Here is a 57671-nt window from a genome sequence, read left to right on the forward strand (position 1 = left end):
TAGATGAAACAGAAGGTATGGGGTATGAACGGAAGAACAGAATGTCAAACATGCATGGTCTGCAAAAAAAGCTTTCCTAAAAAAAATCTTATCCCGATCGGAACAATTCGCAAAGTCATTACAGAGGAAATTTCAAAGGACTTTCCACAGTGGTCACCTAGCGACTTTATCTGCCAAGCCGATTTAACCAAATACCGTATGCAGTATGTACAGTCCATTTTAAAATCTGAACAAGGTGAAGTCACTGATCTGGAATATGAAGTGTTGAACAGTATGCAGCAGCATGAGCTGATCAGCAAAAATGTAGAGAACAAGCTCGATCAGAATTGGACTTTTGGAGAAAAACTGGCCGATAAAATTGCAAGTTTCGGTGGTAGCTGGACCTTTTTGATCTGCTTTGCCATTTTCTTGGCGCTGTGGATTTTGATCAATACCGTGGTAATGGTGAAACATCCTGCAGATCCATATCCCTTCATTTTATTAAATTTAATGCTGTCCTGTTTGGCCGCCATTCAGGCACCCGTAATCATGATGAGCCAAAACCGGCAGGAAGCCAAAGACCGTTTGCGTTCGCAAAATGATTATCAGGTCAACTTAAAAGCTGAACTGGAGATTCGGCATTTACATGAAAAACTCGATCATCTTTTGATGCATCAGTGGGATCGTCTGGCTAAAATTCAGGAAATTCAACTGGATTTGCTGTCGGAAATGACCAAGAAAAAATAGCCCTTTATAACCTGATGCTAATCTTCAATGTTGCAATTTATAGAGATGGAGAAAATATTCCGATTCATGTTGGTTTGGCGCAATAAAAAGCGGCATTTTATATCAATTAGGGAAATTTTTTTACAAATATAGATAAAGTGGGAAAATATTCCAAAAATAATTAAAAATGCAAAATCTTAGGAAATTAATCCCGCATGTCTTTGGCTATTCTATATCTCAAGGGTGTGAAGGGATCGAAAAGAGTAGATTGCTGCCAGTTGCGTACAACGTGAGTGTAGTACTTACCCACAAGGTCTTGATTCGGCTTAGGACGCTATAAATTACCAATTTATAGGCATCAGGTTATCACTTACAAAGTGGTAATGGTTGAAGTAAAACAGTATGTTTTCCCTGACCCCCCTAAAAAATTCTCAAACCCATAAAAATAGAAGAAATCAAATTTACATTCAAAAAACCGGATACAAATCATTGGTTCATTTTTGTGGATAAAATCTGCTAATTTAGAAAATATCAGCGAGCATCCGGTCAGGCTATAAAAATGATAAATGATGATTTTTGGAGTCGTTTTTTACTTTGTTCATTACTCATTAATTACATCATATTAATGATCTGGTTTTTGCTGTTTATTTTTGCCCGTAACTGGATGAAACAGCTGCATGGCAAATGGTTCCAGCTTTCAGATCACACTTTTGATGCCATCCATTATGGCGGCATGGCTATATATAAAATTGGTATTTTACTGCTTAATCTGGTGCCATTTCTGGCCTTATATCTGATACGGAATTCCTAACCCAAATTCAACTTTAAAAGGCTTATAGGCAAATAGATCATCTTTAAACAGCAGTTTCGAAGTTTATAAAAACAGGACCGCTACAATCAAAAACAAGCAAAAGAGGAATTTGGCAGCATGAATCAATTCAAACCTGCACTGGTTTTAGGTGTTTTCATTTGTCTGGGGATGATTATTGCGGGATGGATCTTAGGCAGTAGTGCAGTCAAAATTAAACAATATGAACGTATAGTCTCGGTCAAGGGCTTGTCTGAGCGTGAGGTGAAAGCTGATGTCGCAGTATGGCCAATCCGTTTTAGCTCGGCCAGTCAGGACCTGACCCAGTTGTATGACACCATGGAAATACAAACCCAGCAAATTCAGGCATTTTTAAAGGCTGAAGGTTTTAGCGATCAGGAAATTACCACTGCGGCTCCGGTTACGACCGATAAATATGCCCAGCAATATGGCGGCGATGCCAATGTCGCGCTACGTTATACCGCCCATCAAACCATTACCGTCTATACCCACCGAATAGATGCAGTGCGCGCAGCACAAAGCCGTCTTGTAGCTTTGGGTAAAAAGGGCATTGCCTTTGGTGGCGATGATTCAGGTCAACGAACCGAATATTTATTTACCAAGTTAAATGATATCAAGCCAGCGATGATTGAGCAGGCAACGCAAAATGCCCGCAGTGTGGCAGAAAAATTTGCCGCAGATTCCAAAAGCCGTTTAGGTAAAATTAAGGCGGCCAATCAGGGACTGTTTAGCATTGAAGATCGCGACAGTAATACTCCCTATTTAAAGAAAGTCCGTGTCGTGTCCACGGTAGACTATTATCTGGCGGATTAACGTGAGCAAATACAGGGAAGGATACAATTTGATTTGCAGATAAATTCCAGTAATTCCAATTTTTCTGCAATAAAAAACCTGTATTTTAATTCGGAAGATAAAAAATTCTATTTATTATTCATTTAAGGAAAAAAATTCCCAAAAAACTTGGGAAATTAAAAAACTGAGGAAATTAATCCCGGCCGTGTTTGGCTAATATATGTTTCAAGGGTGTGATAAGGGATCGAAAAGAGTAGCTTGCTGCCAGTTGCGTACAACGTGAGTGCAGTACTTACCCACAAGGTCTCGATTCGGCTTAGGACGCTATAAATTATCAATTTATAGGCATAGGGTTATAACTTACAAAGTTATAATGGTTGAAGTAAACCACAGATGTTTTCCCTAACACCCTCAAAAATTCTCCGGCAAAAATATAAGATAAAAATCTCTCTTCTTTTTCTTCATTGATAAAATATTTAATAAATCATTTACCTATAATAAATTATATGCGTTATCTCGATATGCTTATTCAATATTGTCATGCTGCTAAAATGGCTATACCCGTTCAGGAATTTATATTTTCAACTGTAGATGATTTACCTCCGATATCTAAGGCGATTTATATCATTGAACAAGTAGATGGTGATATGAATGAAACATTTAATCACTTTCGTATGTTTAAAGCGCAGGGAACTCATGCCTGTGCAAGATTAAATGCGCCTTGCACAGTGATGTATGTAGGTTCATCTACCACAGGACTTAAAAATCGGTTGAAACAACATTTGGGACAAGGTCAAAAGAGCACGTATGCACTACATTTGAGTCAATGGTTTCAAGGTCAGTTTAAAATCACGATCAGGCAATATGAAGTAGATCATCAGGTACTGCAATTGATTGAAGATGACCTTTCTCATCAGCTTAAACCTGCGTTTGGAAAATTGGGTGCAAACAATAAATAATTCCAGATAGACTCTGTATTTCACAGACGTTGACAGTCGGATCTGACCTTGTTATTTTGCGCCCATTCTCCTACGTGCTGTAATGCTATGCCCATCAACGATAACTTCGTGTATATGCCGCCTCAGGAACCGCTTGTTATCGTCTATGAAGATGAAGACCTAGTGGTGATTGAAAAGCCGGCAGGGCTGTTGTCCGTTCCGGGACGCTTACCTGAACATCATGATAGTGCCTATTTTCGCGTATTGGAACGCTATCCCAACGCTAAAATTACCCACCGTCTAGATATGGCAACTTCCGGCATTTTGATGTTTGCCAAACACCGTGAAGCAGAAGTAGCGGTCAGTAAAATGTTTCAGGCGCGTACGGTCAAAAAAAACTATATTGCGCTGGTTCAAGGCAAGCTCGAAGCTGAGGGCAGTGTCGAAGTGCCATTAATTACTGACTGGGAAAACCGGCCGCGTCAAATCGTGCATTTTGAATTGGGAAAACCCGCTAGAACGCTGTATCAGGCCTTAGAATATTCTGCAGCGGAAGACATTAGCCGGGTATTACTGACTCCGATTACCGGACGTTCCCATCAACTCCGGGTGCATATGCAATATATCGGACATCCGATTACCGGCGACAAGCTCTATCATCCAGAACCCTATCAGAGTCCATTACAACGTATGGCCTTACATGCCAGCTATCTGGCTTTTAAACAGCCTTTAAGTGGAGCAGATGTTGAAATAAAGGCTAAAGTGCCTTTTTAATCAGTGTCTTAAACTTTTATCTGTTTAACATTCTAGAATTTTAATCATAAGTTACATATATGATATGCGGGCTATCTTCTGCTTAGCTCACTGATTTATGATGAAAATCTTAGAATAATAAAAAGTACGATCATTCAGACATGATATCCCTTTTCTGGTAATGGAAAAATAAACGAATAATAATGCGTAACATTTCTTTGAAATAATAATAATTTTGAGATAATAATAGTTTATCTATATATCCTGACCACAATGATTTATCTATATATCCTGACCACCCTCATTTTGCTGGGATTGCTTTATCGGGCAATCATGCAAATGAGAAAAAAACAGATCATGCTTGAATCTTTACAGGTGAATCTGGATCGTACGCGAAATAATCTGGCAGAGCATGAGCAGCAAAATGATGCGCTGCACCATCAATTAAATACCTGTCGTATAGAGATTGGAAATTTAAAAAACAGGGTTGAAAAGCTGAGCCAGTATCAGGACATTGTAGATATTGAACATTACATTGCGGAGCGAAAAAACCAGGTCGAGAGCTTTGTTGAAGTCACTAAAACTGAAGCAGAGTTCCTGCTGGAAAAAATGAAGGCAGAGATTGAAAATACTCGACATTATCTGGAAAAACTGGAAAAAAACAGCCAGCTTAAGCTGGAAGCCCAAGCCAGAGAACGATTAGGTGCTTTTTATAATCAGGTCTTAGAACAAGAAAACTTGGAGGCAATTTCTAAAGCACTGGAAAACAAGATTCAGGGTTATGGTATTCAAGATGTATATCCTGTACAAACCTTTCTGGATCAATTGATTGATGGCTATGGTGATATTCATGCCGCGCAGCAGTTAAAAGAAGTCCGCCGTAAAATAAAAAATGCCATTGCAGCAAACACGGGGGGGCAATGTGAGTATGTCGAAGAAAATCGCCAACTTTCTGCCATCGCTCTGGTTACTCATGTGTTTAACAGTAAAGCTGATCTGTATTTATCTCAATTAGACCATGACACTGTGGACCTGTTTATTCAGGCGCTGCAAGATGACTTTATCCTGATCAATCATTATGGAGAAGCATTCGGTCATACCCGAATTCATGAATCATTTTTAAAGTTACGTCTGGAAGAATTTAAACTTACAGCCCTGGTTTTAGCCTTCAAGGCACAGCAACAGACTGAGCCAAGTGAATTGCAACAGCAGAGGGTGGAAGGCTAATACCAGAGATCTGTAAAAATGGTAGAAAGAGAGATTGTTCATCAGCACAAGTGCTGTAGTTAAGCTAATATAGTTAAATAGATAAACTGAAACAAACTTGAGCTAATCTATATGGCATGATATAGCTGGTACCTAATTACAATAAGGAAACGCTCCATGACACGCGATTTTGAACAATTCCCCGATGATGAAAATGGTAATGTACTTTGGCAAATGGCGGAAGATGGCGATGACCTGACCGAAGCGCATGAAATTGAATTTTCCATTGCTTTTCAATCTGAAGAACAGGCACAAAAATGTGCACTTTATCTGCTTAAAGAAGAGCAAAAAATTAGCCTGTTTGAAGATGAAGAAGCTGATACAGTCGAGTGGATTATTACCATTTATGTGTATATGGAACCTGAATATTCAGACATCGTCGATCTGGAAGAATGGTTCACTAAAATTGCGACGCAATATGATGGCGAATATGATGGCTGGGGCTGCATGGCCTATGTCTATGAAGATGAAGAATGGGAAAATGAAGTCAAAAGTTAATCCATATTCCTAAAAAAATTAACAGGTTGGGGGTGATCCAAGTTAAGTCAATCGGATCGAACCTGTTAAAACAGGCCCTAAGCATTTAGATGCTTAGGGCTTTTTTAATGGCAAAATTTTATTAAAAGCATCAGAAATGAGCCGAAACTCAGCGCTGCATGGCTAAAAGCGGGTTTCTCATTATTTTTAAATTTCTATCTGTTTCAATTCTTCTGAATTTTTAATTTAAATATTTGATTTTAATATTAATGTGGTTGTGTGGCGATTTTTAACTCAGCTATTTGAATGTCATCTCTCTGCATTGTTTACCAAATACCTGCAATGTATTTACCAAGCACTTCCTTTGTAAAGAAAACTCCTTGCTAGATTAATACATAAATTGCAAAAAAGTTTATCTCTATTCCCAGAAAAAAAGGAGCATAGCATGGCAGTCAATCACTATGTGGCCTATGGTCCAGAAGTAGAGCAAAAACAGGAAAATGAAGAAGCAGACATTCAGCACATCGTAGAGTATATGGCGCAAACCCATACTCAGGTTTTTGACAAGCATCGTCATGCGGTACGCGATGCACATGCGAAATCTCATGGTTTTTTAAAAGGAATTTTGACCATTCCTGAAAACCTGCCCAATCACTTGGCACAGGGAATTTTTGCCCATCCGGGTTATTATGATGTCATTGTGCGTCTGTCTGCCGCTCCTGGGGATTTGCGTAGTGATAAAACACCCGCACCTCATGGTTTTGCCCTTAAAATTTTAAATGTACCGGGCGAGCGCTTATTGCCAGAAGATTCAAGCGATGGAAAAAATCAGGATTTCCTGATGGTCAATATTCCGGTGCTGGCTTTCGGGACGGTACGCAAATATATGCAAATGCTGCCTTTTATCATTGAAGGGGAAAGAACGCCTGAACTGGTCATGCGTAGCCTGCGCCGTGTCATGCGCGGAATGGATCATCTGCTCAAACGCGCTGGCTTGCCGGCATCTACGATGATAAAAGGTCTGGCACGCAGTCAACATCATGTGCTGGGAGAAACCTATCACAGTATGGCTGCTCTTCGTTATGGCAACTATATTGCCAAAATGAGTGTGGCACCTGAATCTGAATCGGTGAAGCAGTTGACCGGTTTACAGATGCATATTCAGGATGATTCTGGCATACGTGATCTGGTACAGGACTTTTTCAAGCGTAATACGGCTGAATATGTGATTCGCGCCCAGCTCTGTACTCATCTGGAGCGTATGCCTGTCGAAGATGCGTCGGTCTTATGGGATGAGGATGAGTCACCGCATCAGGCCATTGGAACTTTACATTTTCCGCGGCAAAATACCTTCAGTCCGGCACGTCGGGTTTATTCGGATGACGTGCTGTCTTTCAGCCCATGGCATGGGGTAAAAGAACATCAGCCTCTGGGTTCCATCATGCGTGTACGTATGCAGGCTTATGAACGTTCATCCTGTTTTCGGCACTGTATGAACATCCAGCCCCGCACAGAACCCAATGATATTGATGACATGCCAGATTAAATATTCACAGCCGGATTTTACACTCAGACTAAAAATACCTGCCTGAATGCAGCTGTTTTAGACCTATACTCTTTAGGGATATTTTAATTGCTGATTAACAAGGAAGTGAAAAACCTGCTTAATATTGTATTAAAGTCCTACATTGTCATAGAGTAACAGCAAGAGTTTTCATCTTAGATCAGCATTTAAAAACAACAATAAGATGAGGTCGTAAAATGAGCAAAAGTAATACGGTTAAATTGCATCGGGTATTGAGCGCACCCCCAGAACGGGTGTTTAAGGCCTTTATTGATCCGGATGCTCTGGTTAAATGGATGGCCCCCCATGGTTTTACCGCGAAGGTTCATCATCTGGATGCAAAAGTGGGTGGAAGCTATAAAATGTCGTTTAGCAATTTTTCTACCGGTTCCAGCCATTCCTTTGCTGGCACCTATCATGAAATCATTCCCAATCAATTGTTACGCTATACTGACCAGTTCGATGATCCCAATTTTCCCGGAAACATTGAAGTGGTCATTCAATTCAAAGCAGTGTCGGTGGGAACAGAAGTGCATATTACCCAATTGGGTATTGCTGATGTTATTCCAGTGGAAGCCTGTTATTTGGGATGGCAGGAATCTTTGCAACTGCTCACTTTACTGGTTACTCCTGAAATTCCAGATCAATAGTGTTTTACAATGCAAATTCAAATCAAGCGTGCCTATGCCGAAGTTTTGGCTTCAGATGGCAAACGGATTCTGGTTGATCGGCTGTGGCCCCGAGGCCTTAAAAAGGCAGATGCCAAAATTGATCTATGGCCCAAGGAAATCACACCATCGACCGAACTACGAAAATGGTATGCGCATGATCCGGAGCATTGGGAAGAGTTTCAGCAATGTTATAGGGCTGAACTGCGCTCACAAGCAGAGCTGCTACAGCAAATCCGGCAGATGGCGGAACATGAAAAAATCAGCCTCATCACTGCGGCAAAGAGTGAAAACTATAATCATGTTATTGTACTTAAAGAGGTTTTAGAGGAAATCTTAAATCACCTGCTGACCACTTTTATTCCATAATATAAATAAGGTTTTAGCAGAAGATTGGCTGATAAAATGCTATAATAAACTTTTTGAGGTTTTTTATGTCTTTGCCAAATTGCCCCAAATGTAATTCAGAATATGTTTATCAAGATGGCGATTTGCTGATTTGCCCAGAATGCGCTCATGAGTGGAAAGAGGGTGAAAGCAGTACTGAACAGGCTACAATTATTAAAGATGCAAATGGTAATGTGCTTGCTGATGGCGATACTGTTACCCTGATTAAAGATCTGAAAATTAAAGGTTCTTCATCGGTGATTAAAGTCGGAACCAAGGCGAAGAATATTCGTTTATTACCTGACTCAAGTGATGGTCACGATCTGGACTGTAAAGTGGATGGTTTTGGTGCCATGAAATTAAAATCTGAATTTGTGAAAAAAGCTTAATTCACTACATTAAAAACCCAAAAAAAGCTCTGGCGACATGCTGGAGCTTTTCTATGAGCTGGTGCCCATTTGCGCATGATTTTGGAATTGGTTTTTTATAATTGCTATGCTTGATTCAACATTGACATAATCTATCTGATGATTACTCCCTTCATGCTATAACTACAGTCCTTCATCTTAAAAAATTTTTGTTATGCCGCATATCCATCTTGAATATTCAGACAATGTAGAAAATTTTCAAGCAAAATCCCTCTTGCTTGCTTTAATCAGGCGCTGGTTGAGGGAGCTTATGTGACTGCTGCAAATGAGCTAAAAAGCCGTGCCATTTGCCAGCACGACTATGTCATTGGTTTGGGAGATGTTTCACAAGCCTATGTCCATGCGAAAGTTTCTTTATTGGCTGGACGTAGTCTGGAGTTACAACAGCAAATTGCTCAAGTGATTCTGCACACACTTGAACAGCACATACCAGCTCAAAGCCAAGTCAGTGTACAGATTTGTGTAGAAATATTGGAAATGCAGAAAGCCACTTACGCTAAAAAAATTGTTTAAGGCTTGGCTACTTATTCAATATCAACAGCCAGGGAGAGAATAGAGGGGTAATTTATTCTCTTGGCGGCCTGTTATTGTCTGCGATAGAAACTGTACCTGGAGAAACTGGGCTTTGATAAGAATGACCAGGTGTCCTTTTAAGGCGATAAATCATACAATCCAGATTTAAATCATGATCATAAAATGTGCTTTTTTGAAATAAAAAGTCATTTTTATTTCATATAAATAGCGTATTTTTAATCATATAAATTCGATTCTTTTATAACTTTTACAATAACAAGGGGAGTATTTTATATGGCAGGATGGTATGAAGTCAGTCAGGCCAGCGATGGACAATATCGCTTTGTTTTGAAAGCAGGCAATGGGGAAGTGATTCTGACCAGCGAATTATACAAGAGCAAAGCTTCGGCACAGAATGGCATTGAGTCCGTACAAAAAAATAGCCCTGAGGATAGCCGCTATGAACGTCTGGAAGCGAAAAATGGTAAGCCTTATTTCAATTTAAAGGCAGCAAATTATCAAATTATTGGTACCAGCCAACTGTATGCAAGTGAGCAGGCACGCGAGAAAGGCATTGAATCGGTAAAAAATAACGGTTCCAGCACCACCATTAAAGACCTGATTGCATAAATCAAATCAATGCTCAGTAAAGCATGTATTGATACATGCTTTATTTTTTTCTGACAGCATCTAAATAGAAGGTAAAAAAATCAGGAGATGTACTGATCTTCAAGCCAGTGTACTCAGCTGATGATCAGTTTAATCCGAAATATTGATTTAAAAACGTTTAGGAATGCGCTGCCCATTTGGTACTGGAGATTCCGCCTTTTTCAGCACACCAAACAGCCAGGTTTCAGCATGGTTGACAGCCTGTTTTAAATCGTCACCTTGCGCTAAACGGCCGGCAATAAAGCTGGCCAGCGAACAGCCTGAACCGTGATATTGACCTTCAAGGCGAGGACATCGGGTTTCAGACACCAGCTTGCCATCAATATATAAGGCATTGCGGATATAATCTGGGGTATCCTCGTGTCCGCCTTTGACTAAAACTGCTTTGGCGCCCATGGCAAAAAGTTTTGCCGTTGCCTGGTCAATATCTTCAAGACCGGTTAAGGCACGAAGCTCTACCGTATTCGGGGTCAGTACAGTCGCTAGCGGAATCAGTTCGACAAAGGCTTTCACCAGTGTGGCTTGATCACCCAGTGAACCGCCACTATTGGCTACCAGTACCGGATCGAGCACATACAGATATTCAGGATGTTCACGTAAAAATTCAGCCAAAGCTGCAATATTGTCTGTGGTGCCTAACATGCCTGATTTAACACATTTAATTGGTAAGTCACCCACCACGGCATGCGCCTGAGCTAACAGTAATTCTTTGGAGGTTGCTTCAAAACCAAACACCTGCTGCGAGTTTTGAATGGTCAGCGCAGTACAGGCAATTGCTGCATGTGCGCCACTTTGGCCAATCGCTTCAATATCTGCCTGCAAGCCAGCGCCACCGGATGGATCTAAACCAGAAAAGCAAAGTACAGTAGGGCGCACAATGATGTCCTTAAATCACAAAATTTGCGTTAGTATAGGCAACTTTGAGCCAAGTCTCGATAGTATTTGTGAAGTAAAATTTAGGTTGAAGGGTTGGTTGGTGATTAAGAATATTTTGATTGATTTAGACGGAACATTAACGGATCCCAAAGTAGGGATTACCACTTCAGCGCGTTATGGTCTGGCCAAAGTAGGTCATCCGATTGCCGATGAAGTCAATATCGACTGGATTATTGGTCCACCTTTGCAGGCATCTTTGGCGAAAATTTTAAATGTTGCGGTGGATGATATTTTGGCTGAACAGGCCTTGATGGGCTATCGCGAACGCTTCGCTGTGACCGGTTTATATGAAAATCATGTTTTTGAAGATGTAGCTGCAACTTTGCAAACCTTGCAGCAAAAGGGTTTCCATTTGTATTTGGCTACGGCAAAACCTCAAATCTATGCCAAGCAGATTTTAGAACATTTTGATCTGCTGCAATATTTTACATATGCCTATGGCAGCGAGCTGAATGGTGAGCGTACCAACAAGGGCGAGTTGATTGCTTATATCCTGAAAAAGGAAAAGTTAGATCCAGCTGAATGTGTGATGGTGGGTGATCGTGAGCATGATATTTTTGGTGCTCGCAGCAATGGTATAGACACCATCGCAGTGGACTATGGTTATGGTTCTGATGCAGAGCTCACTCAGGCACAACCCAAAGCACGGATAGCCAAATTTTCCGATCTGCTTCAATTTTTTTGATCACTCAATACAAGCAAGTAGTTCCTTTAGTATCTACCCTGAATCAGGCTTTTGGGACTGTTAACGTAAATCCAGATAAAAACTTTCCTTCACTTCTTCCATGACAATATAACTGTGTGAGGAAGCGGAGGAGGGAAGTTTCTTGAGTAAGTCGCCGAGTAGACGTCGATAGGCACTCATTTCTTTTAAACGTGCTTTGACCAGATAATCAAACTCACCCGAAATCAGGTGACATTCCAGAACTTCAGGAATTTCCACCAAATCGCGTGCAACCTGATCGAACACATCGCCTGATTTGGCTGATAGTTTGATTTCTAAAAATACCAGCAAGTTGCGATCGACCAGTTGCGGATTCAGCCGTGCATAATAGCCCATGATGATGCCATCGCGTTCCAGGCGTTTGACCCGTTCCGAACAGGGGGTAGTAGACAGATTGACCCGAGATGCCAATTCGCTGATGGCAATCCGTCCATCGCGCTGCAAAATATCCAGAATCTGTTGATCTATACGATCCAATTTACGCATTATGATTTTCCTTTTTTTAGAATTTTTTCGCGACGAAACTATTAAATTACCTAGATTATAGTGCTTAAAACAGTGAAAAAAACTATCAATCAAAAAATATACTAGTGAAATAAACTAGTATGCGTTAGGGATAAGCAATGCGTGTAATTGTCTTGGGTAGTGGTGTAATCGGGGTTGCAAGTGCGTATTACCTCGCACAACAGGGAGCAACCGTTACTCTTTTGGACCGTCAGTCAGGTCCTGCTGAAGAAACTAGTTTTGCCAATGCAGGTCAGGTTTCACCAGGTTATTCGACGCCATGGGCAGCGCCCGGTATTCCTTTTAAAGCGGTGAAATGGATGTTCCAGCATCATGCACCGCTCGCCATTAATATGGATGGCAGCATGTGGCAATTACAGTGGATGGCACAGATGCTGAAAAACTGTAATCCACACAGCTATGCAATTAATAAAGAGCGCATGACCCGGGTGGCAGAGTATAGCCGTGACTGCCTCAGAGAGCTGCGTAAAGAGACCGGCATTCATTATGAAAACCGTTCTAAAGGCACTTTGCAAGTTTTTCGTAATGAAGCGCAACTAGACATGGTTCAACGTGACATTCAGGTGTTAAAAGAGTGTGGTGTGGAGCATGAACTTTTGCTCAAAGATGATCTGGCCAAAGTAGAACCAGCTTTGGGATTTGCCAAAGATAAACTGGTCGGTGGCCTGCATTTACCGAACGATGAAACCGGCGACTGCTACTTATTTACCAATGCACTTGCAAACTTGGCCAAAGAGCTGGGTGTAGATTTTAAATTCAACCAAAATGTTGAAAAACTGGTGGTTGAAGGCGATGACATCAAGGGCGTGGTAGTCGATGGTCAAGTGCTAACAGCAGACCGCTATGTCTTGGCATTTGGCAGTTATTCACGTGACTTTTTAAAACCATTACACCTGAATTTACCAGTTTATCCGGTGAAAGGCTATTCACTCACCATTCCAATTATAGATCCTGCATTTGCACCGCAGTCTACGGTGCTGGATGAGACTTACAAGATTGCGATTACCCGTTTTGATCAGCGTATCCGGGTGGGTGGTATGGCAGAACTGAGTGGTTTTAATCATGGCTTGAACCAGGATCGTCGTGCCACTCTGGAAATGGTTACCAAAGATTTATTCCCGGGTGGAAACCTGGCAGAAGCGACCTTCTGGACCGGTTTACGTCCAATGACACCGGATTCTACCCCGATTATTGGCGCAACCCGCTTTAAAAACCTGTTCCTCAACACTGGTCACGGCACGCTGGGATGGACCATGGCCTGCGGTTCAGGCAAGTTGATCAGTGATCTGGTCATGAATCATCAACCGGACATCAGTACCGAAGGTCTATCGATCCAACGTTATCCTTCAGCAGCCTAATCCGTTTTAGGTCATATTGATTCAAGGAAGAACAACATGCCACGTCCCATTACTGCGGTGATTCATAGCCAGTCACTGCAGCACAATTTAAATGTTGCCCGTACCAAAATGCCGAATAGCCAGGTCTATGCGGTGGTCAAAGCCAATGCCTATGGTCATGGTATTGAACGCGTCTATCAAGCTTTCAAATCTGCCGATGGTTTTGCACTGCTTGATTTGGCAGAGGCGAAACGCATTCGTGCTCTGGGCTGGAAAGGTCCTGTCTTATTGCTTGAAGGCATCTTTTCCGAGCAAGATCTGTTTGACTGTGATGAGCTGAATTTGAGTTTCACCATTCATAGCCAATATCAGATTGAATGGTTAGCCCGATTCCCCAGACCAGCCCGGTTTGAGGTTTACCTGAAAATGAACAGTGGCATGAACCGTCTGGGTTTTACTGCTGTTCATTACCGCGACATCTGGCAACAATTATCTCAACTGAATAATGTTCAAAGCATCACGCACATGATGCATTTCTCCGATGCTGACGGTGAGCGTTTAGGACGCGACGGCATTGAGCATCAATGCCAGTTGTTTGAGGTAGTTACACAGGATTTACCGGGTGCACGCTCAGTCAGCAACAGTGCAGCCATCTTACGCCATCAGCAGTTGCAGTCGGATGTGATTCGTAGCGGCATCATGCTTTACGGCAGTTCTCCCGATTTCCCTACACATAGCATTGATGACTGGAACCTGCAGCCTGCGATGAGTCTGCGTAGTGAGATCATTGCCGTTCAACAGCTTAAAGCGGGGGATAGCGTAGGTTATGGCTCCAGATTTTTTGCTGAAAAGGAAATGCGTGTTGGCATCGTAGCCTGTGGCTATGCCGATGGTTATCAACGTATTACCGCAACAGGTACGCCCATTTTAGTCGATGGTCAACGCAGCAGTTTGGTCGGACGTGTCAGCATGGATATGTTGGCGGTCGATTTATCTCATATCCCAAGTGCCCAAGTCGGTAGTGAAGTGGTGCTGTGGGGTACATCGAAACACGGCACTGTGCTCAGTATTGATGAAGTGGCGGCAGGTTCAGGCACCATTGGCTATGAGCTGATGTGTGCTGTCACTGCACGCGTCAATTTTATCCAAGATTAAATTTTTAAAAAATCAGATCATTCATTCAATTTATTGATACAAGGAAATGTAGATGTCTCATAGCGATATAGAAAAGTTTAATAGCAACGCCGTCATGAGCGCCGTGACAGTGTTCAATCAGGTGGTGTATTTATCAGGACAAGTACCTAAAAACACCGGTAATGGTGTCGCAGGTCAGACCCATGAAATTTTAGCCACTATTGATGAACTGCTGGCTTTGGCCGGAACCGATAAATCCCGACTGCTGTCTGCACAGCTTTATATTAAAAATCTCGATGATTTTTCAATCGTCAATGCCATTTGGATTGACTGGATGAAAGGTTGTACTCCACCTTCACGTGCCACCATTCAGGCGGATCTAGTCAATCCAGACTGGTTGATTGAAATTGCGGTAACGGCGGCACAGCCTTAATGTCAAAAATCTCCCCCGTATGGCAGCAAAGCGGTTGAGACCGATGTGCTGCCTGGCGTGTAAATGTCGCTGGTTGGGATGACCGGCAATGTAAAGCACATGGTTTACACGCAATCGTATGTTAAAAGGATGTTCAGTTATGACCACTACACCACGAGCAGACGATGCCCAGGCATCATCGCATGAACTACAACGAAAACTGTCCAACCGTCACCTGCAACTCATTGCCATTGGTGGAGCGATTGGGACAGGCCTGTTTATGGGCTCAGGCAAAACCATCTCCCTGGCTGGCCCTTCAATTTTATTGATCTATACCATCATTGGTACCATGTTCTTTTTCCTGATGCGTGCATTGGGCGAAATTTTACTCTCCAACCTGCATTACAAATCCTTTATCGATATGGCGCATGACCTGATTGGTCCGGGTGCAGGCTACTATATTGGCTGGTCATACTGGCTGGGCTGGGTGCTGGTTGGCATCGCAGACTTGGCTGCTATTATCAACTATCTCAGCTTTTGGCTGCCTGAAGGGATGGTCTTTACGCCATCAGGACAGGCCATGATTAGTGTGGCCTGCGTGTTACTGGTGCTCGGTATTAATATGCTCGCCGTACGTCTGTTTGGTGAAATTGAATTCTGGTTTGCCCTCATCAAAATTTTAGCCATTTTGGGACTGATTGGTATTGGCGGATTTATGGTGTTTAACCATTTTCATGCGCCGGGTGGTTCGTTTGCCAGTTTTAGTAATGTCTGGTCGCATGGCGGCATGTTCCCGCAAGGTGGCAGCGGTTTTCTGGCTGGTTTCCAGATTGCCTTATTCGCTTTTGTCGGTGTGGAACTGATCGGAACCATGGCAGCAGAAACCCAAGACCCTGAAAAGAATTTGCCAAAAGCGGTGAATGCCATTCCGACCCGGATTATTTTGTTCTATGTGTTGTCGTTATTCATTGTGATGTCAGTGACCCCGTGGAACCAGATTCCTGCGGATCAGAGTCCCTTTGTGTCGCTGTTTATGCATGCCGGCATTGGTGCAGCAGCGATTATCATGAACCTGGTGGTGCTGTCATCGGTCATGTCATCCATGAACAGTGGCGTATTTTCAACGTCGCGCATGCTGTTTGGCTTGGCGCGGGAAGGGCAGGCTCCGCAAAACCTAGCGCAATTGTCCAAGCGTGCTGTGCCTGCCAAAGGTTTATTATTCTCTTGTGCCTTTATTATGGCAGGTGCAGCATTGCAATACTTTGTACCAAACACGGTTGAAGCCTTTACCTTGGCAAGTTCGCTGTGCGTGATTTTGTTTATCAGTATCTGGAGCATCATCATGGTGTGCTACATCCGTTACCGTAAATTGCGTCCAGAACTGCATGCCCAATCAACCTTTAAAATGCCGGGCGGGATATGGATGTCCTATGTGGTACTGGTATTTTTATTCTTTACTTTGATTATTTTAAGTCTGGAAGCCGATACTTTGCGTGCCCTGATGATCAGTCCGATTTGGCTGATTATTTTAGCCGTGACCTATCAGCTCCTGTATAAACCGCGGATGCGCAAACGTCATCAGGACATGCTGATGAAACGTAATCAGGAAATGTTGAACTAAGTTTCTCTCAGATATGGTTTTTGTCAGATGTAAAAAAGCCCTCGATTGAGGGCTTTTTTGATGCTTAGAAGATGGGTTTCACTACTACTAGAATTACCACGGCAAATAAAATCAGCGTTGGCATTTCATTAAAGAAGCGCCAGAACTTGTGTGATTTATAATGCGCGTTACCGATCAGTTTTTTACGGTAATAACCACAAACAAAGTGGTAAATCACCAATAATCCGACCAATCCGACTTTCAGGTAAAACCACAGTGCATCGTGATAATGACGCGTTGCATCACCCCAATCGACCAGGAAGTGTGCGGTGATCAGTGTTGCAATCATTGAGGGCCACATAATGCCACGGTATAGCTTACGTTCCATGACTTCAAAACGCTGATGACTCACTGCATCATCACTCATGGCATGGTAAACGTATAGACGTGGCAGGTAGAACAATGCAGCAAACCAGCAAACCACAGCAATAATATGTAATGCTTTTACCCACAAGAAAGCATCAGAAGGAGCATCCATCCATTCACCCTTTTAAAGGGCAGTGTGGCAGAAGTTGATCATCCACTGCTGAATGATCAACACTTCTTAGCTTAGCCTTCCCATTTTTTGAAAACGAGACAAGCATTTACACCGCCAAAACCGAAACTGTTACTCATCACAGTATTCAATTTTGCGTCACGTTTTTCAAGTACGATATCAAACGGTTTTGCACCTTCATCCAGTTCAGTCACGTTGATGTTTGGGGCAATAAAGTCATTTTGCATCATCAAGACCGAATAAATGGCTTCATGTACGCCCGCAGCACCCAGGCTGTGACCGGTCATAGACTTGGTTGAGCTAATTGGAGGTACTTGGCCTTCACCGAATGCACGTTCCATGGCTTTCAGTTCAGTCACGTCACCTGCAGGAGTTGACGTACCATGCGTGTTTACATAGTCAATCTTGTCAACGCCATGCTGTTTTGCTTCTTCAAGGGCCATCAGAATGCAGCGTGTTGCGCCTTCACCGCTTGGAGCAACCATGTCTGCACCATCGCTGTTTGCAGCATAGCCAATTACTTCAGCCAGGATATTTGCACCACGTGCTTGCGCATGTTCCAGTGATTCAAGCACCACAAAACCACCACCACCGGCAATCACGAAACCGTCACGGTCAGCCGAATATGGGCGAGACGCTGTTTCAGGCGTGTCATTGTATTTAGAGCAAAGTGCACCCATCGCATCAAACAGCAAGCTTTGTGACCAGTGATCTTCTTCACCACCGCCTGCCAGCATTAAATCCTGTTTGCCGAGTTGAATCAGGTTATAGGCATAACCAATGGCATCGGCAGAAGTAGCACATGCGCTGGTAATGGTATGTGCCACACCTTGTAATTTGAATGCCACACCTACGTTTGCGGTAATGGTGTTGGTCATGTTACGAGGAACAAAGAAAGGACCTACTTTACGCGCACCCTTGGTTTGCAGTAATTCGTTCATTTCAATGACAGATGCAGTTGAACCACCACCTGAACCACCGGTAATCCCATAACGTGGGTTGCCCGCCAAATCTTCAACGCTTAAACCTGCATGTTCTACCGCAGCAACTGCCGAGTTGTAGGCATACATGGCACAAACACCCATAAAGCGTTTCAATTTACGGTCAATATGGTCAAAATCTTGTTCAGCGGCTGCACTGACATGGCTCTTAAAGTTTAATTCTGCATAAGTCGGGTTAAAACGTGTTCCAGAAATCCCGTTTTGTAAAGAATGAGTGACATCTTCTAAAGAATTACCAATGCATGAGTTGATACCCATACCAGTGATTACAACACGCTTCATCTAAAGATCCCTTATATGGTGATATTTTTGAGTAAAGGCAGCTGATTCAGGCAGAAAAGTAAAAACCTCAATCCAGCGCATTACTCATGTCTTTCGGTCGCATTCATGATAGCAGAAAGGGTTTTGAATTCTTATGGCAAATATTATGCCTATTTCGACAGTATGTATCTGTAATGTTTAGGCGGCATAATTAACTAAAAGATACACATTCGTGTTGAGATAAACTTAGACTACACCTAGTATTTATCAATAATTGTAAGAATAGAAGATGAGGGTAAAAGAATGGCAGATACCAATAATAAACATTCAGGTGGATTCCTCTCCAATGCTTTGGGAGTGGCTAAAAAGATCAGTGCAACAGGAATGAGTGCACTGAATCACGCGGCTGCCGAGCGTGCTGGCAAGGCTTCCGGGGCCTTGGCCAACGGTCATGTCATTGAGGGAAGTGCCCGTTCTCAAAGCGTATTTGAACCCAGAAAATATGATAATCCTCAACAAATGATGCGTGAGTATTTACCCAATGTCTCCAGACAATTGCTGGGTCGCCAGTACAGCAAAGTGAATCGTGTGGCCAGTTTTGTTGCGCCGGACTTTTCAGACAAGGTTTCGGACTATTTTTTTGATCATTTAAATCAGTTCACTTCAAATCTCAGTTCTGTAGATACTGTACTGGATCAGGCTGGAGCAAAAGATTTACAGGAACTGACTCAAGATGTCGACCGTTCCAAACGGCTGAGTCAGGCGTTGGCTGAACAAAACAAATGGCTGGCTTCTATACAGGGGGCTGTTACCGGTGCCACAGGCGTAGTTGGTTCAGCGATTGACGTGCCTTTATCACTGCTCATGTCCTTGCGTATGATTTATCAGGTTGGACGTGCCTATGGCTTTGAATTGAACAAAGACACCGAACAGGATATTGTCCAGTTTGTATTTAAACAAATCGACTTGGGCCAGATTGCTGAAAAACAGAGTGTGTTGATGGCACTCAAAATTGTGTCCAATATGCTGCAAACCAATGACACTGCACAATTGCAAAACATGCTGGGTTCCAGCAATGACAGTGAGCCACTGAAAAAATGGCTGGTCAATGAAAATGGCGACATGAAATGGAACTGGTTAAATCATTTCCCAAACCTTTCATTGATCAGTAAATTAACGCCTGTTGCCGGAGCAGGTATAGGTGCAGCCTATAGCTGGAAACTGGTGGAAGATGTCAACCAGAAAGCCCAGCAAATATTTTCCCATGCCAGAAGCTATTTGCAGCAGCATCAGGGAGTGGATCTGTCTCCTATTGCGGCTTATGAAAAATCCCTGGAGTTGTTGGCGCAGGCAGCGCCAAGATTGTTAAATCCCTTTACTAAAGACGAGCCAAATTCCGGCGAGCTTAAACTTGATCAGGACATTCCGGTGCAAGGGCATGGCACGATTGCCAAAGTAACTATTAAGAAGAAAGCAGAGGATGCCATTGTTGATGATGAACGTAAAAGTGAGCGGGTAGAACAAGGATTAGAGTATTTGGCTGAACACATGGTTGAACCGCATGCTCAGGTTGAACCGCAAAAACCAGCTATCACGGTGGATGAACCGGAAATAGATGAATATACGCAGGCAGATGTTGAAGGAGTTGATGCAGGCACGCAACTTGCTGCTTCCCAATCTGAACAAAATGAAGCCCCTAAGCCCGCCAAGAAAAAAGTTACAAAATAGAGTGCATAAAAGTCTGGAATTGCGTCTTTAAAAAAGCGTCTACTGACCAATATACAGGTAAGTGGTCAATATTTGATATGGCCTCGAATATTGACCATTTTTCTATCTTCGCTTACAATTGTGTGCCCTCAAAAAGTGGTATTTTTTTTGAGGCTTTTTATTAACGGGAGAATTGCCAAATGGCAACAACAAATCAGTTGATCCGTAAGGGTCGTACGACTTTGATTGAAAAATCAAAAGTTCCTGCGTTGAAGGCTTGTCCACAACGTCGTGGTGTTTGTACACGTGTTTACACAACTACACCTAAAAAACCTAACTCAGCAATGCGTAAAGTTTGCCGTGTTCGCTTAACTTCTGGTTTTGAAGTATCAAGCTATATCGGTGGTGAAGGCCATAACCTACAAGAGCACAGTGTTGTGCTTATCCGTGGTGGTCGTGTTAAAGACTTACCAGGTGTACGTTACCATACCGTTCGTGGTTCTTTAGACTGCGCTGGTGTTAAAGATCGTAACCAGTCTCGTTCTAAATACGGTACTAAACGTCCTAAGAAATAATCTGTTTAGATTAGCTTTTTAAGAACGTAGAACCGCAATCCTTTATCGTCTCGCTTGTCTGATTTCTGCATTTAATTTTGTGAAATTCAAGCGACGTGTAGTAAGGCCAGCGAATGTACATGACACTTTGTACTCATGCTGGATAAACCTGAAGTGTCATATTTATAGGTGTATTAAAATGCCAAGACGTCGCGTAGTCGCTGCCCGTGAAATCCTTCCGGATCCTAAGTTCGGCAGCCAAACAATCGCTAAATTCATGAACCACGTAATGCAAGATGGTAAAAAATCTATTGCTGAAAGTATCGTTTACGGTGCTTTAGATCGCGTTCAAGAAAAATCTAAAGTAGACCCAGTTGAATTTTTCGAGACTACTCTTGAAAAAGTTCGTCCTATGGTCGAAGTAAAAGCACGCCGTGTTGGTGGTGCTACTTATCAAGTGCCTATGGAAGTACGCCCATCCCGTCGTACTGCCCTAGCTATGCGCTGGTTAGTAGACGCTGCTGCTAAGCGTTCTGAAAAAACAATGGCTTTACGTCTTGCTGGCGAGTTGCTTGATGCAGCTGAAGGTAAGGGTTCAGCGATTAAAAAACGTGAAGATGTGCACCGTATGGCTGAAGCCAACAAAGCCTTCTCTCACTACCGTTTCTAAGCGGATAAAACAGCCCCTATTCAGGAGGGTGGCAATTTTGGTTTTCACCATGTTGTCATCGAATCGCTTTAAGCTGCTTGGCAGCTTAAAGCGTCCTGTTTTAAACAACAAAATTTAGGAATGCAAGAAATCATGGCTCGTCAAACCCCAATTTCTCGTTACCGTAACATTGGTATCTCAGCTCACATCGATGCTGGTAAAACCACGACTACAGAACGTATTTTGTTCTACACAGGTGTATCTCACAAAATTGGTGAAGTACATGATGGTGCAGCAACAATGGACTGGATGGAACAAGAGCAAGAACGTGGTATTACCATCACTTCTGCTGCTACGACTACATTCTGGTCAGGTATGAGTAAACAGTTCCCAGAACACCGTATCAACGTAATTGATACTCCGGGACACGTTGACTTCACAATCGAAGTTGAGCGTTCTATGCGTGTTCTTGATGGTGCATGTATGGTTTACTGTGCTGTAGGTGGTGTACAACCTCAGTCTGAAACTGTATGGCGTCAAGCGAACAAATACCAAGTTCCTCGTTTAGCATTCGTGAACAAGATGGACCGTACAGGTGCAAACTTCTTCCGTGTTGTTGAACAAATGAAGATACGTTTAGGTGCATCTCCTGTACCTGTAGTTATCCCTGTTGGCGCTGAAGAAAACTTCCAAGGCGTGATCGACTTGATCGAAATGAAAGCGATCATTTGGGATGAAGCTTCACAAGGTATGAAGTTCGAATACGGTGATATCCCGGCTGAACTTCAAGCTTCTGCTGAAGAATGGCGTACCAATATGGTTGAAGCTGCTGCTGAAGCTTCTGAAGAGCTAATGGACAAATACCTAGAAGAAGGCGATCTTTCTAAAGAAGATATCGTTGCTGGTCTACGTGTTCAGACTTTGGCTTGTCAAATTCAACCAATGCTTTGTGGTACAGCATTCAAAAACAAAGGTGTTCAACGTATGTTGGACGCAGTAATTGAATTCTTGCCATCACCGACTGAAGTTAAAGCAATCGAAGGTGTACTTGACGATAAAGCTGAAACTAAAGCGATTCGTGAAGCATCTGACGAAGCTCCGTTCTCTGCGCTTGCGTTCAAAATCATGAACGACAAATTCGTAGGTAACTTGACATTCGTACGTGTTTATTCTGGTGTTCTTAAACAAGGTGACTCTGTTTATAACCCGGTTAAATCTAAACGTGAACGTATCGGCCGTATCGTGCAAATGCACGCGAACGATCGTCAAGACGTTGAAGAAATCCGTGCGGGTGATATCGCTGCGTGTGTAGGTCTTAAAGACGTTACAACTGGTGATACACTTTGTGATGAGAAAAATGTCATCACACTTGAACGTATGGAATTCCCAGAGCCAGTAATTGCATTGGCTGTTGAACCAAAAACTAAAGCTGACCAAGAAAAAATGTCAATTGCTTTAGGTCGTTTGGCTAAGGAAGATCCATCATTCCGCGTTCGTACTGACGAAGAATCAGGTCAAACAATTATTGCTGGTATGGGTGAACTTCACCTTGACATCATTGTTGACCGTATGAAGCGTGAATTCGGTGTTGAAGCAAACATTGGTAAACCAATGGTTTCTTACCGTGAAACGATCAAAAAGACAGTTGAACAAGAAGGTAAATTCGTTCGTCAAACTGGTGGTAAAGGTAAATTTGGTCACGTATACGTACGTTTAGAACCAATGGATGCTGATGCTGGTAAAGACTACGAGTTCGCTGAAGAAGTTGTTGGTGGTGTAGTTCCTAAAGAATTCTTTGGTGCTGTGGATAAAGGTATCCAAGAACGTATGAAGAATGGTGTATTGGCTGGTTACCCTGTTGTGGGTATTAAAGCGACACTATTTGATGGTTCTTACCACGATGTCGATTCTGACGAATTATCGTTCAAAATGGCTGGTTCTTACGCATTCCGTGACGGTTTCATGAAAGCAGATCCTATCTTGCTTGAGCCTATCATGAAAGTTGAAGTAGAAACTCCAGAAGACTACATGGGCGATATCATGGGTGACTTAAACCGTCGTCGTGGTATGGTTCAAGGTATGGACGATTTACCTGGTGGTACTAAAGCAATCCGTGCTGAAGTTCCATTGGCTGAGATGTTTGGTTACGCGACTCAAATGCGTTCTATGTCTCAAGGTCGTGCGACATACTCTATGGAATTCGCTAAATATGCTGAAACTCCACGTAATGTGGCTGAAGGCATCATCAGCAAGTTCCAATCTGGTGGTAAAAAAGGTGACGACGAGTAATCTTTCGATTACTATAAGCCCAAACTAATTCATAGTTAAAAACCAAAATCACTTATGGAGTTAACCCTCCATAAGTATTTTAATAAGGAAGATCTCATGGCTAAGGCTAAGTTCGAACGTAACAAACCACACGTAAACGTGGGCACAATTGGTCACGTCGACCATGGTAAAACTACTTTAACTGCTGCGATTGCAACTATTTGTGCAAAAACTTACGGCGGTGAAGCGAAAGATTACGCAGCAATTGACTCTGCACCAGAAGAAAAAGCACGTGGTATTACCATTAATACTTCACACGTAGAATACGATTCGCCGGTTCGTCACTACGCTCACGTAGACTGCCCAGGACACGCCGATTATGTTAAAAACATGATCACTGGTGCTGCTCAGATGGACGGTGCGATCCTTGTATGTGCTGCGACTGACGGTCCTATGCCACAAACTCGTGAACACATCCTTTTGTCTCGCCAAGTAGGTGTACCTTACATCCTTGTGTTCCTGAACAAATGTGACCTTGTAGACGACGAAGAGTTGCTTGAACTGGTTGAAATGGAAGTTCGTGAACTTCTTTCTACTTATGACTTCCCTGGTGATGACACTCCTGTTATCCGTGGTTCAGCTTTGGCTGCGCTTAACGGTGACGCTGGTCAATACGGCGAATCTTCAGTTCTTGCTCTTGTTGAAGCGCTTGACACTTATATCCCAGAACCAGAACGTGCAATCGACAAAGCATTCTTGATGCCAATCGAAGACGTATTCTCTATTTCTGGTCGTGGTACAGTAGTAACTGGCCGTGTTGAATCAGGTATCGTGAAAGTAGGCGAAGAAGTTGAAATCGTAGGTATCAAAGACACAGTTAAAACAACTGTAACTGGCGTAGAAATGTTCCGTAAATTGCTTGACGAAGGTCGTGCAGGCGAGAACTGTGGTGTTCTTCTACGTGGTACTAAACGTGAAGACGTTCAACGTGGTCAAGTACTTGCTAAACCAGGTACAATCAAGCCGCACACTAAATTCGATGCAGAAGTATACGTACTTTCTAAAGAAGAAGGTGGTCGTCACACTCCATTCCTTAACGGTTACCGTCCACAGTTCTACTTCCGTACAACTGACGTAACTGGCGCGATTTCTTTGAAAGAAGGCGTTGAAATGGTTATGCCTGGTGACAACGTAGAAATGTCAGTAGAATTGATCCACCCAATCGCAATGGACCCAGGTCTACGTTTTGCGATCCGTGAAGGTGGTCGTACAGTTGGTGCTGGTGTTGTTGCTAAAGTAACTGCATAAGTATTGATTGTGTAAAAAAAGCGTCCCTCTGGGACGCTTTTTTTATTGTTTTTATTTTCTATACTTAAAATGTAATTTTAAGTCGGGTGATTTTCTGTGGCACAAAAGAAGTGATAATTTATTGTCCTATTCCTTACATCGCAATAAAGCACTGCTTTATTTTTCCTCATGTCCTAAACTGATATTTTCATGACCCTATCTGCACTTATAGCAAGTTTTTAAACACGTAATATAACAATCAAGAAAAACAAAAGTGAATCTAATTATATCATTGCTAGATAGGAGTAAAGCATCATGAATGCAAAGGTCAATATGAGCAATCGTGCTGGTGCGAGTTTTCCTGTACGCCGCATGAACTTTGATTTTGAACACGTCCCGGAATACTGGATGAATGGTTCAGCCGGGTTGACACACTTTATGACAGCGCTATCAGCGTTATTTCCTGCAGGCGAAAAATTTTTTATCGACAGTGTTCGTGCCGTACGTCATCATCCTGCCTTAAAAGATAATGTAGAGTTACAAAAGGAAATCTCCGCTTTTATTGGCCAGGAAGCTATGCATACCCAGGAACATGTAGCTTTTAATGCATCAGCACAAAGATATGGGCATGATGTGGAGACCTTAGATCGCTATACTGATAAAGTGATTCAGACCACACGTAAATTGATGGCGAAAATAGCTAAACCTGTGGGTATTACTCAGGAAATGGTGGATTTGACTGCAACCACGGCACTTGAGCATTTTACTGCGACCATAGCATCGCAGCTTTTAAGCAATGCCCATATCCAGGAACTCATGACCGATGAAACCATGAAAACGATGTGGATGTGGCATGCAATTGAAGAAAATGAACATAAAGCAGTGGCATATGATGTATTCGAAGAAGTCTTTGGTAAGGGATTGAAGTCATATGCTCTGCGCACTTCTTCATTGGTGATTGCAATGGCCACTTTATTTATCGTACAAAGTTATTTCCTTGCACGTCTTTTAAAGCAGGATCAACAGCTTAACCTTGATTCACTGCAGGAGATTTATAGCTATGCCTATAGTCCATCTAAAGGCGTGATTACCGGTATGGGCAAGGAAATGTTGTTGTATTTCAAGCCAGGTTTCCATCCGAATGATGTCGATACCCATGGTTTACTGGAAAAATGGAAGGCTAAATTAGCCTTTTAAGCTGAAAAATGAGAGAGCGATAATGATCGCTCTTTTTTTTACTCGATTTTTATCACAAAGTTTTTATAATGCGAGGGTTAATTTTATATAAGATGAACGAAGATGATTCGTTTGATGCAAGCTGCGGATGTATTGACTGTAGCAAAGATTGAAAGATTGGTCCAAAGCCATCCCTGGACCGTTAAACAGTTTGAAGAAGCTGTCAGTAGTTATCAGAGCACAGTGATTGAACAAAATGGTCAGGTGGTTGGATTTTGTATTTTACAACCTGTGCTGGATGAAGCGAATTTGCTGTTGATGGCGATTGATCCATCTCAGCAGGGCAAAGGTCTAGGTTTTAAGCTACTGGATGCATCGCTTGCTATGCTGAAAAATAATCCCGTACAAATTTTTCTAGAAGTACGGGAGTCTAACACTCCTGCAATCAAGTTGTATGAAAAAGCAGATTTTCATCAAATCGATTTACGTAAAAATTATTATCCAAATCCGGATGGATCAAAAGAGCATGCCATCATTATGGTGAAAGCATGCACAGATGATTTTGCAAGTTTGTTTAAATAGGAATGGTGACATTACTTGATGATGGGGTTGTTCCAGCCCGAAGGTAATGTCGTCATCAGGGAGTTGCCCAATTGCTGAATTTCTTCAGGGTTCAGCAAGCGGTTTAAGCGTCGCCATTGCCCATCAATCAACAGTTCCAAAGGTACATATTGCGATTTATAGTTCATTTTATCGGAATGCGGAACCCAATAACCGAGATAGACATAAGGCAAACTTAAAGCTCTGACATGTTCAATCTGTTTGAGTACGGCAAAAACCCCTAGTGAACGGCGACTTTCATCAGGATCAAAGAAGGTATAGACCGCAGAAATTCCATCATCTAGCGGATCGCAGCTGGAAACAGCCAGCAGTTTGTCATCTTTCCAGAATTCGATAAAGAAACTGTCCGTACAGCTATGTACTAAAAATTTTTCGAATTGGTCCAGACTTGGTGGGAACATATCACCATCAGCATGACGTTCATTGATGTAGCGTTCATAGAGCTGATAATGAATGTTGGAAGCATCGGCTGTGCGGGTAATTTTGACCGTCAGATCCTGATTGCGTTTCCATGCCTTCTTTTGCGCATTGTTCATTTCAAATTCGGAAACAGGTACGCGGCAAGATAAACATTGACGGCAGAGATGGCATTCAGGACGATAGACAAAATCGCCACTACGACGAAACCCCAGACGTGAAAGTTCAGACAGGCTGACCACGTCAATGCGATGGGCAGGATCTAAAAAGACCATACGTGCCGATTTTTGTTCCAGATAACTACAGTTATGCGGTGGCGTAATGTAATACTGTAAATCATTGAGCAGGGACTTTGGGTGATATGAATTCATGGCAATCCCTCTTTTATTTTCATTCCATTAAACGCGCTTTTTGCGCTATTGTTTTACTTGAAAATACACCCTCTTGATATTTTTTCCAATCGATAGCGGACTGTTTTACAACATCTTGTAACGAATTAAGATATGCTTGGCGAGAAAGTGTACAGGCCCCCAGGCTGAGTAGATGATCATTGACCAATTGACAGTCAATCCAGGACAAATTATTTTCCTGTCCAATCAGCATTAAAGTATAAAACGCCATTTTTGAGACATCAGTTTGCGTGCTAAACATCGACTCACCAAAACAGCCGTGTCCAATGGTCACGCCATACAATCCACCAACGACTTTGCCTTCATCCCATACCTCAATACTATAGCCATAACCAGCTTCAAACAGCTGACAATATCCCTCAATAATGTCTTCCGAAATCCAGGTGTCATCGGCATAGCTGCGCGGCAGGGCACAAGAGCGGATGACCCGTTCAAAAGCCTGATTGACCGTGATTTGATAATCAAACTTTTTCATGTTTCGAATTAATGACTTACTCGGATGATAATCCTGCGGACGGATAATGCATCGTGGTTCCGGACTCCACCAGCAGATCGGTTCACCTTCAGAAAACCAGGGGAATAAGCCATGGGTGTAGGCTTCAAAAAGTGTAGAAGGGGAGAGGTCAGCACCGATGCAGATTAGTCCCTGGCCATCGGGATCAGCCTCGATGGGGTCGGGAAAAATGAATTCTGAGGGAGCTAATGGATGCATGGGATTCAGCCTGAACGAGAAAAGTAACTGGCAATAAACATTTATGATTTTTATCATACAAAAAAAAACCGCCCAAAGAGGACGGTTTTTTTGAGTTGAATTGATTTATTTAAATCAGTCAGCCAAAGCATCTAGATATTTCTCGGCATCTAACGCAGCCATACAGCCTGAACCTGCTGATGTAATGGCTTGACGGTAAACGCTATCAGCGATGTCGCCAGCAGCGAAGACACCCGCAACAGAAGTCGCAGTTGCATTACCCGCCGTACCACTTTGGACCTGGATATAACCGTCACGTAAGTTCAACTGACCTTCGAACATTGCACTGTTTGGTTTGTGACCGATGGCAACAAACATCCCGGTCACTTCAACGTCTTGTGTTGAATCGTCTTGGGTTGATTTTAAACGAACAGAAGTTACGCCAGATTTTGCATCGCCCAGAACTTCTTCGACCTGATGATTCCAGATAATACTGATTTTGCCTTCTTTTTCTTTAGCAAAAATATGATCTTGAAGGATTTTTTCAGAACGCAAGAAATCACGGCGATGAACCAGAGTCACATGCGAAGCAATATTAGAAAGATAAAGTGCTTCTTCTACAGCAGTGTTACCACCACCGACCACCATCACTTTCTGGTTTTTATAGAAGAAACCATCACAGGTTGCACATGCACTTACCCCTTGACCCATAAATGCAGCTTCAGACTCAAGACCTAAATACTGCGCTGTCGCACCAGTGGCAATGATGAGAGCATCACAGGTAAATTCTTCCATATCACCTTTCAGCACAAATGGGCGAACGCTTAAATCAACTTCGTTGATATGATCATAGACAATGTCGGTGCCAAAACGTTCCGCATGTGCCTGCATGCGTTCCATTAGCGCAGGACCGGTCAGACCTTCAGGATCACCCGGCCAGTTATCTACTTCAGTGGTTGTAGTGAGTTGTCCACCCAGTTGCAAGCCTGCAATCAGGGTTGGCTTCAAGTTTGCACGCGCTGCATAGACCGCTGCGCTATAGCCAGCAGGACCCGAACCTAAAATAATCAGTCTTGAGTGACGTGCGCTCATCCGCTGCATCCTTTTTTATTTAGAAATTTGTGGAATTATACGTGAAACTGTATAACAGTGGTGTGCGATTAAAGTCGATATTATTGATCATACAAATCGATTTGAGCTATATAGAACAACAGTGCTGTGCTAGATACTCAATCTGGTATATTTCTAAGCAGCAGCCACTACATAATATTGCATCTTTTTTTGTGGAACAGGTGCATAATACGCGTTTATTGTGAAACTATTTTGTCTTAGTTTCTTACAAAAACATGAATGAAAAATTGGTTACAGGACAGTATATGACTGCGGTGTCGAGTGTTTATGCACAGCGCTTAATAAAGACATTATTTTTAGTTTCATTTGGAATTTATTTATTCCTTGCAACAGTGACCTATACGCCTTTTGATCCGGGCTGGATGCACATTTCCAGTGATACCCAGCATGTATCGAATGCCAGCGGAGTTGCCGGGGCGTGGATTGCAGATTTACTGTTCGGTTTCTTAGGCTGGGCAAGTTTGCTCATTCCAGTTTTTCTCTTCGTTGAGGCAATTCAGGTCTGGTGGCCGTATAGCTTTTTGAATAAACCTTTTCGCTATGCTGCACAGTTCTTTATTTTACTGGCGACAGCAAGTCTGTTGTATCTGTATTGGCAAGTGCCTGCAGATACGCTGGATAATTCGTCGGGCGGGATCATTGGCTATGAGTTGGGGCAAAGTCTTACCCAGATTTTAACCATTTATGGTGCAACCACTTTTCTACTGCTGTTTTGGCTGGTTTTATTCACCTTTGCATTTGGGGTGAAGTGGAACAAAACCTGGGTTACGCTTAAGGCGACACCTGCTTATTTACAAGACTTATTTTATAAAAATGTGCCTGAAGCCGAATCTGCATTTGACCGGACCAATCCTGAAGTCAAAAAATCATTGGTAAATAACAAACAAAAAACAGCCACAGAAAAAGTAACAGTAGTAGCCGAACATAAGGAAGTAGAATTGTCACCAGTCGTTCGTGATCCGGCTGCAGAGCGCCTGTTCGATGACATGGTTGAAAAAGAGCAGTGTGCGCAGCAACAACTGGTGGATGATGAAGATGAGGCAGAATTTGAACAAATTCTAGAAAAAGCCCATCGTCTGGAACAAAATACGCATCGTGTTGTGGCGACAGGTGAAGTGTGGCGTGCATTACATGCAGATGAAAATCAAAATCATAACCAAGATATTGATGCACTGTTAAAAGCGGCTGAAGAATCTGGACCCCATACACCACATGACCATTTTCAGGCATTTGTTGATGAGCAACCTGCAGCAACGACTCCGCAGACCTCGAAGCAAAATCTGGATTGGGATGATGACGAAATTTTTGATGAATTGCTTGCAGCTGTGCCGGGTGGAAAAACGGCAACAGATGTACATACGCCATTTAATTCTGTGAATCCAGAACCAGCAGTAGTCATCCCTGAAGAAAAAATTCTGACAGCATCTGCAAGTATCACGGTATCGCCATCACTGAATCATAATACGCCTAAAAATAGCGCATTGGATGACGAGTTTGATGATCTGGATGATCTGTTGGTAGATGATTTACCAATAGATAATTTACCAGTGGACCACTTGGAGCCAGCAGCGCCTGTGGCACGTACTACGAGTAGTTATGCTCAATCTTCAGCCTTTGTGCGTGCAGAAATCAATACTCAATTGCAGCCGCAATCCACCATTTCTGAAGATGAAAAGGCGTTGATTGCTGCCAACAAAGATGCCTTCCGTGAAGTTTGGCAGGAAACGGCTGGAAAACCTGTCGACGAGCTTGAATTGGATGAAGATGATTTTGATCTGGATGCCCCTTTAACCGATGCCATGGGTCGTCCGATGTCTCGTTCCATGCAGGTGGCGCAAAAACGTCGTGATTTGCCGCCATTGCCAGGTCTGGAGCTGCTGGATGAGGTTGACCCTAACAAGAAGGTGAATTTCACTGCCGAGCAATTGGCACGTTTATCCGAGTTACTTGAAATTAAACTGCAAGAGTTTAATGTGAAAGCCAAAGTGATAGAAGCACAGCCTGGCCCTGTGGTGACACGTTTTGAGCTGGATTTGGCACCGGGGGTAAAAGCCTCTAAAGTGACCAATATTTCACGTGACTTGGCGCGTTCAATGTCAATGGCATCGGTACGTGTAGTCGAGGTCATTCCTGGTAAACCTTATATCGGTATTGAAGTGCCGAACAGTAGCCGTGAAATGGTTCGCTTGATTGAGCTGGTACAGATTCAAAAATTCAATGATCCGGATGGCATTCTTTCCATGGCCATGGGTAAAGATATCTCGGGTAATCCTGTGATTACCGAACTGGGTAAAGCTCCGCATATGCTGGTTGCCGGTACAACGGGTTCTGGTAAATCGGTTGCGGTGAACTCGATGATTCTATCGATGTTGCTGAAGTATACTCCTGATCAGCTGCGTCTGATCCTGATTGACCCGAAACAGCTGGAACTGGCCAACTATAACGATATTCCGCATTTGCTCACGCCAGTCGTGACCGACATGAAAGATGCAGTCAGCGCTTTAAACTGGTGTGTCAATGAAATGGAACGTCGCTATAAGCTGATGTCTTTCCTGAAAATCCGTAAGTTGAGCGACTATAACCGTAAGGTTGAAGAAGCGATTGCCAATGGTGAAGAACTGTTTGACCCGACCTGGAAAGCCAGCGAATCGGTTGTTGGTGAACGTGCACCGCGTCTGACTCCATTGCCATCTATTGTCATTGTGGCGGACGAATTCGCCGATATGATCATGCAAGTGGGTAAAAAAGCCGAAGAAATGATTACCCGTTTGGCGCAGAAATCTCGTGCTGCCGGTATTCACCTGTTACTTGCGACACAGCGTCCATCAGTGGATGTGATCACCGGTTTGATTAAAGCTAATATTCCAACCCGTGTAGCATTGCGTGTGAACTCGAAAATTGACTCGCGTACCATCCTGGATGCCGGTGGTGCAGAAGACTTGTTAGGTCATGGTGACATGCTGTTTCTCGGCCCAGGCAAGATTGAACCGGAACGTGTGCACGGTGCCTTTATTGCCGATGACGAAGTGAACCGTATCTGTGATGCATGGCGTGAACGTGGCGCACCAAACTATGTCGATGAAATCTTAACGCCATTTGATGAAGAGCCAAGTAGCCGCGGCTTTGAGGATGGTGAGGGTGGTTCGGACCGTGATGCGCTTTATGATCAATGTGTATCTTTTGTGCTGGAAACCCGTAAGGCATCCACGTCTTCGCTACAGCGCAAGTTTAGCCTGGGTTATAACCGTGCTGCACGTATTATTGACCAGATGGAAGAAAATGGCATTGTTAGCGGTATGGGTGCCAACGGTAAACGTGATATTTTAATTTAAGTGTAAATATCTTCCAAGGGCCTGCAAATGCAGGCCTTTTTCTTGAGCACAATTGGACGATATCAGGTAAATTAAGTGAATATTCATGAAAAACAAAAGTATCATGCAGCTCAGGGAAAGACTGAAATATTTCATTAAGGATACAGATAGAGCATGAATATTGTCATGGCGCTATTTCCATTGATCATTTTGATTGCAATGGGATATCTACTTAAACAGACGCGTTTTGTCACAGATGAATTTTGGGGAAACTCGGAAAAGCTCAATTATTTTATCTTGTTTCCTAGCTTGCTCTTTTTGAATTTATCTCATGTCGAGCTGGAGATGGCTACTGTATCGAGCATGCTGGGAATCTTGATTCTGGTAATTTTGCTGGCAGCTATGGCTCTTTTTCTGGTTAAAAAAATCTATAACATTCCGGTACAGCGTTTCGGCGTGTATATGCAAAGCCAGGTACGTTTTAATACTTATATCGGCCTGTCGCTCATGGCATCTTTATTTGGGCCGAAAGGCATGCAAATGTTTGCCATGCTAATCGCTATCGCGATCCCTTTGGTCAATATCTTGTCGGTACTGGCATTATCCAGTTTGAGCTGGAACACACTTGGAAAAACAGTTATTTCGATTACAAGAAATCCATTAATTCTCGGCTGTATTGTTGGCGTAGGTTTCAATCTACTGAATCTGCCCTTAATTGATGGGATAGGGCAACTTGTGAAATTACTCGCTGCAATGAGCTTACCTTTGGGTTTGCTGTCAGTGGGGGCAGCATTGCAATTTGATCAGTTTAAAACCAATATCTATCGTTTATTGATGAATGTGTTTGGGCGTTTGCTCATCATGCCCATTTTGGCATTTGCCGTATGCCAGGCTTTTGATTTAAGTTATTTAGAACGCATGATTTTAGTGGTATTTTTTAGTTTGCCAACAGCTTCAGCCGCCTATATTTTAACGCGGGTATATCAGGGTGATCATCGATTAATGGCGGCTGTAATTAGTTTGCAGACACTCTGTTTTGCGGTGACTTTTCCGGCATTGATGCTATTGTTGCCTTAAAATAAAGGCTTAAAAGAAAATTATTTTGATAAAAAAAGCCTGGCTGTTCTATGCAAACGGCCAGGCTTTTTATGTTTTACTTAAGCAAACTTGGCAAGCACTTCCAGAAAGCCTTCGCTTTGACGCGGGTACTGTGCAATCACATCATGAATGCGTTGACCTTCAGGATTGGTGGCATTGACATCACGGCCATCGGCAACGAATTGAGTCAGTAAACGCTCATAATCATTTGGACGCATGTGCTTGAATGCATGATAAAGCACATGAAAATCAGCATTAACGCCTGCAGGAGGTAGCTGGGTTAAGTAGGCAAATACACGCTCATCTGACCATTCTTCATTGAACGTTGCTGGCTGAGATAATGCCATCGCAATCTCCTTGGTATACTGATTAAAATAAAAAAGGCAAAATATGAGGCTAGACAAAGCGGTTTTGCTCGACCTTGCCAACTTGAAGCACAGCTTCTCGTCTTTCGGCTGACTAAGGCAGTACCTAAATCGTTCAGGCACTTCGAAGCAAAGCTTCTCGTCTTGCGCCTGAACAAAGCAGTGCTTTGTTCAGGCTCATATTTTGCCTTGATTCAATTTGCTTGACTAATCAGAAATCAGATTATCGCTCTTCAGGCAAATTGATATTCATTTCTAACATTTCAATATTGGCTTCAGAACGAACCGACATTTGAATGTGTTGTTCATCTACACCACGGACATAGCGGTTGACTACCTGCATGATTTCTTTCTTCATGAGGTCAATCTTTTCCTGACTTAAGCGTTTGCCTAGACCCTGTTCAGAGGCGACAATGACTTTTAAGCGATCTTTAGCAGTCTGTGCACTTGATGGTTTATCCTCACTACTAAAAAGTTTACTCCAGAATCCTGCCATTTCTTACGCTCCAAATAGTCTTGCTAACCAGCCTTTAGGTTTGACTTCAATATGACGGTAAGGACGTTCTTCACCCAAAAAGCGCGCTACAAGGTCATCATAAGCCTGACCTGCAGCTTCTTCAGTAAACAGAATAACCGGTTTACCTTCATTAGACGCTTGCAGTACGCTCTTACATTCAGGAATCACACCTAGTGTAGGGACACGTAAGATATCTTTAGAAATATCGTCAATGGTTAACATTTCTTGTTTATCGGCACGTTCAGGGTTGAAACGTGTAATACAAAGATGCTTACGGATGCGACCTTCGTTCTGTTCTACCTTTTTGGTTTTGCTGTCCAGCATACCAATAATACGGTCAGAGTCACGTACAGAGGAAATTTCCGGGTTGGTCACAATGATCGCTTCATCTGCATGATACATGGCCATGATGGCACCACGTTCAATCCCTGCAGGCGAATCACAAATAATATAATCAAACTCTTGAGAAAGTTCATCCATAACGCGTGCAACACCTTCATCGGTCAAGGCATCTTTGTCACGGGTCTGTGATGCAGGCAAAATATATAAATTTTCAATATCTTTGTCACGAATAAGTGCTTGTTGAAGACGCGCTTCGTTATTCAATACATTCACAAAATCATAAACAACGCGACGTTCACAACCCATAATTAAATCAAGGTTACGTAAACCCACGTCAAAATCGATCACAACAGTTTTGTGACCACGAAGGGCTAAACCTGTTGCAAAAGATGCACTTGTAGTAGTTTTACCTACACCACCTTTGCCTGATGTTACGACAACAATTTTCGCCACCGAATCCACTCCTGTTATGGTTCAAACCCCTTTTTAAATATGGGGCTTTTGGTGTTTATTTATACATTAAAACTCGAGAACTTCAAAGACAAGTTCTTGATGATCATTCAAGTAAATATGGACAGATTTTTTCAGGACATGTTGTGGAATGTCATCTGCCACACAATATGTCCCTGCAATCGATACCAGTTCTGCTTCCAGTGAATGACAGAAAATACGCGCTGCACCATTCCCGCCTGCGCCGGCGATGACTCTACCACGTGCGCTACCATAAATATGTATATTTCCTGAAGCAATGACTTCAGAGCCGCTATTGATTCCGGCGTTAAGAATAATATCGCCATGATCCTGAACCAGGCATTGACCGGTGCGCAAAATTTCATCGTGATAAGATGTCACATGGCTGATGACACGACTTGGTTTGACGGGCTCTTCTTCAGCATCTTGGGGCAGGGCAGAGTCAGCTTCAGGTTTGGCCTCAACCACTTGTTCTTTGGTCGCTTTAATACGCTGTAAGGGTTTGTTGTCTGCGGGCAGAATAGGAAACTGAATGGCCCGGGCTTCATCGGAAAGAATACCGTCAATCACGCCCATCGGCTGTAGATCCAGACTGATCAATAGCTGAATCAGTGCAATCAGTTCCTGTTCTACCGTGCTGTCAATAATGACCAGCGTGCCATGAGAAGCAGTTTCTTGGAGCATTTGAGTTAATTGCTGGCGGATTGCATTGTGATCATTGGTGTCAAAAGTTAATCGGGTAAAATTAACCATTCTGCCTGTAATCCGTATATCAGCCATAATTATTCCTTAAGACTTCTGACTCATTAATTTTATGTCGAAGTGATGTTGTAAATAGAGCAAATGCTAGAACAAATTGCAGCTTTTCTCTAGCCACGTTTTCAATATTTTTAATCTCATGATCATTCTTTAACTTGATCATGCTGTTCCAGGATTTGTTGCCATTGTTTTACTTTTACCTGTTTGCGAATGGCTTCTAAACTCTCAAAAACAGCCGATTCCACCAGGTTTTCCACATAGGTATTATTTTCAAATTGTATTTGACTGATTTTATTTGAAATTTCTAAATATGCCAGATTTTTTTCATTTTTATGACCGTATGCAAAAGGTTCAATCAGCCCTAGCGTAATATTTTCTCCCAAACGTTGTCCAATGCTCTGGATTTGTTGCTCGATGCGTCCCCCCACAATCGGAATCAGGCGCAATAATTGGGTCAGTTCAGGGGTATCTTCAATGGCACGATTGACAATGTCGCCGACATTTTCGGCAATCATGATTTTTTGCGCTTGCAGCTCTTTGCCTAAAGACTCTTGCAAAATATCCGCCAGGGCAGCGGCAAACATATCACGGTGATGGGCAACCAGATCTTCAATCAGTTTTTTATGTGTGGTACTGGTAGAGAGCTCACGTTTTATGCCATCTAAGACCGTAAGTACAATACGGCTGGTGAGTTCTTCAAGCACCATGTGGTAATAGAATTTAGCCCGCCGATACCAAGCGTCCGGAATGACTTTATAACCATGCTGGTGCAGGTTGTAGCCGATGGCCCCGGCACGTAATAAACGTAAGAAACGCAGCTGCGGAATAATGGAGAGAATTTCGTACCAGTGAATAAAGGGAAAGAAAAACCAGCGCTTATGATGTTGCCCAATGACCGCAATTACCCAGCGGGCCAGCAGTTCAATGACCAGAAAACTGGTAAACCAGCTTTCGGTAATGATGACCCAGGGACGCAATGAGTTACGGTAAAACTGTAACAGTTCAGGAAGATGAATGAAGTCAAACAGCCAGCCGCCAAAATCACTCATCAGAATGGCATTGGCACTAAGACAGAACAGGTTGATGATGATCAGAATCATCATAAAAATGTCATAGCCCAGTGCGACTTTCCATCCCCAAGTGCCTTTTTTTACAAAAGAAAAGGTGGGGGATGTGATCTGGTCGTCTTGCTTCATTTTCTTCCTTGCGTGTGCTTAAGCTTTTGCTGCCAACTCTTGCTGCATGCGTTCGATCAGCTGGTCTTTTTCAGTCCATAGCGCATGAACCCATTGCTGAAAACGTTCACGATATTCAGCATCATCTTCATAATTACCACCTAATACCCAGTCTGGAATCTCGATTTTACGCAAATTCACCGCAATGCGATTGACCTCTCCTAGCCAGAAATCGCCATAACCTGGGACACCATCCGGATAAACAATAGTCATGTCGACCAGCGCATCAATTTTGTCACCTAAAATGTTGAGGGCCAAGGCTAAGCCACCCGCTTTAGGTTTGAGTAAATGCTTATAAGGTGATTGCTGCTGTGCATGTTTCTCTGGCGTAAAGCGCGTACCTTCCAAATAGTTCAATAAGGTAAACGGTTGACTTAATAACTGTTCACAGGCTTTACGCGATTCTTCCATATCACGGGTTTTAAGTTCCGGATTTTTTGCAATCTGTTCCTTGCTATGGCGCTTCATCATCGGGAAGCCCAAAATTTTAAAGGCTTGCCCGACGAAAGGAATAAAGATCAGCTCCCACTTGGTAAAAAAACGGGTAAGTGGCATGCGGGTTAAACCAAAGTATTGATTTACCGTAGTATCCACCCAGCTTTGATGGTTACAGGTCATCAGGTAACGGCCTTGCATACTGAGCTCTAAACCTTTCTCAATCGTGATATCCCACTTTAAGTTGGGCAATACATGGTCGATCAGCCAATTATTGACACTGAGCCAGCTGTTGGTAATTTGAATGTTGGTTTCGTCTACTTTACGTGATTTTTTAATGAGTTTGGTTAATCCCAAAGCGAGTACAGGTGGTCCATGAAAAAAAGTGCTTCCAGTAATGACCGATCCGACAGTAAGCCCGCGAGATATTTTTTTTAATATCGGTTGCTTGGTATTTTGAGATGACATATAAAAAAAGGCCTTAAAAGAAAATCATCAAATGTTTTTATTCAGTATTCAATATAATTGTAGAATTTAAAATAAAAAAGTCTATTCATACAAGTATGGAGAAATTGTGCTGAAGTTATTCTTGACACTCAGCTGAAATATTACAAAATGTAACTAATAAATGGGTTATTTACAAAAAATCAATGGTATGCCGATTTTTTTTAATTCATTATTCCAGCATACGATAAAACACAAGAAGGAGGCATGCGATGCGTGCACTAGTCATTTCAGCAGCAGTAGCAGGGGCATTGGCACTATCAGGCTGTCAAACAACTGGCAACAACATTGGCGGTATGGAATACGATAAAACAGCAATTGGCGCAATAGTGGGTGCAGCTGCGGGTTATGGTCTTTCTAAAAGTAACGCAAACACAAGCGCTCAAAATAACCGTGCTGCAGCAATCGGTGCTGTATTAGGCGGTGCAACAGGTGTATATCTGGACAATAAAGAGAAAAAATTACGTCAACAAATGGCGGGTACTGGTGTAGATGTTACACGTAATCCGGATGGTTCTGTTGGCCTGATTATGCCGGGTAACATTACTTTTGATACCAACAAATCAAATATCAAACCTAACTTCTACACTACTTTGAATAAAGTTGCGCAAACTTTAACTGAAGATAACAAGAGCGGTATTCTTGTAACTGGTTATACAGACAGCACTGGTAATGACTCTATCAACATTCCATTGTCTCAAGCGCGTGCTCAGTCAGTAGCAAGCTACTTGGCTTCTAAAGGCGTTTCAACTTCACGTATTAATGCTCAAGGTCAAGGCGCTGCTAACCCAATCGCTGACAACAATACAGCATCGGGTCGTGAACAAAACCGCCGTGTAGAAATCAGCATCTACGCAATTCAATAATTCAGTTATTGAGTCAGAGAAAACCACCTTCGGGTGGTTTTTTTTTGAATGTCAAATCTGTATTTTAGGTTATGCAAGTTTGGCACAGATGACTATAATCGAGCTCCAATCAATACGAGGAAATACTATGTCGTCGGCAAGTCAACTCAATGACAAGCAACTTGAAGCCATGAAATACACTCAAGGGCCCTTGTTAGTACTTGCAGGGGCAGGTTCAGGTAAAACCTCGGTAATTACTCGAAAAGTCGCACATCTGGTTAAGAATTGTGGTATTCCGGCACATCGTATTACCGCCATGACCTTTACCAATAAGGCCGCACGTGAGATGAAAGAGCGTGTGGGCAAATTATTATCTCGTGAAGAAGCGAAAGGCTTGTCTGTTTCAACATTCCATACTTTTGGTTTGAATTTGCTGCGACTGGAACTCAAACATACACCGTTAAAGAATAATTTTTCTATTTTGGATGCCGATGATTGTAAGCGCATTCTGATGGATTTAATGCACCGCGATAATTTGTCGGGTGCGGAAAGTAAGGAACTCATTGCCAAGGCAATGAAAATGATTTCGGACTGGAAAAATGACCTGATTCCACCGGAACAGGCTCACACCACCTGTGAAACAGCCGAAGATGTACAGTTTGCGCATTTATATCAACTCTATGAGCGCAACTTGCGTGCCTATAATGCGGTGGACTTTGATGACCTGATTGTGATGCCAACCCGTTTACTACAAGAAAATGCCGAAGTCCGGGATAAGTGGCAAAATCGTGTTCGTTATCTGTTGGTCGACGAATATCAAGACACCAATACGGCGCAGTATATGTTGGTGAAACTGTTGGTTGGCGTGATGGGGCAATTTACGGCCGTAGGTGACGATGACCAATCCATTTATGCATGGCGTGGTGCAAAACCAGAAAACATGGCGCTGTTGAAAGAGGATTTTCCTAATTTAAAAGTGATTAAATTAGAGCAAAATTACCGTTCGACCAGTCGTATTTTGAAAGCTGCAAATACGGTCATTGGCAATAACCCGCATATTTTTGATAAAAAACTCTGGTCTGATAAAGGCCACGGTGAGGTAATTCGGGTGATTACCTGCCGTAATGATGATGATGAATCAGAACGCGTGGTGAAAGATTTAATTACCCATAAGCTGATGAATGGTAAAAACTGGAAAGATTATGCGATTTTATATCGTGGTAATTTTCAGGCCCGTATTTTAGAAACACAACTGCGTCAAATGCAGATTCCCTACAAGCTTTCTGGTGGCCAGTCTTTCTTTGCACGTGCAGAAATTAAAGACATCATGAGTTACTTGCGTTTAATTATTAACCCTGAAGATGACAGTGCATTTTTACGGATTATTAATACGCCTAAACGTGCCATTGGTCCGGTGACACTGGAAAAATTGGGCTTGTTCGCTCAAGAAAATCATTTGTCGTTATTGGCCGCGGCAGGTGATCAGCGCCTGACCATGGTGATGCCAAAAAAAGCCACTACACAACTGGCTGAATTTTCTGATTTTATTGCCAACTTTACCCGTAATCTACTCGATGATGATGAGCCTGTGCCGATTATTCGCCAGATGATGCATGAAGCGGGCTATATTGATTATCTTAAAGAAAATGCAGCAACACCGGCACAGGAAAAAACCAAGCTAGATAATATTGAAGTGCTGTATAGCAGCATTCAGAGCCTGATTAACCGCGCTGAAGATGTGGATGACAAGAATATTGAAAGCGTGATTCGTAAAATGGTACTGCTGGATATGCTGGAGCAGCAGCAGGAAGAAGAAGATACCGATAAAGTGAATTTATTGACTTTGCATGCATCCAAAGGTCTGGAATTTCCTTATGTCTATCTGATTGGACTAGAAGAAGAAATTCTGCCGCATAAAAACTCGATTGCAGCCGAAACCGTGGAAGAAGAACGCCGTTTGATGTACGTGGGTATTACCCGTGCCCGTCAAGGTTTGACCATTACTTTGGCTGAGCAGCGTAAAGCGGGCGGACAGATGAAACAGATGACCCCAAGCCGCTTCCTGGATGAATTGCCGCAAGATGAACTGGAATGGCTAGGTCGCAAGAAAAAATTGGCAGGCAATATTGATCCAAAATTGCAAGCCCAGCATTATCTGGAAAATTTACGCGCGCTAATCAAGCGTTAATTCACGATTTAAACCATGCAACATTTAAACTATGCAATTAGGAAAAAACAAATGAAAGTTCAAGTGAAAGTACTCGATACACGTTTAGGCAATGAATGGCCGATGCCTACCTATGCGACTTCGGGTTCAGCAGGTTTGGACTTGCGTGCTTGTGTCGATGAAGCGACTGTCATTGAACCGGGTCAAACAGTATTGGTGAAAACCGGTTTGGCTATTTATATTGAAGATACAAATTTTGCTGGCTTAATTTTGCCGCGTTCAGGTCTGGGCCATAAACATGGGATTGTTTTAGGCAATCTGGTCGGCCTGATTGATTCGGATTATCAAGGCGAGTTGATGGTATCGGTTTGGAATCGTAGCCAAACAGCATTTACCTTGCAACCGGGTGAACGTTTAGCACAATATGTACTTGTTCCTGTTGTCCAGGCGCAGTTTGATATTGTGAATGAATTTGAAGCGACTGAACGCGGTGCTGGTGGTTTTGGCCATACGGGTAAAGGCTAAGTTTGATTTAGCATAAAGATGACAAAACCTGATGCATAAACAATATTATTTGTTTGTGTCAGGTTTTATTCTTTCTTTAATTTGAACAGGCTTTTATTTAAAATTATTAGCTTTTTTATAAAAAAGTACAAATAAACAATGAATTATATTATTAAAGTGCAAAATAATTTTTAATGTATGGATCAGTTAAAAATATTTTATTGTTTTTGTAAATAATTGTTTTAAATTAAAGTTATTTGAATACTTTTGTTTTCTAATTTCACAAATGATTTATTTTTCAATCAAATAAAGTATTTTGAAAACAAAATTGTAAGAAACTTTTACCGTTGCTTAATAACACGAAATGCTTTTAAATATTAATCTTCTTATTTCATCAGATGATGCACTGGTTGTGAATACTGAGCTAATCCAGCATGCCATGAAATTCTCATTTCATGGGTTATTCTAAAGTAGAAGATGTCATCATGAATTTTAAAAATAAAAAATTTCCTCTACAAATTTTTCGTGCCTATGATATTCGTGGAAAAATATCACTTTTGACGCCTGAAATTGTACAAGCGACTGCCTATGGATTGGTTGAGCAATATCACAAGGCTGGGCAAACACAGCTGGCTATCGGCTATGATGCACGTTTAACCAGTCCCCAATATGCAGAAATTATCAGACGGGTATGTGAAGAAAAAGGACTGCATGCCACAATCATTGGCTGTTGTTCGACACCCCTTTTATATTTTATTGCCCGTCAGTTTGGCGGTAATGGCATTATGATTACAGCCAGCCATAATCCAAAAACTGACAATGGCATTAAATGGATTGTTCAGGGTGAACCACCCTGTCCAGACATGATTCAACAGGTCGGTCAGAGCGCGAGCGTGGCTTTTGATCTATTACATAATCTGGTGATTCAACCGGTTCAGCATGAAATTGTGGTGAAATACTGTCTTGAATATCAACAGGCACTCCTAAACGATATCCAGTTAAAGCGACCATTTAAGGTGGTGCTGGATGGCCTGAATGGCTCAGCTGGACGCTGTGCAGCCCTGGTGTTAAAAAAACTGGGCTGTGAACTGACCACTATCCGTTGTGAAGCCAATGGCCATTTTCCTGACCATGCACCCGATCCGTCACAAGAGAAAAATCTGGCAGAGTTAAAGCAGACCGTGCTTGAACAGCAGGCTGATATTGGTATTGCTCTGGATGGCGATGGCGACCGAGTGGTGTTGATTGATGAACATGGCACCACAATCTCCGCAGACCGGTTGTTGTCGCTATTTTCAGAAATGTGTCTTAAAACCCATCCCGGTCATGAAGTGGTTTTTGATGTCAAATGTTCCACCATGGTGGCGAATACGGTGCGTCATCTAGGCGGACAGGCCAAAATGATCCGTACCGGAAGCTCTTTTTTACGGACTTACATGTCGCAGTCCAAAGGCAGAGCTGTATTTGGTGGAGAATATGCAGGTCATTATGTGTTTAATGACGGGCGTGGTTTTGGCTATGATGATGGTCTGTATGCTGCGTTACGGGTACTGGAATATCTTGGTCAGCAGGCTGATTTAACCCTATCTCAGGCCTTAAAGGCTTATCCGGAACGTTATTGTACTGAAGATACCTATATTAGTACGCATAACATAGAGCCCAAAGCAGTATTGCATGATGTCGAAATGCAAAGTCAGGATTTTGGTGCCCAGTTAAGTAAAATTGATGGGGTACGACTTGATTTTAAAGATGGATTTGGCATTATTCGGGCATCGAATACCGGGGAATATTTTACCGTGCGCTTTGATGCGGATAATCCTGTAAGATTAAACGATATTCGACATACATTTGTTTCCATGTTAAGTGACCGATATCCTCAAATCGCACAAGACATTTTAGATGCTCAATAAGGAGAGGTGAATGCCATATCAACATACCGGCCTCGACAAAGCACAAGTTTTGACTGAAGCTTTGCCGTACATTCAACGTTTTGCAGGTAAAACGCTGGTTGTGAAATATGGTGGCAACGCAATGACCGACCCAGAGCTGGAAAGCTCGTTTGCACGTGACATTGTATTGTTAAAAACCGTCGGTTTAAATCCGATCGTGGTACATGGTGGTGGTCCTCAAGTAGATTCATTCCTGAAACAATTGGGTCGTGAATCTGACCGTATTGATGGTATGCGCGTGACTGATCCTGCGACTATGGAAGTGGTTGAAATGGTTTTAGGCGGTAGCGTGAACAAATCCATCGTGAATCTGATTAACCAGCATGGTGGTCGTGCCATTGGTTTGACTGGTAAAGATGGCAACTTGTTACGTGCACAAAAGCTATTGATGGAAAAAACCGCAGAAGATGGCACAGTGAAGCAGATTGATCTGGGGCTGGTCGGTGAAGTCGTTGGTGTGAAAACCGATGTATTGGAAATGTTTACTCAAGGTGATTTCATTCCTGTGATTGCACCGCTGGGTGTAGATGAAGAAGGCAATACCTATAACATCAATGCCGATTTGGTGGCAGGTAAAGTCGCTGAAGCTTTAGGCGCAGAAAAACTGATTTTGCTAACCAATATTACCGGTGTGCTGGACGAAAATAAAAACCTGCTGACGGGTTTAACGACCCAGGAAGTGGACCGTTTAATAGAAACCGGTGTGATTTATGGCGGCATGATTCCAAAAGTGGGCTGTGCACTAGATGCAGTCAAAGGTGGCGTGGTTAGTGCACATATTGTTGATGGCCGTGTTCCCCATGCCACTTTATTGGAAATTTTTACCGATCATGGAGTAGGAACTTTAATTACTAACCGTGCCAAGCATTAAACCGTGATTTTAAAAAGCCTCCTTGTGAGGCTTTTTTATGGCGACTATTTTGACCCGCTCAATAGACTGATGATTGAAATCTCAATTTTGTCTTAATACATAAAATCGTGATGACTATCGTGAATTGAGATTTGCAACCCTCTGCCCACTCATGCAAAATAGAAAAATCATGTATTTGCTGTTTGATCAAGATTATGTGTCAGTTACTCGGAATGAATTGTGCTACGCCAACGGATGTGACTTTCTCATTTCGTGGTTTTTCTCAGCGTGCTGGCATTACATCAGACCATTGTGATGGTTTTGGCATTGCTTTTTTTGAAGATAAAGCCTGTCGACTTTTTGTCGATAATCAATCCGCAGTTGAATCGCCGATTGCTGAACTGATCCGTAATTATCCAATTAAGTCGCGCAATGTGATTGCACATATCCGTAAAGCCACCCAGGGTAAAATCAATCTGGAAAATTCACATCCCTTTAGCCGTGAGCTTTGGGGACGGCAGTGGATTTTTGCCCATAATGGTGATTTACATGACTTTAATCCGACTTTATCGGGGCGTTTTACTCCAGTTGGCAATACCGACAGTGAGCGTGCATTCTGTTATTTGTTAGATCAACTGGTACTTAAGTTTGGTTATCATGAACCCAAACTCGATCAGGTCTTCGATTTATTGGCTGAAGTTTCTCCAAAAATAGCCGAACATGGCACCTTTAATTTCTGCCTGTCGAACGGTCAGGCACTCTTTACGTATGCAATTACCAAATTGCACTGGCTGGTACGTGAATATCCTTTTAAACCTGCACAATTGATTGATCTGGACGTTGAAGTTGATTTCAGTCAGGTGACGACTCCAGAAGATCGTGTCGCCGTCATTACCACAGAACCTTTAACCCAAAATGAAACCTGGAACGCTTTTGTACCAGGAGAGATGATTTTATTTCAGGATGGCCGACCGGTTCGGAAACAGCAGACTCATGTTGAGCGTTTAGAACGTGAACGCTTGAATCCGGCATTGAAACGAATCACTAAAGCCGATCAATATTGATTGCAATTTCAGATAAAACTTTAGTGTCAGATATTTATTAGATAAATGTCTGACTTTATTATTTATAATCAGTTGAAATATTTTAAAATTTTATCGCCAGATTTTAATCTTAAGGGCTTCGGGATATTTTTATATAATCGTACTATATTTATCTAATATAATTAAAAAATGACTTCTAAAAAATATAGTTTATAAAATCATGTTAACTCCTGAATAAAGCATTTTTTTAATGAAGCTGGTTAAAAAATACTTTATCCTTTTAGTAGGTATTATATCATAATTAGATATATATCAATGGTTTATGTTTATTTTATGAAAAAAACTAAAAGTCGACTGTTTTGGTGCATTTTTATTTGTTTAATATCAATATATTATGAATTTATGTGATTAATCGTTTATATCTGATAGGTGGTCGTAATGAAAATGAAATGGGTTCCAGAATATAATACTGGCATCGATGTGATTGACGATCAACATAAACGAATTCTGGATTACATCAATGAAATTGATGATATCGTTGAAAATACCGACCGTGCGCGTATTAAACAGATTCTTGAAAATATTATTGATTACACTCAGTCGCATTTTACTTTTGAAGAATCTTTGCAGGAAGAGGCAGGTTATAAATACCGCGTACCGCATAAACGTGTCCATGATTTATTCATTAAAAAGATTGAATCTTATCGTGATCGCTTTGAAATGGGACAGGCGATTGAAGGTGAATTGCATGAAGTACTGGCGAAATGGCTGATTAACCATATTCAGCATGATGATGCTGATTATGTCGGTGCTGTAAAACAAAACATGATGGGCATTATTAAAGAAAAAGAACAGAAAAAAGGTAAAAACTGGTTTGCTCGGTTTTTCTCATAAAAGATAAATGAGATAACTACAATTAAAAAAAAGATAATAATCTTGCGCTGCAAATCATTAGGCATAATGGTTTGCTTTTTTCTTTTTGATTTTCACTTATGAGAAAGGCAAAATAGCGAAAGACTTTTTTTAGGAACGCATCATGCAGGACAATGCTATGACACGATGGCTATCACCGCTGATGGCATTTTGTTTATCTTTTATCATCATTGCCACTTTAGCACCGATTGTAGGGATTCAGCTTGATCGCCAGCTTGATTTTTGGCTGTTATGGTTAGGTACCATGCTTATTTTGGCTTTACCGATCTGCTATTTAGAAATTGCCTTGGCAAAGCGTTCTAAAACCACAGCTTTAAATGCCTTGTCCAGTTTGACCCGTGATGCGGATGCCTCGCAAAAATGGCGTATCGTTGGCTGGCTGGCCGTGGTCTTTATTCCTTTCCTGGCAGGCGGCATATTGTCGAATGCGAGCCAATTGCTAGGGCATTTTGCCGCTAATGGAATTGCAGCCAATTTTTTATTTATTGCTCTTGCGATAGTTGCAGTTTTACTTTCATTTGCACCACGAAAAATTATTCTGCTTTTAACGGTGATTGGTGTTTTTGCTGCTTTAATTCTGGCCAATGTGATGGGAACTCCTTTACCGGCTTGGCATGTCACAGCGGTTGAATTTAGCGAGTGGGGCAGTGCTACCGTCTTGGCACTGGTAGCAAGTGGTTTAGGTATGGGCTTGTACTGGCAAAGTAGTCTGCCTGCGGTTCAACCGCAAGATACTGCAACTAAAACAGTATTGCCGATCTGGATTGCACAGTTACTTGCGGTAATTGCTTTTGGTTTCTTTGCTGCCAATGCTCAAATCCCGAGTTTGGCTTTTGTGGTTGCAGTGGTGAGTGCTGCGGCATTGTTATTGCAAATGGCGCGTGAACAGCTGTTACACCGTCAGTTGAATATCGTGATTCAATGGTTGCTTATTTTAGCTGCCGTATTTGTCTGGGCAATTCCAGCCATCACTCCAGTTTTCAATAGCCTGCTGATGCTTTGGGGTTTAGCAATTTGCCTGATCTATGCCATTTTTGCCGGATGGATCATGAAAATTAGCCATCTGCGTAAAGCGATGAATTTCAGCAATGAGTTATTTTATAACCTGTGGCGTATTGCTGTTCGTGTGATGTTACCTGTTTCGATTATTTTGGCGATAATCGCAATTATTGGGCAATTGTTCTGATGAGTGAGACACAACAGGTTTGGGTCGCCTATGCAGCACCCGAGCAACAGTTTCATATTGCGGTGCCCTTTCAGCAAGGGATGACCGCTTTAGAGGCGATTGAACAAAGTGGTATTCGGGTACAGGTTGATTTGGCAGAACCACTTGCTCTGGGAATTTTTGGCGTGCGCCTGAAAGATCTGCACCATATTTTACAAGCCGGTGACCGTGTCGAGATTTATCGACCGCTAACTATCAATCCGAAGGATATTCGACGCAAACGTGCAGCAGCCAACCCGGTTGGGCGATATTGTCGTGGAAATCGCTTTAAACAATTGAAGTAATAAGAAAAACCCCTCAATGAGGGGTTTATTTTTATTTTAAAGCGTCTATATTGGTGGCGCAGTTAAAATCGCTTCTTTTGAACCTGGTAAGCCGGGTTGAGATTCTGGAATAGTTTCTAGACCTTCAATCTTTTGCACTGTACCGGTTTGATCGAAGTAAATTTTTAAATGTTGACCATGTGCTGCAGGAATCTTGGCTTTTTTAGCATAAGTTCCTGGGATGTAGTTGTAGATATAGTCCCAACGTAAAGGATTCATTGGATCTGTGACCGTTGGACTGCCTAGCAAAAAGCGAACTTGTTGGTGGCTCATACCGACTTGAATTTTTGATGCTTGTGCTTGAGTTAATGGTGTTCCTTGAGGAATATCAACTTTATAAACGCCCAAGGTCGAACAGCCTGCGAGCAGTGAAGTGACGAATAACGTCAACATGATTTTTTGCATTTTGCTACACTATCCCAAATTAATTATGATGCATTTGATCCACGGATAGATCATACTGCATCTTAACTTTGTTGCATATTCCAACTTTAAATTTGTTGAGAGACCCTTTTACATGCCTATTTCAAATCAAGATTTACGCAAAGCTGGACTTAAAGTTACGCTTCCACGAATAAAAATATTAGAATTATTAGAAAATTCAAGACAACATCATTTAAGCGCAGAAGATATTTATAAGACTTTACTTGAACAGGGTGAAGATGTCGGTTTAGCAACTGTGTATCGCGTGTTAACACAGTTTGAAGCTGCAGGTATTATCCAGCGTCATCATTTTGAAAATAATCATTCAGTTTTCGAAATTATGCAAGAAGATCATCATGATCATATTGTTTGCCAAAATTGTAATAAAGTGGTCGAATTCACCAACGACGTGATTGAACATGAACAACATGAAGTAGCTGAAAAATTTGGCTTTACTTTAACTGGTCACTCTCTAAATCTGTATGGTTATTGTGATGCAGCGGAATGCCAGGACGCATTACGTAAAAAATAATACTGACTTGGAATCAGTTAAAAAAACAGGCTTTATTTGAAGCCTGTTTTTTTTTGCATCTTAATCTGGGCCTTAAGCCTGACCATCGAAAGTAATATTCGAACTGGCGCGCATTAAGCGATCTCCGCCTTCTTCCGACAACTTGATTTGCAAACGCAGATCGTTTGGTGAGTCGGCATGTTTCAATGCATCTTTATAGCTAATTTGCTTGGCTTTGTACAAGTCAAACAGGGCCTGGTCAAAGGTTTGCATGCCCAGTTCACGTGAACGTTTCATCAGGTCTTTAATTTCATGCACATCACCTTTACGGATCAGGTCTGAAATTAAAGGTGAATTGATCAGGATTTCAATCGCTGCACGACGTGAGTTGCCATCTATGGTTGGAATCAATTGCTGCGCTACAATAGCTCTTAAATTGAGCGATAAATCCATAAACAGCTGGTTATGACGGTCTGCCTCAAAGAAGTGAATAATACGGTCAATCGCCTGGTTGGCGTTGTTGGCGTGCAGGGTGGCAAAAACCAGGTGGCCGGTTTCGGCAAAGGCAATGGCATAATCCATGGTTTCGCGGGAACGAATCTCACCAATCAGAATTACATCTGGTGCCTGACGCAGGGTGTTTTTCAAGGCCACTTCAAAAGAGTCAGTATCGATGCCCACTTCACGCTGGGTAATGATACAGCCTGCATGTTCATGGATAAATTCAATCGGGTCTTCAATGGTAATAATATGACCTTTAGAATTTTGGTTACGGTAACCAATAATCGAGGCTAAAGAGGTGGATTTACCGGTACCAGTTGCACCGACAAAAATGATGATACCACGTTTGTTCATCGCCAGTTCTTTTAAAATGGGCGGTAACTTGAGGTCATCTATGGTTGGAATTACAGTTTCAATACGACGTAAAACCATACCCGGTTGATCGCGCTGTTGAAATGCGCTGACACGGAAACGGGCAGTTTTGTCGCGGTTGTTGATAGCGAAGTTACATTCGCGTGTTTCGGCAAATTCTTTACGTTGCTTATCACTCATAATCGAGTTTAAAAGCTGTCCCACAATTTCACCAGTCAGCTTGGTTTTGGCGATGGGCACAATCTGACCATTAATTTTCATGGATGGTTCAACATCGGCCGTAATAAATAAGTCCGATGCCTTCTGTTGAATCATCAAATTGAGCAAGTCATTAAAATCCATAATAAGAACCCCAATCCGTTTTCAAATTATAAGAATGATTCTGGCTGTTTTGCCATTGTGCGGGCAGTTTGCGCACTGATCACACCTTTTGCAACCAAGGTTTTTAAACTTTGATCAAGCGTGGTCATACCGTAGTTGGCACCGGTTTGAATGGCAGAATACATTTGCGCCACTTTGTTTTCACGGATCAGGTTACGAATGGCAGGAATACCAATCATGATTTCGTGTGCAGCGACACGGCCGCCACCGTTTTTCTTGAGCAGGGTTTGTGAAATAACAGCTTGCAAGGATTCAGACAACATGGCACGTACCATGTCTTTTTCTTCAGCAGGGAATACGTCAATCACACGGTCAATGGTTTTTGCCGCAGAGGTGGTATGTAGTGTACCGAACACCAGGTGACCTGTTTCAGCAGCAGTCAAGGCCAAACGAATGGTTTCAAGGTCACGCATCTCACCGACCAGAATAATATCCGGGTCTTCACGTAGTGCTGAACGAAGAGCTTCATTAAAGCCATGGGTATCGCGATGCACTTCACGCTGGTTGACCAGGCATTTTTTAGATTCGTGTACAAATTCGATCGGGTCTTCTACCGTCAGGATATGGTCATAACGCTGATCGTTAATATAGTCGATCATGGCCGCCAGCGTAGTAGATTTACCTGAACCTGTAGGTCCGGTCACCAGTACGATACCGCGCGGGTAATTACAGATATCTTTAAAGATCTGACCCATGCCCAGATCTTCAATGGTGAGGACTTTTGAAGGAATGGTACGGAACACAGCACCTGCACCACGGTTCTGGTTAAATGCATTCACACGGAAACGGGCTACACCTGGAACTTCAAAGGAAAAGTCTGTTTCTAGCTTTTCTTCAAAATCACGACGCTGTTTATCATTCATAATGTCATACACAAGTTTGTGTACTTCTTTATGTTCTAAAGCAGGCAGATTAATACGGCGAACTTCACCATCGACACGGATCAGTGGCGGCATCCCCGCAGACAAGTGTAAATCTGATGCCCCGTTTTTAGCTGAAAACGCTAAAAGTTCAGTGATATCCATAATTTCCCCGAGTTCATTTAAATGTTATTTATTTTGATAGAATAATAAGGCTTTCCCAAAACTTAACCAACAGTTAGTTGTAAGGGAAGCCCAAAAAAGATGAATGAAATGAGAACCTCGTCAATGAATAGTCTTCAACAGTCACGAAATCAAGTTATACAGCAAATAGAAGATGCCTGTAAACACGCCCGGCGCAATGTAGAAAGTGTGCAGTTGCTGGCTGTTTCAAAGACCCATCCAAGTGAGTCTTTGCGCGAGATGTACCAAACTGGACAACGTGCATTTGGAGAAAATTATTTACAGGAAGCTTTAGATAAAATTGAGGCTTTAAGTGATCTGGATATTGAATGGCATTTTATTGGTCATGTGCAGCGCAACAAGACCAAGCATCTGGCAGAAAAGTTTGCCTGGGTACATGGGGTAGACCGTTTGATTATTGCAGAGCGCTTGTCGAGTCAGCGTGAGGCGAATCAGGCGCCACTGAATATTTGTTTGCAGGTCAATATTGATGCACAAGACACCAAAGATGGCTGCCAGCCGGGTGAAGTTGCTGAGCTGGTGAAACAGATCAGCCAATTACCGCATTTAAAATTGCGTGGTTTGATGGTAATTCCTGCCCCAAATAATCCACAGGCGTTTAGCGATGCCAAAGCCCTATTTGAAGCTGTAAAAACTGAACATGCCCATCCTGAAGATTGGGATACCTTAAGTATGGGCATGTCGGGGGATATGGCGGAAGCTATTGCCGCAGGTTCAACCATGGTCCGTGTCGGCACGGCGCTGTTTGGTGCACGGGATTATTCAAAATAAAGTATCTGTATCGGGTCATATTGAACATTTGAAAACTGAACCTTAGGGTTCAGTTTTTGCTTTAAAAATTGAATCTTCCACTAAAGTTGGGTACAAAAAACAATCTAACTCACTACTTTAGATAAGACATCATTTATACGACCAAGGAAGCAGGGAAGTTTATGGCGGCATATTATCAACTGATCGGACGAAATGCGGATACAGGCGGAGAAGTTACGGCTCAATACCGCTCCACCCTACTGGCTCAAGGTGCATGGAATGAGCATGAACAGCACATGGCGCCTGCTACAGGCATTATCTGTGCAGAATTAGACCGTTTTATGCCACGTCAGGATATGCGGATTGGTCGGATCAGTCTGGATATTTTAGGTCTGATTCCTGCCGGAGAGTTTAGCATCACCACCAAAGTCATTCGCCCAGGAAAAACTATCGAGTTGATTGAATCAGAAATGCAGGCTCAGGGAAAAACCTGTATCGTTGCACGTAGCTGGCGCATGATGACGCAAAATAGTCAGTTAATGAAAGGTTTGGAAGATGTCCATGGCGAAAGCCCTGAGCATGCGCCCGTTTGGGAAGGAATCCGTCAGTGGCCGGGTGGATATATTGAATCGATAGAAGCAAGAAGCCATGAACGTCGTGCAGGCAAGGGCATCGTGTGGTTACGAACCCAGCATGACATGGTTGAAGCTGAGCCTACCACTGATTTTGTCCGTTTGATGGGCATGGTTGATACCGCCAATGGCGTTGTACCACGTCAAGAGGTACCTTTTAGCTGGAGCTTTCCTAATCTGGATTTACAGATCCATCTGCACCGCTTGCCGCAAGGTCAGTGGCTGGGCTTGGAAACCGTGCAGCAGTATGGCGAAGATGGCATTGGCCTGACCAGTTCAGTACTGCATGATATACATGGCCCATTTGGGCGCAGTGAACAGATTTTGACATTGCGTCCCATCGCATAACTGATATCTGTTTGATAAAAAGCCTAGAGCATTGTCTAGGCTTTTTAATGATATTTTCTTGGATGAGCCGAGCTTTTAAATTTATCCCATAATCTCGATGGTGCTTGCTCCGGCACCTAAAGGTTTAACCTGAATCTGCACCGGAATGCGTTCGTGCATTTCCTGAATATGCGAGATCAGCACCACTTTACGACCCTGATTCTGTAATTGATCCAGCGCATTCATCACCATATATAAAGAAGATGCATCTAAAGTCCCAAAACCTTCATCAATAAACAAAGATTCAATTTTCATGGAACCTGATGCCATATTGGCAATCGCCAGGGATAAGGCCAGTGCAGTCAGGAAGGATTCTCCACCTGAAAGCGAAGCGACCGAACGGGTTTCACCGTCCATATCGTGGTCAATAATCGCCAGACTCAAGGAGTTGTCCAGACGTTTTAAGGTATAGCGTTGCGAGAGCATCGCCAGTTGCTGGTTGGCATGCTCAATCAAGATATCCAGATTATATTGCTGCGCATAATCGCGGAATTTCTTGCCGTTTGCATCGCCCATTAGTCCTGAAATTTTACTCCAACGGTGTTCTTCACTTTGAATGGCTTGAATTTGATTTGCAAATTGCTTTTGCTTTTCAAGATTACGTTGATGCATTTCAATTTTGAGTTTCACTTGATCCCGCTGTTCAATCAATTGCTTGAACTGTTCAGTAACGGTCGTCAGTTGTGAAGATAGGGTTTCAGCATCAATTTCAGGTTGATGTTCCATATGTTGTAGAAGCTGTTCCTGAATGGCTTTAATACTTGCTAGAGCATCTGAGTGCGCTCGTTCAACATCGACCACACGCTGTTTAAGTTGCTGTTCTTGTTCATGTGAAATTTCGCTCAGTTGTTGCAATAACAGCGCATTGAAATCTGTATGCTGACTTAACCACTGTTGAATATTGTGTTCAACATTTTGCTTTTGGGTTTGAAATTGAGTTTGCTGAGTGTGACATTCTTTTAGCGTGCTTTGAGCAATTTCAAAAGCTTGACGTACTTGGTCAAACTGCTGACGAGCTTGATTAAATTGAATGTGCAATTGTTGTCTGTTTTGATCGAACTGCGCTAACCATTCATGTGGTTTTTCAACATTGCTTTGTGTCATGTCAAAAATGGCTTGAATGGCTAAATCGCTATTCTGTTTGCCTTCTTGTGTAAGGTTTTCTATGCGAGTTTCTGTCGTCTTAATTTTTTCCTGACTAAATTTTAGATTTTGAACAGCTTGATCGCGCTGTTGCGATTTTTGATTAAGCTGAGCATTTAAATCGTTCAGTTGTTTTAAGGTGTTTTGACGCTGTAATAACATGACTTGAACTTGTTCAGCCGTACTCAGCGTATTGTGACTCCATGCTTGACCTTGGGTGTCATTCAATAAACCTACAACATCTTGAATATTTTCTTCAGCCTGTTTTAGGATAGAAAGTTGCTGGCTGGTTTGTTGCATTATTTGAAGAAGTGCATGACGCTGTTTTTGTACTTGCTCATGCGTACTGAGTGTAGCTTCAAGTTGTTTTTGCGTATGTTGAAATTCAATAACCTTTGTCGCCAGGGCTTGATCTAATACCAGATGATCTTGCGAGAAATCAAAGGGGATATTCAGCGTATTAAGTTGTTGTTCAAGCTGAGTTTGAGCAGGCTGTAGTCGTGATGACAGTGTTGCTAGTTGGCGGGCATTTGCTTCCCATGATGCTGTTTGTTGGGCATGCATTTTTTGCAAATCTTGCCATGCTTCGAAAGCTGTTTTTTCTTTTTCAAGTTCTTGCTGTTCTTGTTGCTCTTGCAGTTTGAACAATTCGTTTGAAAGTGCATCCTGATTTTGTATATACGGATGATGTGTACTACCACAAACTAAACATGCTTCGCCGTCGACCAAGCTCGCTCTTAAATGTTCAATATTTTCAGTATGGAGTAAACGTTGCTTTTGCAACATCTGTTGTAATTGTTCACGTGCAATTTTTTGATCCTGATAGGCTTTTTCAGCAGATTGAAGTTGTGCATGACTTTGGTCAATTTGTTGTTGCAGCTTATTTTGTGCCGAAACTAGCTTGCAGTTTTCAGCACTAATATTTTGGAAGTTTTGCCAATGCGTGTGTGTGACATCAAGTAGATTCAGCTGTTGTAAATGATGTTCACGCTCAGTGCGTATAGCAGCAATTTTTTGATTCAGTTCATCATCTTGCCCATATTGCTGCGTCAGTTGTTCAAGCTGTTGCTGTTGTTGCATTACATTTTGATGCGCTTGACTCACATTGCCATGGTTTTTTTCAAATTGAGTATAGCTTTGAATAAAGCGTTGTAACTGGCTCAAATGTGCCGAAAGCCCATCATCCAAAGGATTGAAATGTGCAGATTCAGCCAAAAGTGCAGTGCGTTGTGTAATGTCATGTTGTAATTGTTGAAGCTCATTTTTGACTTGCTGTTCAGCATTTACGAGAGGAGAGTGCTGCTCCCGTAAAGTCTTTAGTTCATCTTTAATTTTAAGCAACTGATCACCCAAAACACGTCGATCGGCAATGCGAGCACGAACCATCTCAATGTTTTGCTGATGTTGAATTTCAAATTGATGTTGCTGTTTTTGCGCGTTATCTATTTTTTCAAAGGTCAATTTTTCAGTATTGAATTGTTGTTCAATCACCGTGAATTGCTTCTGAACGTGTTCTAATTTGGGTTGAAGTATTGCAATGTCAGCATTTAAATTTTTCTGCAGAATGACGCTAGGCCGAATAGAGGAAAAACGTTCAAGTTGTTGCAGTTGTGCTTTTTGCGGAGCAAGTGCATCTAGATATTGTTGCTGAGCCTCCAAATATTGTTGACGTGTTTGTATATCAGCTTGAAGTTTATGTTTTTGTTCAAACCATTGTTGTTGCTTTTGTAGATTTTGCTTTTCAATATCCAGTTTTTGATGATCTTGGTTCAGTTGTTGAAGTTTTGAGGAGTAGGCAGTGAAGTCCTCTTCAGACAGCAACTCAATATGACCTAAAACGTTTTCGAGCTCTTTACGCTGGTTGGCAATCTGTTTGGTTTTTTCATAAGCCAGTTGGCCAATTTTTCCGAAAATACTGGAATTGGTCAGATATTCCAGCAGTTCACCACGTTCATTATCACGGGCTTTTAAAAATGCCGTCACTTCCGACTGTGCCAATAACACGGCGCGGGTAAATTGCTCAAAACTGAGCTGGCTGATTTTATGGATACTGGCATCGACGGCTTTGGCTTTATCGGCAATCACCACGCCGTCGGTCAGGCAGGTTAAATAACGCTGCACACTTTGCAGTTTGCCATCTACTTTTTCACGTGAACGTTTCAGTTCCCAGCGTGCAAGATAGCGTTTCTGGTCCTGTGCAACAAAGCAAACTTCGGCAAAGCCATGCGCGGTGCCCCGGCGCAAAACAGTCAAAGGCGAGTTGGTCAGTAACTCTGAACCATCGACATCCTGTAGTTTGCCATCACTGTCTTTTAAACGTGGAATCTTGTTGAACAGTGCCAGACACATGGCATCCAAAATGGTCGATTTCCCGGCACCGGTTTTGCCGACGATGGCAATTAAACCCGCACTGGCCAAAGGTTCACTTTCAAAATCAATAAAATGCTCACCCGAAAGCGAAGCTAAATTTTTTATACGAATGGATAAAATTTTCATGGACAGTTCTTAACGTATTTGTTGTTCTTCAAGTGATTTTTCTGCTTCTTGCATTAGACTGATAAAATCTTTTAATACATTTTCATCATTGCTATAGCCTTGCTTTTCCCAGATCTGTTGAAACAGCTTTTCCGGTGTCGGCGGTTCCAGGCAAATTTTGGCAATTGTTGAACTGTTATTTTCTGCAGATAAATATTGCCGTGAAATTCGTACTAGACGATAGCGATTTTTAGGCAGCGCGTCTTCAAACTGTTGTCTTAAATTGGGCAAGGGCGGTGTCAGGGTATGATATTCGATATCAACATATTCACGCTGATCAATCTGTTCAATTTCACCTTCAGGCAGGTTTTTGAGTTTTTGCATCACTTCATTCAGCTCGCCACGAATTTTATGCAACTGAATACAGCGCGGAATGGCAATTGCTTCAAACTGAAAGCGTGATTCATCCTGCTTTAGCGGATTAATCTGCACATCTACAACCTGATGTTTGTAGTTGATTTCACTAAAAGACAAAGGGATAGGCGAGCCACTATAACGGATGTGCGGATGCTGAACTTTTTGCGGTTTGTGTAAATGCCCCAGCGCCACATAATCAATACAGTCATCAAATAATGCAGTCGATAAGGCTTCTTCATTGCCAATAATAATCGGACGTTCCGAATCAGATGTTTCACAGCCTTGCATATGCGCATGTGACATCAGAATAAGCGCCTGATTATCCGTTTTACGTTTTTTGGCTTCGGCAATCA

General features: G+C 42.3%; 56 protein-coding genes and 1 pseudogene (1 of these 57 cut by a window edge). 39 read left to right on the forward strand and 18 right to left on the reverse strand.

All coding sequences use genetic code 11. The features are described 5' to 3' along the window. Window positions 1–24 precede the first annotated feature (24 nt). The 13 genes and pseudogenes from JFY49_RS03435 (at window position 25) to JFY49_RS03495 (ending at window position 9950) form a co-directional block, all read left to right on the forward strand. Window positions 25–726, forward strand: a complete 702-nt coding sequence (locus JFY49_RS03435) for a DUF1003 domain-containing protein (protein WP_200224786.1) — start codon at window positions 25–27, stop codon at window positions 724–726. 541 nt (window positions 727–1267) lie between these two features. Further along, window positions 1268–1516, forward strand: a complete 249-nt coding sequence (locus JFY49_RS03440) for a DUF6868 family protein (protein WP_166170915.1) — start codon at window positions 1268–1270, stop codon at window positions 1514–1516. Window positions 1517–1633: 117 nt separating this feature from the next. After that, a complete protein-coding gene (locus JFY49_RS03445; RefSeq protein ID WP_200223797.1) occupies window positions 1634–2347 on the forward strand; it encodes an SIMPL domain-containing protein in 714 nt (237 codons plus the stop codon). Between the two features lie 485 nt (window positions 2348–2832). Beyond that, complete coding sequence (locus tag JFY49_RS03450; RefSeq protein ID WP_200224899.1) at window positions 2833–3285, forward strand: hypothetical protein; 453 nt, start codon at window positions 2833–2835, stop codon at window positions 3283–3285. A gap of 87 nt (window positions 3286–3372) precedes the next feature. After that, window positions 3373–4038, forward strand: a complete 666-nt coding sequence (locus JFY49_RS03455; RefSeq protein WP_200223798.1) for an RluA family pseudouridine synthase — start codon at window positions 3373–3375, stop codon at window positions 4036–4038. Between the two features lie 312 nt (window positions 4039–4350). Beyond that, on the forward strand, window positions 4351–5244 hold the full coding sequence (locus JFY49_RS03460; protein ID WP_200223799.1) for a DUF5660 family protein: 894 nt from the start codon (window positions 4351–4353) through the stop codon (window positions 5242–5244). Window positions 5245–5400: 156 nt separating this feature from the next. Then, complete coding sequence (locus tag JFY49_RS03465; protein ID WP_086197659.1) at window positions 5401–5781, forward strand: ribonuclease E inhibitor RraB; 381 nt, start codon at window positions 5401–5403, stop codon at window positions 5779–5781. Window positions 5782–6205: 424 nt separating this feature from the next. Next, window positions 6206–7306 carry a catalase family protein gene (locus JFY49_RS03470; protein ID WP_200223800.1) on the forward strand — a complete coding sequence of 367 codons (1101 nt, stop codon included), beginning with the start codon at window positions 6206–6208 and terminating at the stop codon, window positions 7304–7306. 215 nt (window positions 7307–7521) lie between these two features. Then, window positions 7522–7974, forward strand: a complete 453-nt coding sequence (locus tag JFY49_RS03475) for an SRPBCC family protein (RefSeq protein ID WP_200223801.1) — start codon at window positions 7522–7524, stop codon at window positions 7972–7974. Between the two features lie 9 nt (window positions 7975–7983). Then, complete coding sequence (locus JFY49_RS03480; RefSeq protein ID WP_200223802.1) at window positions 7984–8361, forward strand: DUF488 domain-containing protein; 378 nt, start codon at window positions 7984–7986, stop codon at window positions 8359–8361. 65 nt (window positions 8362–8426) lie between these two features. Continuing rightward, window positions 8427–8768, forward strand: coding sequence for a zinc ribbon domain-containing protein YjdM (locus tag JFY49_RS03485; RefSeq protein ID WP_200223803.1), 342 nt, complete (start codon window positions 8427–8429; stop codon window positions 8766–8768). A 193-nt stretch (window positions 8769–8961) separates the two neighbouring features. Further along, window positions 8962–9320, forward strand: a pseudogene (locus JFY49_RS03490) (5-carboxymethyl-2-hydroxymuconate Delta-isomerase). 294 nt (window positions 9321–9614) lie between these two features. Beyond that, a complete protein-coding gene (locus JFY49_RS03495; RefSeq protein WP_166170813.1) occupies window positions 9615–9950 on the forward strand; it encodes a YegP family protein in 336 nt (111 codons plus the stop codon). Between the two features lie 147 nt (window positions 9951–10097). Here the strand turns inward: JFY49_RS03495 and JFY49_RS03500 are convergent, their stop codons facing one another. After that, window positions 10098–10865: a hydroxymethylpyrimidine/phosphomethylpyrimidine kinase gene (locus tag JFY49_RS03500; RefSeq protein WP_200223804.1), complete on the reverse strand. Its 768-nt coding sequence runs from the start codon at window positions 10863–10865 to the stop codon at window positions 10098–10100. 100 nt (window positions 10866–10965) lie between these two features. Between JFY49_RS03500 and JFY49_RS03505 the strand changes: the two genes are divergently transcribed. Then, window positions 10966–11610, forward strand: a complete 645-nt coding sequence (locus JFY49_RS03505) for an HAD-IA family hydrolase (protein WP_200223805.1) — start codon at window positions 10966–10968, stop codon at window positions 11608–11610. Between the two features lie 60 nt (window positions 11611–11670). Here JFY49_RS03505 and JFY49_RS03510 read toward each other — a convergent pair whose 3' ends face one another. Beyond that, a complete protein-coding gene (locus JFY49_RS03510; protein WP_086197651.1) occupies window positions 11671–12135 on the reverse strand; it encodes an Lrp/AsnC ligand binding domain-containing protein in 465 nt (154 codons plus the stop codon). 137 nt (window positions 12136–12272) lie between these two features. Here JFY49_RS03510 and JFY49_RS03515 point away from each other — a divergent pair, with 137 nt between their 5' ends. The 4 genes from JFY49_RS03515 to JFY49_RS03530 all read left to right on the forward strand — a co-directional run bounded on the left by JFY49_RS03515 (window position 12273) and on the right by JFY49_RS03530 (window position 16678). Next, window positions 12273–13532 carry a D-amino acid dehydrogenase gene (locus JFY49_RS03515; RefSeq protein ID WP_200223806.1) on the forward strand — a complete coding sequence of 420 codons (1260 nt, stop codon included), beginning with the start codon at window positions 12273–12275 and terminating at the stop codon, window positions 13530–13532. 36 nt (window positions 13533–13568) lie between these two features. Next, window positions 13569–14666, forward strand: coding sequence for an alanine racemase (gene alr, locus JFY49_RS03520; protein ID WP_200223807.1), 1098 nt, complete (start codon window positions 13569–13571; stop codon window positions 14664–14666). Window positions 14667–14718: 52 nt separating this feature from the next. After that, entirely contained in the window at window positions 14719–15078 is a 360-nt protein-coding gene (locus tag JFY49_RS03525; protein WP_200223808.1) for a RidA family protein, read from the forward strand. Window positions 15079–15217: 139 nt separating this feature from the next. Next, window positions 15218–16678, forward strand: coding sequence for an amino acid permease (locus JFY49_RS03530; RefSeq protein ID WP_200223809.1), 1461 nt, complete (start codon window positions 15218–15220; stop codon window positions 16676–16678). 64 nt (window positions 16679–16742) lie between these two features. On the opposite strand, the gene hemJ is transcribed toward JFY49_RS03530, so the two are convergent. Both hemJ and JFY49_RS03540 read right to left on the reverse strand, forming a co-directional pair. Beyond that, entirely contained in the window at window positions 16743–17195 is a 453-nt protein-coding gene (gene hemJ / locus JFY49_RS03535; RefSeq protein WP_086197647.1) for a protoporphyrinogen oxidase HemJ, read from the reverse strand. Between the two features lie 71 nt (window positions 17196–17266). Continuing rightward, entirely contained in the window at window positions 17267–18496 is a 1230-nt protein-coding gene (locus JFY49_RS03540; protein WP_200223810.1) for a beta-ketoacyl synthase N-terminal-like domain-containing protein, read from the reverse strand. A gap of 282 nt (window positions 18497–18778) precedes the next feature. Here JFY49_RS03540 and JFY49_RS03545 point away from each other — a divergent pair, with 282 nt between their 5' ends. The 7 genes from JFY49_RS03545 (at window position 18779) to rimI (ending at window position 26698) form a co-directional block, all read left to right on the forward strand. Next, entirely contained in the window at window positions 18779–20203 is a 1425-nt protein-coding gene (locus JFY49_RS03545) for an EcsC family protein (protein WP_200223811.1), read from the forward strand. A 179-nt stretch (window positions 20204–20382) separates the two neighbouring features. Next, window positions 20383–20757, forward strand: coding sequence for a 30S ribosomal protein S12 (gene rpsL, locus JFY49_RS03550; protein ID WP_004648013.1), 375 nt, complete (start codon window positions 20383–20385; stop codon window positions 20755–20757). A 178-nt stretch (window positions 20758–20935) separates the two neighbouring features. Beyond that, window positions 20936–21406 carry a 30S ribosomal protein S7 gene (rpsG, locus tag JFY49_RS03555; protein ID WP_004648014.1) on the forward strand — a complete coding sequence of 157 codons (471 nt, stop codon included), beginning with the start codon at window positions 20936–20938 and terminating at the stop codon, window positions 21404–21406. Window positions 21407–21538: 132 nt separating this feature from the next. After that, window positions 21539–23674, forward strand: coding sequence for an elongation factor G (gene fusA, locus JFY49_RS03560; protein WP_200223813.1), 2136 nt, complete (start codon window positions 21539–21541; stop codon window positions 23672–23674). A gap of 96 nt (window positions 23675–23770) precedes the next feature. Further along, entirely contained in the window at window positions 23771–24961 is a 1191-nt protein-coding gene (gene tuf / locus JFY49_RS03565) for an elongation factor Tu (protein ID WP_200223815.1), read from the forward strand. 294 nt (window positions 24962–25255) lie between these two features. After that, window positions 25256–26137, forward strand: a complete 882-nt coding sequence (locus JFY49_RS03570; RefSeq protein WP_200223817.1) for a metal-dependent hydrolase — start codon at window positions 25256–25258, stop codon at window positions 26135–26137. Window positions 26138–26239: 102 nt separating this feature from the next. After that, window positions 26240–26698, forward strand: a complete 459-nt coding sequence (gene rimI, locus JFY49_RS03575) for a ribosomal protein S18-alanine N-acetyltransferase (RefSeq protein ID WP_200223818.1) — start codon at window positions 26240–26242, stop codon at window positions 26696–26698. A gap of 11 nt (window positions 26699–26709) precedes the next feature. Here the strand turns inward: rimI and JFY49_RS03580 are convergent, their stop codons facing one another. The 3 genes from JFY49_RS03580 to trxB all read right to left on the reverse strand — a co-directional run bounded on the left by JFY49_RS03580 (window position 26710) and on the right by trxB (window position 29347). Then, a complete protein-coding gene (locus tag JFY49_RS03580; protein ID WP_180043008.1) occupies window positions 26710–27525 on the reverse strand; it encodes an arginyltransferase in 816 nt (271 codons plus the stop codon). Window positions 27526–27544: 19 nt separating this feature from the next. After that, window positions 27545–28276 carry a leucyl/phenylalanyl-tRNA--protein transferase gene (gene aat / locus JFY49_RS03585; RefSeq protein ID WP_200223820.1) on the reverse strand — a complete coding sequence of 244 codons (732 nt, stop codon included), beginning with the start codon at window positions 28274–28276 and terminating at the stop codon, window positions 27545–27547. A 114-nt stretch (window positions 28277–28390) separates the two neighbouring features. Then, window positions 28391–29347, reverse strand: coding sequence for a thioredoxin-disulfide reductase (trxB, locus tag JFY49_RS03590; protein WP_180081831.1), 957 nt, complete (start codon window positions 29345–29347; stop codon window positions 28391–28393). Window positions 29348–29631: 284 nt separating this feature from the next. Here trxB and JFY49_RS03595 point away from each other — a divergent pair, with 284 nt between their 5' ends. After that, the gene (locus JFY49_RS03595) at window positions 29632–32718 is read left to right on the forward strand and encodes a DNA translocase FtsK (protein WP_200224787.1); all 3087 of its coding nucleotides are present in this window, start codon (window positions 29632–29634) and stop codon (window positions 32716–32718) included. A 153-nt stretch (window positions 32719–32871) separates the two neighbouring features. After that, on the forward strand, window positions 32872–33774 hold the full coding sequence (locus JFY49_RS03600) for an AEC family transporter (RefSeq protein WP_200223822.1): 903 nt from the start codon (window positions 32872–32874) through the stop codon (window positions 33772–33774). A gap of 80 nt (window positions 33775–33854) precedes the next feature. On the opposite strand, the gene JFY49_RS03605 is transcribed toward JFY49_RS03600, so the two are convergent. The 6 genes from JFY49_RS03605 to JFY49_RS03630 form a co-directional block, all read right to left on the reverse strand. Further along, window positions 33855–34142 carry a PA4642 family protein gene (locus JFY49_RS03605; RefSeq protein ID WP_086196432.1) on the reverse strand — a complete coding sequence of 96 codons (288 nt, stop codon included), beginning with the start codon at window positions 34140–34142 and terminating at the stop codon, window positions 33855–33857. Window positions 34143–34383: 241 nt separating this feature from the next. Beyond that, a complete protein-coding gene (gene minE, locus JFY49_RS03610; RefSeq protein ID WP_086196431.1) occupies window positions 34384–34656 on the reverse strand; it encodes a cell division topological specificity factor MinE in 273 nt (90 codons plus the stop codon). Between the two features lie 3 nt (window positions 34657–34659). Further along, window positions 34660–35472: a septum site-determining protein MinD gene (minD, locus tag JFY49_RS03615; RefSeq protein ID WP_086196430.1), complete on the reverse strand. Its 813-nt coding sequence runs from the start codon at window positions 35470–35472 to the stop codon at window positions 34660–34662. Between the two features lie 66 nt (window positions 35473–35538). Then, a complete protein-coding gene (minC, locus tag JFY49_RS03620) occupies window positions 35539–36270 on the reverse strand; it encodes a septum site-determining protein MinC (protein WP_200223823.1) in 732 nt (243 codons plus the stop codon). A gap of 122 nt (window positions 36271–36392) precedes the next feature. Continuing rightward, window positions 36393–37445, reverse strand: coding sequence for a preprotein translocase subunit SecA (locus tag JFY49_RS03625; protein ID WP_200223824.1), 1053 nt, complete (start codon window positions 37443–37445; stop codon window positions 36393–36395). Window positions 37446–37463: 18 nt separating this feature from the next. Then, the gene (locus JFY49_RS03630; RefSeq protein ID WP_200223825.1) at window positions 37464–38387 is read right to left on the reverse strand and encodes an acyltransferase; all 924 of its coding nucleotides are present in this window, start codon (window positions 38385–38387) and stop codon (window positions 37464–37466) included. A 248-nt stretch (window positions 38388–38635) separates the two neighbouring features. Between JFY49_RS03630 and JFY49_RS03635 the strand changes: the two genes are divergently transcribed. The 9 genes from JFY49_RS03635 (at window position 38636) to JFY49_RS03675 (ending at window position 48223) form a co-directional block, all read left to right on the forward strand. Next, window positions 38636–39289 carry an OmpA family protein gene (locus JFY49_RS03635; protein ID WP_200223826.1) on the forward strand — a complete coding sequence of 218 codons (654 nt, stop codon included), beginning with the start codon at window positions 38636–38638 and terminating at the stop codon, window positions 39287–39289. Between the two features lie 127 nt (window positions 39290–39416). Then, window positions 39417–41456 carry a DNA helicase Rep gene (rep, locus tag JFY49_RS03640; RefSeq protein WP_200223827.1) on the forward strand — a complete coding sequence of 680 codons (2040 nt, stop codon included), beginning with the start codon at window positions 39417–39419 and terminating at the stop codon, window positions 41454–41456. Between the two features lie 51 nt (window positions 41457–41507). Beyond that, complete coding sequence (dut, locus tag JFY49_RS03645; protein ID WP_166171142.1) at window positions 41508–41960, forward strand: dUTP diphosphatase; 453 nt, start codon at window positions 41508–41510, stop codon at window positions 41958–41960. 464 nt (window positions 41961–42424) lie between these two features. Further along, on the forward strand, window positions 42425–43849 hold the full coding sequence (locus tag JFY49_RS03650) for a phosphomannomutase/phosphoglucomutase (RefSeq protein WP_200224788.1): 1425 nt from the start codon (window positions 42425–42427) through the stop codon (window positions 43847–43849). Between the two features lie 10 nt (window positions 43850–43859). After that, the gene (gene argB, locus JFY49_RS03655) at window positions 43860–44759 is read left to right on the forward strand and encodes an acetylglutamate kinase (protein ID WP_086196423.1); all 900 of its coding nucleotides are present in this window, start codon (window positions 43860–43862) and stop codon (window positions 44757–44759) included. 194 nt (window positions 44760–44953) lie between these two features. Then, window positions 44954–45802: a class II glutamine amidotransferase gene (locus tag JFY49_RS03660; RefSeq protein ID WP_086196422.1), complete on the forward strand. Its 849-nt coding sequence runs from the start codon at window positions 44954–44956 to the stop codon at window positions 45800–45802. Window positions 45803–46219: 417 nt separating this feature from the next. Further along, window positions 46220–46675: a bacteriohemerythrin gene (locus JFY49_RS03665; RefSeq protein WP_086196421.1), complete on the forward strand. Its 456-nt coding sequence runs from the start codon at window positions 46220–46222 to the stop codon at window positions 46673–46675. Between the two features lie 142 nt (window positions 46676–46817). Next, on the forward strand, window positions 46818–47900 hold the full coding sequence (locus tag JFY49_RS03670) for a hypothetical protein (protein ID WP_200223828.1): 1083 nt from the start codon (window positions 46818–46820) through the stop codon (window positions 47898–47900). Then, window positions 47900–48223, forward strand: a complete 324-nt coding sequence (locus tag JFY49_RS03675) for an RnfH family protein (RefSeq protein ID WP_180043000.1) — start codon at window positions 47900–47902, stop codon at window positions 48221–48223. The genes JFY49_RS03670 and JFY49_RS03675 overlap by 1 nt, the downstream gene beginning before the upstream one ends. 45 nt (window positions 48224–48268) lie before the next feature. Here JFY49_RS03675 and JFY49_RS03680 read toward each other — a convergent pair whose 3' ends face one another. Further along, complete coding sequence (locus JFY49_RS03680; protein ID WP_200223829.1) at window positions 48269–48667, reverse strand: outer membrane protein assembly factor BamE; 399 nt, start codon at window positions 48665–48667, stop codon at window positions 48269–48271. A gap of 112 nt (window positions 48668–48779) precedes the next feature. Between JFY49_RS03680 and fur the strand changes: the two genes are divergently transcribed. Then, window positions 48780–49217 (forward strand): ferric iron uptake transcriptional regulator, encoded by a 438-nt coding sequence (gene fur / locus JFY49_RS03685; protein ID WP_086175193.1) that lies wholly within the window; start codon window positions 48780–48782, stop codon window positions 49215–49217. Between the two features lie 72 nt (window positions 49218–49289). Here the strand turns inward: fur and JFY49_RS03690 are convergent, their stop codons facing one another. Both JFY49_RS03690 and JFY49_RS03695 read right to left on the reverse strand, forming a co-directional pair. After that, window positions 49290–50411, reverse strand: a complete 1122-nt coding sequence (locus JFY49_RS03690; protein ID WP_200223830.1) for a PilT/PilU family type 4a pilus ATPase — start codon at window positions 50409–50411, stop codon at window positions 49290–49292. 26 nt (window positions 50412–50437) lie between these two features. Further along, window positions 50438–51475 carry a type IV pilus twitching motility protein PilT gene (locus JFY49_RS03695; RefSeq protein ID WP_086196416.1) on the reverse strand — a complete coding sequence of 346 codons (1038 nt, stop codon included), beginning with the start codon at window positions 51473–51475 and terminating at the stop codon, window positions 50438–50440. Window positions 51476–51598: 123 nt separating this feature from the next. Here JFY49_RS03695 and JFY49_RS03700 point away from each other — a divergent pair, with 123 nt between their 5' ends. Beyond that, a complete protein-coding gene (locus tag JFY49_RS03700) occupies window positions 51599–52285 on the forward strand; it encodes a YggS family pyridoxal phosphate-dependent enzyme (protein WP_200223832.1) in 687 nt (228 codons plus the stop codon). 161 nt (window positions 52286–52446) lie between these two features. Beyond that, the gene (locus tag JFY49_RS03705; protein ID WP_200223834.1) at window positions 52447–53244 is read left to right on the forward strand and encodes a thioesterase family protein; all 798 of its coding nucleotides are present in this window, start codon (window positions 52447–52449) and stop codon (window positions 53242–53244) included. 81 nt (window positions 53245–53325) lie between these two features. Here the strand turns inward: JFY49_RS03705 and JFY49_RS03710 are convergent, their stop codons facing one another. Then, window positions 53326–56922: an AAA family ATPase gene (locus tag JFY49_RS03710; RefSeq protein WP_200223835.1), complete on the reverse strand. Its 3597-nt coding sequence runs from the start codon at window positions 56920–56922 to the stop codon at window positions 53326–53328. Between the two features lie 9 nt (window positions 56923–56931). Further along, a protein-coding gene (locus tag JFY49_RS03715) for an exonuclease SbcCD subunit D C-terminal domain-containing protein (RefSeq protein WP_200223836.1) crosses the window boundary here: on the reverse strand, window positions 56932–57671 show its 3' portion. It continues 514 nt past the right edge of the window; only the last 740 of its 1254 coding nucleotides appear in the window; the start codon falls outside the window, past its right edge — the gene reads right to left on this strand; the stop codon is at window positions 56932–56934.

It is taken from the genome of Acinetobacter sp. CS-2, assembly GCF_016599715.1.
Lineage (GTDB): Bacteria > Pseudomonadota > Gammaproteobacteria > Pseudomonadales > Moraxellaceae > Acinetobacter.

Excerpts from the sequence above, each read along its gene's own strand:
- JFY49_RS03665 (WP_086196421.1), top strand. The coding sequence starts at position 46,220 with ATGAAAATGAAATGGGTTCCAGAATATAATACTGGCATCGATGTGATT.
- JFY49_RS03485 (WP_200223803.1), top strand. The coding sequence starts at position 8,427 with ATGTCTTTGCCAAATTGCCCCAAATGTAATTCAGAATATGTTTATCAA.
- JFY49_RS03710 (WP_200223835.1), bottom strand. The coding sequence starts at position 56,922 with ATGAAAATTTTATCCATTCGTATAAAAAATTTAGCTTCGCTTTCGGGT.
- JFY49_RS03660 (WP_086196422.1), top strand. The coding sequence starts at position 44,954 with ATGTGTCAGTTACTCGGAATGAATTGTGCTACGCCAACGGATGTGACT.
- JFY49_RS03595 (WP_200224787.1), top strand. The coding sequence starts at position 29,632 with ATGACTGCGGTGTCGAGTGTTTATGCACAGCGCTTAATAAAGACATTA.
- JFY49_RS03700 (WP_200223832.1), top strand. The coding sequence starts at position 51,599 with ATGAATAGTCTTCAACAGTCACGAAATCAAGTTATACAGCAAATAGAA.
- JFY49_RS03545 (WP_200223811.1), top strand. The coding sequence starts at position 18,779 with ATGGCAGATACCAATAATAAACATTCAGGTGGATTCCTCTCCAATGCT.
- JFY49_RS03460 (WP_200223799.1), top strand. The coding sequence starts at position 4,351 with ATGCAAATGAGAAAAAAACAGATCATGCTTGAATCTTTACAGGTGAAT.
- rpsG (WP_004648014.1), top strand. The coding sequence starts at position 20,936 with ATGCCAAGACGTCGCGTAGTCGCTGCCCGTGAAATCCTTCCGGATCCT.
- rpsL (WP_004648013.1), top strand. The coding sequence starts at position 20,383 with ATGGCAACAACAAATCAGTTGATCCGTAAGGGTCGTACGACTTTGATT.
- JFY49_RS03635 (WP_200223826.1), top strand. The coding sequence starts at position 38,636 with ATGCGTGCACTAGTCATTTCAGCAGCAGTAGCAGGGGCATTGGCACTA.
- JFY49_RS03625 (WP_200223824.1), bottom strand. The coding sequence starts at position 37,445 with ATGAAGCAAGACGACCAGATCACATCCCCCACCTTTTCTTTTGTAAAA.
- trxB (WP_180081831.1), bottom strand. The coding sequence starts at position 29,347 with ATGAGCGCACGTCACTCAAGACTGATTATTTTAGGTTCGGGTCCTGCT.
- JFY49_RS03570 (WP_200223817.1), top strand. The coding sequence starts at position 25,256 with ATGAATGCAAAGGTCAATATGAGCAATCGTGCTGGTGCGAGTTTTCCT.
- JFY49_RS03705 (WP_200223834.1), top strand. The coding sequence starts at position 52,447 with ATGGCGGCATATTATCAACTGATCGGACGAAATGCGGATACAGGCGGA.
- minC (WP_200223823.1), bottom strand. The coding sequence starts at position 36,270 with ATGGCTGATATACGGATTACAGGCAGAATGGTTAATTTTACCCGATTA.
- dut (WP_166171142.1), top strand. The coding sequence starts at position 41,508 with ATGAAAGTTCAAGTGAAAGTACTCGATACACGTTTAGGCAATGAATGG.
- JFY49_RS03515 (WP_200223806.1), top strand. The coding sequence starts at position 12,273 with ATGCGTGTAATTGTCTTGGGTAGTGGTGTAATCGGGGTTGCAAGTGCG.
- JFY49_RS03680 (WP_200223829.1), bottom strand. The coding sequence starts at position 48,667 with ATGCAAAAAATCATGTTGACGTTATTCGTCACTTCACTGCTCGCAGGC.
- JFY49_RS03675 (WP_180043000.1), top strand. The coding sequence starts at position 47,900 with ATGAGTGAGACACAACAGGTTTGGGTCGCCTATGCAGCACCCGAGCAA.
- fur (WP_086175193.1), top strand. The coding sequence starts at position 48,780 with ATGCCTATTTCAAATCAAGATTTACGCAAAGCTGGACTTAAAGTTACG.
- JFY49_RS03455 (WP_200223798.1), top strand. The coding sequence starts at position 3,373 with ATGCCCATCAACGATAACTTCGTGTATATGCCGCCTCAGGAACCGCTT.
- JFY49_RS03695 (WP_086196416.1), bottom strand. The coding sequence starts at position 51,475 with ATGGATATCACTGAACTTTTAGCGTTTTCAGCTAAAAACGGGGCATCA.
- JFY49_RS03670 (WP_200223828.1), top strand. The coding sequence starts at position 46,818 with ATGCAGGACAATGCTATGACACGATGGCTATCACCGCTGATGGCATTT.
- tuf (WP_200223815.1), top strand. The coding sequence starts at position 23,771 with ATGGCTAAGGCTAAGTTCGAACGTAACAAACCACACGTAAACGTGGGC.
- JFY49_RS03690 (WP_200223830.1), bottom strand. The coding sequence starts at position 50,411 with ATGGATTTTAATGACTTGCTCAATTTGATGATTCAACAGAAGGCATCG.
- rimI (WP_200223818.1), top strand. The coding sequence starts at position 26,240 with ATGATTCGTTTGATGCAAGCTGCGGATGTATTGACTGTAGCAAAGATT.
- aat (WP_200223820.1), bottom strand. The coding sequence starts at position 28,276 with ATGCATCCATTAGCTCCCTCAGAATTCATTTTTCCCGACCCCATCGAG.
- rep (WP_200223827.1), top strand. The coding sequence starts at position 39,417 with ATGTCGTCGGCAAGTCAACTCAATGACAAGCAACTTGAAGCCATGAAA.
- JFY49_RS03580 (WP_180043008.1), bottom strand. The coding sequence starts at position 27,525 with ATGAATTCATATCACCCAAAGTCCCTGCTCAATGATTTACAGTATTAC.
- JFY49_RS03435 (WP_200224786.1), top strand. The coding sequence starts at position 25 with ATGAACGGAAGAACAGAATGTCAAACATGCATGGTCTGCAAAAAAAGC.
- JFY49_RS03530 (WP_200223809.1), top strand. The coding sequence starts at position 15,218 with ATGACCACTACACCACGAGCAGACGATGCCCAGGCATCATCGCATGAA.
- JFY49_RS03445 (WP_200223797.1), top strand. The coding sequence starts at position 1,634 with ATGAATCAATTCAAACCTGCACTGGTTTTAGGTGTTTTCATTTGTCTG.
- hemJ (WP_086197647.1), bottom strand. The coding sequence starts at position 17,195 with ATGGATGCTCCTTCTGATGCTTTCTTGTGGGTAAAAGCATTACATATT.
- JFY49_RS03470 (WP_200223800.1), top strand. The coding sequence starts at position 6,206 with ATGGCAGTCAATCACTATGTGGCCTATGGTCCAGAAGTAGAGCAAAAA.
- alr (WP_200223807.1), top strand. The coding sequence starts at position 13,569 with ATGCCACGTCCCATTACTGCGGTGATTCATAGCCAGTCACTGCAGCAC.
- JFY49_RS03465 (WP_086197659.1), top strand. The coding sequence starts at position 5,401 with ATGACACGCGATTTTGAACAATTCCCCGATGATGAAAATGGTAATGTA.
- JFY49_RS03450 (WP_200224899.1), top strand. The coding sequence starts at position 2,833 with ATGCGTTATCTCGATATGCTTATTCAATATTGTCATGCTGCTAAAATG.
- argB (WP_086196423.1), top strand. The coding sequence starts at position 43,860 with ATGCCATATCAACATACCGGCCTCGACAAAGCACAAGTTTTGACTGAA.
- fusA (WP_200223813.1), top strand. The coding sequence starts at position 21,539 with ATGGCTCGTCAAACCCCAATTTCTCGTTACCGTAACATTGGTATCTCA.
- JFY49_RS03630 (WP_200223825.1), bottom strand. The coding sequence starts at position 38,387 with ATGTCATCTCAAAATACCAAGCAACCGATATTAAAAAAAATATCTCGC.
- JFY49_RS03510 (WP_086197651.1), bottom strand. The coding sequence starts at position 12,135 with ATGCGTAAATTGGATCGTATAGATCAACAGATTCTGGATATTTTGCAG.
- JFY49_RS03600 (WP_200223822.1), top strand. The coding sequence starts at position 32,872 with ATGAATATTGTCATGGCGCTATTTCCATTGATCATTTTGATTGCAATG.
- JFY49_RS03540 (WP_200223810.1), bottom strand. The coding sequence starts at position 18,496 with ATGAAGCGTGTTGTAATCACTGGTATGGGTATCAACTCATGCATTGGT.
- JFY49_RS03650 (WP_200224788.1), top strand. The coding sequence starts at position 42,425 with ATGAATTTTAAAAATAAAAAATTTCCTCTACAAATTTTTCGTGCCTAT.
- JFY49_RS03480 (WP_200223802.1), top strand. The coding sequence starts at position 7,984 with ATGCAAATTCAAATCAAGCGTGCCTATGCCGAAGTTTTGGCTTCAGAT.
- minE (WP_086196431.1), bottom strand. The coding sequence starts at position 34,656 with ATGGCAGGATTCTGGAGTAAACTTTTTAGTAGTGAGGATAAACCATCA.
- JFY49_RS03525 (WP_200223808.1), top strand. The coding sequence starts at position 14,719 with ATGTCTCATAGCGATATAGAAAAGTTTAATAGCAACGCCGTCATGAGC.
- JFY49_RS03605 (WP_086196432.1), bottom strand. The coding sequence starts at position 34,142 with ATGGCATTATCTCAGCCAGCAACGTTCAATGAAGAATGGTCAGATGAG.
- JFY49_RS03475 (WP_200223801.1), top strand. The coding sequence starts at position 7,522 with ATGAGCAAAAGTAATACGGTTAAATTGCATCGGGTATTGAGCGCACCC.
- JFY49_RS03495 (WP_166170813.1), top strand. The coding sequence starts at position 9,615 with ATGGCAGGATGGTATGAAGTCAGTCAGGCCAGCGATGGACAATATCGC.